The sequence below is a fragment of the Nonomuraea sp. 3N208 genome, from assembly GCF_052245935.1.
Taxonomy (GTDB): domain Bacteria; phylum Actinomycetota; class Actinomycetes; order Streptosporangiales; family Streptosporangiaceae; genus Nonomuraea.
In genome coordinates this window covers 113,604-169,932 of the sequence record NZ_JBQQBR010000005.1, presented here as the reverse complement: position 1 = coordinate 169,932, position 56,329 = coordinate 113,604, and the positions used below count along the sequence as shown (strand labels likewise).

The window sequence follows — 56,329 nt, the reverse complement described above, 5'->3', positions numbered from 1 at the left end:
GCCACGAAGCCGCGCCAGTTGGCCAGCTCCACGTCCAGACCGCCCTCCTTCAGCGTGGGCGCGTCCAGGCCCTCGATCCGCTCGCCCGAGGTCACGCCGAGCGCGCGCAGCTTGCCGGACTTCACGTGCTCGGAGAACTCGCCGACGCCCGAGATGCCCGCGCTGACCTTGTTGCCGAGCAGCTGGTTGAGTGCCTCGCCGCCGCCCGAGTTGGCGATGTAGTTGACCTGCTTGGGGTCAACGCCCGCGGCCTTGGCCATCAGCCCGGCCACGATGTGGTCGGTGCCACCCGCGGACCCGCCCGAGATCGACACCTTGCTGGGGTCGGCCTTCCACGCGGCGACCAGGTCGGCCACCGTCTTGAACGGGGACTCGGCCGGGACCACGATGATCTCGTACTCCTCGGTCAGCTTGGCGATGGGCGTCGTCTCGGCCAGCGTGACCTTCGACTTGTTCTGCTCGATGGCGCCCACCATGACCAGGCCCATGGTCATCAGCAGGTTGCCGTTGCCCTTTTCGCCGGCGAGCTGCGCCAGGCCGATCGTGCCGCCCGCGCCAGGAACGTTGAACACCTCGACCTTCCGGTCCGGGGCGGCCGTCTTGAACGCCTGCTCGGCGGTGCGTGAGGTCTGGTCCCAGCCGCCTCCGGGTGCGGCCGGCGCCATGATGCGCAGGGTGCCGGAGGAGGCGGTGGTGCCGTTCTGGCCGCCGCAGCCAGTGAGCGCGGCCAGGGAGAGCACCGCTAGTGCGGCGAATATGCGCAGGCGCATGATCACTCCAAGGGGGATTTCACGGTTATGAAACTGGGATCGTGAATCCCCTTTCCGCCCACGTCGAGGCTTTGCGTGCTTGCCGTCATAGTGGTCGTATTGGTCGCGACCTGGGCGTGACCTGGGTTTGTTTCGATGTGCCCTGTGACATGGGTGCGTAACGCCTCCCTGGGGACCCAGCTGTTCGTGCTTCAGACGGTGATCGTATTGCTCGCCGTCGGGGGCACGGCCGGCGTGTGGGCCGGCCACACGCGTAACCAGCTCGACAGCCTGCACCAGCAGCGCGCGCTCGCCATCGCCCAGTCCGTGGCCGCGCTGCCCCAGGTCCGCGACGCCTTCAAGCTGCAGAACCCGGAGACGGTGCTGCAACCGCTCGCCATGAGCGTTCAGCAGCAGACCGGCGCCGACTACGTCGTGATCGCCAACGCCGAGCAGAAGCGCTACGCCCACCCCAACACCTCGCTGATCGGCAAGCAGCTGTCCACCGACGGCACCACCGTGCTGCGGACCGGCAGGGACTGGGTCGGCACAGAGACCGGCACCATCGGCACCACGGTCAGGGGCAAGACCCCGATCCGCGACGAGTACGGCAACGTGATCGGCCTCGTCTCGGTCGGCGTGCTGGAGACGACGGTCATGGGCCAGCTCGGCGCCGCGCTGCCGCCGCTGGTGTGGACGGCGCTGGCGGTCATGCTGGCGGGCCTCGCGCTGGCCGCATTGATCACCGCCCGCGTACGCAGGCAGACGTTCGGCCTGGAGCCCGGGGAGATCGCCGCCCTGCTGGAGCAGCGCGAAGGCGTGCTGCACGGCGTCAAGGAAGGCGTGCTCGCGCTCGACCTCGAAGGCCGCGTGACGCTGGTCAACGACGCCGCCCGCGAGCTGCTGGGCGACGTCGGCGAGGACCTGAGCCAGATGCCGGTCTCCGACCGCATGCGCGACGTGCTCGGCGGCGCCGACCAGGGCGAGGACCGCGTCGTGCTGAACGGCGAGCGGGTGCTGGTGCTCAACCGCACCCCGGTCTCCGTACGCGGGCAGCACCGCGGCTGGGTGGTCACCCTCAGGGACCGTACCGAGCTCGTCCGCCTTGCCCGCGAGCTCGACGACACCAGCAGCGCGACGGAGGCGCTGCGGGCCCAGGCGCACGAGTTCGCCAACCGCATGCACACCGTCGTCGGCCTGCTCGAGCTGGGCGAGCACGAGGCCGCGATCGGCTTCATCACCCGCACCACCCGCGCCACGTACGCCACCGACCTGCGTGAACGCGTCCAGGACCCCACCCTGGCCGCCCTCCTGCTGGCCAAGTCCGCCGAGGCGGCCGAGCGCGGCGCCACGCTCGTGCTGGCGGAGGACTCCGCCGTCCCCGAAGGCATGCTCGGCGACCCGCAGGACGCGGTCCTGGTGGTCGGCAACCTGGTCGCCAACGCCATCGACGCGCTCGACGGCGCGGCAGGCACGATCGAGGTGTCGGTGCAGGCCGACGACAGCGGGCTGCGCGTGCGGGTCGGCGACTCCGGCCCCGGCATCGCTCCTGACCTGGTGGACGAGGTCTTCAGGGAAGGCTTCACCACCAAGGCCGCCCACTCGGGACCACGCGGCCTCGGCCTGGCGCTGACCAGGCAGGCGTGCCTGCGCAGAGGAGGCTGGGTACGGGTAGCCAACTCTGAGGGCGCGGTCTTCACCGCCCTGCTGCCGGCGAAGGCGGGATCATGAGCCCAATTCGTGTGCTGGTCGTGGACGACGACTTCATGGTCGCGCGCATCCACAGCGGCTACGTATCCCGGGTGCCGGGCTTCCAGGTCGTCGCCATGGTGCACAACGGCGCCGACGCGCTCAGCGCGGTGGCCGAGCTCCGCCCCGATCTCGTGCTGCTCGACATCTACCTGCCCGACATGTCCGGCCTGGAGGTGCTCAAGGCACTCCATGGCGTGGACGTCCTCATGATCAGCGCCGCCCGCGACGTGCCCACGGTCAGGGAGGCCATGCGCGGCGGCGCGGTCAACTACCTGATCAAGCCGTTCACCGCCGCCGCCCTGACCGAACGTCTCCAGCAGTACACCGACACCCGCAAACGCCTGACCTCCATCGGCCCCGAGGCGCGCCAGGACGACGTGGACCGCCTTTTCGGCAGGCACACGTCGGCCGCCCCCATGCCGAAAGGGTTGTCCGCGGCCACCTGCGCGCTGGTCGCCGATACCCTGCGAGAGGCGGGCCGCGACCTGTCGGCGGCCGAAGCGGCCGAGCTCACGGGCTTGTCGCGGGTCAGCGCCCGCCGCTATCTCGAACATCTGTGCGCGGCGGGTCAAGCGGAATTGCGGCCACGTTACGGCACGGCCGGACGTCCCGAACATCGCTACCGGTGGCTAGGTTGACACATTTCCGTAGCCATTTCCCGTGACATATGCGGATCCCCGTGCCTTACTGTTGCCTGAGACTTGGCTGCGGACCGGGAGGAGATTGAGGCGTGCAAAACGCCGGACCGATCGAATCACCGACCGACCCGTTCGCCTCGGTGCCGCTGCCGTCGTCGGCAGTCTCCAAGAAGCCGCGGATCGAAGGGTTACCCCCAGGGGTCTCCCGGGACATCTTCGGCTCGCCGGCCAAGCAGGAGCCCCGGCCGGCACAGGGCACGAGCGCGCCGGGCGGTCCATCGGGAGGCGCGCTACCACCGGTGGCGCCGCCGCCGCAGCCATGGCCCATGAAGGACAAGGAACCGTCGGCCCCACCCGCCCCGGTCTTCGGAGTGGCCGAACGACCCTCTGTTTTCGACTCCGACCCGCCGAAGCGGCGCCGGCTCCTGCCGGGCCTGGCCTTGTTCGTCGTGGTGCTCGCGGCGCTGGCGTACGTGGTGCCCGCCGTGCTCATGTCAGGATCCGTGTTGCGCGGCACCCGCGTGGCCGGGGTGGACATCGGCGGGCTGACCGTGACGCAGGCGGCCGAGAAGTTGCGTATCGAGCTGAGCCCTAAGCTCAGCAAGCCCGTCGTGGTCGACATCGGCGGCAGGAAGGACACCGTCCAGGCCGACGAGGCCGGGCTGGAGTTGGACGTGGTCGGCACGATAGGGCAGGCGCCGAGCGGGTTCCCCAGCCCGCAGGAGGTGTGGCAGGGCCTGACCGGCGTCACCGAGCTCCAGCCGAAGGTCACCATCGATTCCTCTCAGCTCGCCAGGACCGTCGAGGGCCTGGCGGAGGGCGTGGACAAGCCTGCGGTCGAAGGCCGCGTGGTCTTCATCGGGCTGCAGCCGAAGGCGCGCGAGCCCGCCGACGGCGTGTTGGTCGACCGGGACGACGCGGTACGCCAGATCGGTGACGCCTTCCTGCGCGGCGGTGGCACGGTGGTGCTGACGCTGCGGCCGGCCAAGCCGGCCACGACCAGCGAGGCCGTTCAGACGGCCCTGGCCAAGGCACGCAGGGCGGTCGCCGCGCCCATCACGCTGACCCTCGGCGACAAGCAGGCGCAGATTCTCCCCGCGGTGATCGCGGCGAACCTGACGTTCACCCCGGACGGCGACGGCTCGCTGGTGCCCGAGTTCGACGCCAAGGCGGTGCTGGCGAACGTGGAGAGCAAGCTGGTCGACGCCGCCCAGCAGCCGCGCGACGCCACGTACCAGATCGTGAACGAAAAGCCGGTCCTGGTGCCTGCCCGCACCGGGCGGGGCGTGAACGACAAGCTGCTGGCCAGGGACGCGGAGAAGGTGTTCGACGCCAGTGGCGAGCGGACGATTCCGGTGCGGCTGGGGGTCGTCGAGCCGACCGTCAGCACACAGCAGGTCCGTGGGCTCGGCATCAAGGAGATCGTGGGCTCGTTGAGCACGACGTTCGACTGCTGCCAGCCGCGGGTGAAGAACATCCAGCGCATGGCGCAGCAGCTCGACGGGCATCTGGTGAGGCCGGGGCAGACGTTCTCGATCAACGAGATCGTGGGGGAGCGGACCGTCGAGGACGGCTACGTGGAGGCCGGGCAGATCGTCGGCGGGCGGATGGTGAACATCGTCGGCGGCGGCGTGTCGCAGTTCGCCACGACCATGTACAACGCGGCCTTCTTCGGTGGGTTCGACGACGTCGAGCACCGGCCGATGGACTACTACGCGCAGCGTTATCCCGCCGGGCGGGACGTCGCGCTGCTCTATCCGGAGACCGACCTGAAGTGGCGCAACGACTCCGAGTACGGCGTGCTGATCAAGACCGCCTTCACCGACACGTCGGTCACGGTCACGCTGTGGAGCACCAAGCGGTACGACAAGATCGAGGCGGTCACGTCAGAGCGGCGGGACTTCAAACCGTTCCGGCGTGAGGTCAGCTCGGAGCCTGGCTGTCTGCCGACGGTGGGCGAGCAGGGGTTCACCATCGATGTCGCCCGCGTGTTCTACAAGGGCGGCAAAGTGGTCAAGAAGGACAGGAAGCTGACCACGGAGTACCGGCCTCAGGCGCAGATCACCTGCGCCGGCGCGGGCCAGTAACTAGCTGACCCCCGCCCGCCTCCGCGCCCCGGCGCCGGCCAGGGGCCCTTCGAGGGCGCCCGCTGTCGCCTGTCGTCGGCTGCACACGGCCCACCACGGCGCGGGCGCCCCCAGAGGGTCGTAGGGGGCACTCCTGCACGCGACCCCGGTGGGGCGTCTGCACGGCGGTACACGAACCGGCCCCCACCACGGCGGGGCACCATCGGTGGGAGGGCGGCCCGGCGGCGGTCCCGACCAGCACCCGGCGTACCGCGCGGGGGAGGTCGTGACCAGCCAGGGACCGGGGGACAGAGGTGGGGGCGTTACGAGGAGGCCGTCACGGACAGGACGCGGTCGTCGCCGTCGCGGGGGGAGCCCCTGCCGTCCTGGTTGCTGGTGCCCACCCACAGGGCGCCGTCCGGGGCGGTGGTGACGGCGCGGATCCGGCCGTACCGGTCGGTGAAGTGGGCGACCGGCTTGGCGGCCGAGCCGTCCTCGCCCAGCGGGATCTGCCACAGACGGGCCCCACGCAACGCGCCGACCCAGAGGGAGCCGTTCGCGTACGCCATGCCGGACGGCGACGCCTCGTCCGTGGTCCAGGTGAGGATGGGGTTCACGAACCGCTGGTCGTCGCCGCGGCCCTCGACCTCCGGCCAGCCGTAATTCGAGCCCGGCTTGATCAGGTTGACCTCGTCGTAGGCGTTGGCGCCGAACTCGGAGGCGTACAGGCGTCCCTGCTCGTCCCACGCCAGGCCCTGGACATTGCGGTGGCCGTAGCTGTAGACGAGCGTGCCGAAGGGGTTGCCGGGGGCGGGCTTGCCGTCCACGGTCATGCGCAGGATCTTGCCGCCGAGCGAGTCACGCTGCTGCGCGAGGCTGCGGTCGCCGACCTCGCCCGTGGTGGCGTACAGGTAGCCGTCGGGGCCGAACGCGAGCCGGCCGCCGTTGTGGATGCCGCCCTTCGGGATGCCCTGGAGGAGCACCTCCGGCGAGCCGAGGCGGTTGCCGTCGAACGGGTACCGGACGATCCGGTTGTCCTGTTCCGCGGTGAAGTAAAGGAAAATTTGCTGGTCCTTGACGGCCACGCCCATCAGGCCACCCTCGCCGTCCGGGCGTACCCCCTCGATCGTCCCCAGCTCTGTCACCTGACCGGCCTGGCTGACCCGCAGCAGCCTGGCCGAGTCCCGCTCGGTCACCAGAGCATCGCCGCTGGGCAAGAACGCCACCGCCCACGGCACGGAAAGACCAGTCACCACGTCCTTCGGCTCGCCCGGGGCAGCGGCCTGTCCCGCGGTGGCCGTCGGGAGCACCTCGCCTCCGCCTCCACCACCGCCGCCGGAACCGCTCGAGCTGCCCGAACTGCTGGAACAGGCGGTCAGCGCGGCCACGAGTAGGATCGTCCAGAGCTTCCTCATATCCCCCATACTTACCGGCGAGACATAAAGTTCTGCGCATGAAGACCTGGGTTCCCTCCGATTCGGTGGCCGAAGTTCTGTCCGATCTGCCGGGAGTCGAATGCGCCGTCTATGACGGCACGTCCCCCATGCCGGAGGGGATCGAGGAGGTGGAGGTCTGGATCCCGCCGCTCGTCACGGTGCCCGACGTTCCCGGCACGCTGGCCAGGATGAGCTCGCTGCGGCTGGTGCAGACCGTCACCGCGGGGGTGGAGCCGTACCGGCCGCACATGCCTCATGGCGCGGTGCTGTGCAACGCCCGGGGCGTGCACGACGCGGGGACCGCCGAGTGGGCGGTCGGTGCGATGATCGCGGTGCTCAGGGAGTTCCCCGAGTTCGTGGACGCGCAGCGCAGGGGCGAGTGGACCTACCACCACACCGGTGTGCTGGCCGACTCGATCGTCCTGATCGTCGGGTACGGCTCCATCGGCGCCGCGCTCGAACGCCGGCTGGAGGGCTTCGAGGTGGAGACCGTACGGGTGGCCAGGAGCGCCCGCGAGGGCGTGCACGGCATGGCGGAGCTGCCCCGTCTGCTGCCCCAGGCGGACGTCGTGGTGCTGCTGGTCCCCGCCACATCGGATACCGCTGGCATGGTGGACGCCACGTTCCTGGCCCGGATGAAGGACGGCGCCGTCCTCGTGAACGCCGCCAGGGGCGGCATCGTCGACACCGACGCGCTGATCTTGGAGCTCAAAAACGGTAGGCTACGCGCCGCGCTGGATGTGACCGCGCCCGAGCCGCTGCCCGAGGGCCATCCCCTTTGGAGCGCGCCGGGCGTGCTGATCACCCCGCACGTCGCGGGCAGCACCCCCGCGTCGGGGCGGCGGATGCTCCGCCTGATCAAGGCGCAGCTCTCGCGTTATCTCGCGGGCGACCAGCTGATCAACGTTATCACCGACTCGTACTGAGAGGATCCCTGAACGTGGCTGGTCCGTGACCTTCGGTGCGTACGGTGGCGTTTGCGGGGAGTTCCTGACTGCCTGTCAAGGAGCTCTTGGCGGCAATTGGTCCGTGTGGTTATCAGATCGGTGACGACATCGGCGTTGTCACCACCCGCGTGCCCCTGACCGCTCACACTGGCGAAGTGATCGCCGGACTTCGGCGGTCGCAGGTGCAGAGCTCGAGACGGGATGGGCAACGACTGTGATCCGCTGGCGTGATCCACGTGCGCCGCTGACCGCCGTGATTGCGGCAGGCATGGTGGTGCTCGCTGCCGCGTTCGTCAAGGACGAACAGGTCCTGATCGCCGGAGCGATCGCCGGAGGCCTGGCGGCGCTGGCCGCCGCCGCCTCCTTGCTGGTCGTCTCGCTGAGGTCGGCCGGGCACCGCCCGACGGCGATGGGGGCGCGCTGGATGGGCGGCGGCGCCGTCATCTGGGGCGCCGGCATGGCGCTGCGTCCCTTCGCCGAGAGCCTCGTCGCCGGCTTCGCCGACTTGTTCGTGTTGCTCGGCGCCGTGGTCACCGCGGGCGGCGCGCTGATCGCGGCCGATCGCAAGCTCCCGGCCAAGGCCGTGTTGCGGCATATCAGCGACGCCTATCTGTGCGCCGCTTCGCTCTTCCTCATCGGATGGGTGGTGCAGCTGCGCCACGTGTACGCCGCGGCCGACCCGCCGGCGTTCACGCTCGTCATGCTGCCGCCGATGGTGGCGTTGCTGGTGACGTGCGCCGTGATCCCGTCCGTGCTGACCAGCAGGTCCTCTTCCTGGCTGCTCGGCCTGGCAGGCACCGGGGTGCTCGCCACCATGACCGTGGCCGCCCTGGCCGCCGGGGTGGCGCGCCTGGACGGCGGCGCGCCGCCGACCTGGACCGTCATGCTGGTGCCCGTGGCGTTGCTGCTGCTCGCCGCAGTCCCGTGGGCGCCGCGGGTCAGGGAGGCGGGCGTGCTCGTCGCCAGGAACGTCGTCGCGATGGTCCCGCTGGCGCTGGTCGCCGTGGCGGCCTGCACGCTGCTGGCCCACTTGGCCGGAGGGCGGGCCGCGCAGCCCGTCTCCGGCGTCGTGGTGGTCGCGGTCTCCGTGGTGCTGCTCCTGCTGGTACGCCTGTTCGTGGTGTCGGCGGCCAATATGCGCCTGCGCGGCCTGGTCAGGCTCGGCGAGCGGCAGCTCAGGGAGCTGGCCGAGAGCTCGGGCGACGTGGTGTTCCTGTGCGACTACGAGGGCGTCGTACGTGAGATCGGCCCCGGGGTCGAGGTCACGTACGGCTACCGCCCCGACGAGCTGGTCGGCGGGTCGATCTTCGACTACATCCACCCCGAGGACGTGCCCGGCATCCAGGTGGCGATGCGCGCCATGCACCTCGACGAGGACAACGCCGCCCCGGGCGCCTGCCTGATCGCCTGCCGGGTACGCGCGGCCGACGGCACCTGGCGCCCCACCGAGTCGGTCGCCACCCGCCATGTCGGCGGCGACGAGCTCATGCTGGTCACGACCAGGGACGTCAGCGACGAGGAGGCCCTGCGCAACCAGGTCGCCCACCTGACCTTCCACGACGGCATCACCGGTCTGCCCAACCGCGCCTACTTCGAGGAGCGCACCCGCGAGGTGCTGACCGGGCGCACGTCCGGTCAGGTCGCGGTGATCTTCCTCGACCTCGACGGGTTCACCTCGGTCAACGACTCGGTGGGGCACGCCAGCGGCGACTACCTGCTCGGGCAGGCGGCCCGGCGGCTGCGTGGCGCCGTGCGCGCCGACGACACGCTCGCCCGGTGGGGTGGCGACGAGTTCGCGGTGCTGGTGGAGACCGGCGGCGAGGCGCAGGTCGCGGTGGATCTGGCCGAGCGGCTCGTCCGGGCGGTCTCGCAGGAGCCGTTCCGGGTGGCCGACCGGGACGTGGCGCTGACCGCGAGCGTGGGCGTGGCGTTCACCGAGGACGACACGCCGGCCGGCGACCTGCTCCGTAACGCGGATGTCGCCATGGCGCGCTCCAAAGAGCTGGGCGGGCGGCGGGTGGAGGTGTTCGCCGCGCACATGCACGCCGACGTCGTACGCCGCCTGGAGCTGGCCGCCGACCTGCAGCGGGCGCTGATCGAGCAGCAGTTCGCGATCGAATACCAGCCGGTGGTCGACCTGTCCACGTCGCGGGTGACCGCGGTCGAGGCGCTCGTACGGTGGTGGCGCGGGTCGGTGTTCGTGCCGCCCGAGCAGTTCCTGGGCCCGGCCGAGGACACCGGCCTGATCGTGCCGCTGAGCGAGTGGATCCTGCATGAGGCGTGCCGCGAGGTCGCCGCCTGGCGGGCCTCGTCCTGGGACATCGGGTTGTCGCTCAACCTGTCGGCCCGCCAGATCACCGCGCCCCGCTTCGTCGAGACGGTCGAGGAGGCGCTGGCCGAGAGCGGGCTGCCGGCGTCCGCGCTCACCCTCGAGGTGATCGAGGAGATGCTCGTCGAGGACGCGGAGGAGACGATCAGGCGGCTGTCGGAGCTGCGCGCGCTCGGGGTGCGGCTGGCCATCGACGACTTCGGCACCGGCTACGCGTCGCTGGCGTTCCTCCGGCAGCTGCCGGTCGACATGATCAAGATCGATCCGTCGTTCGTGGCGGGGCTCGGCAGGGACGACACGCTGACGCTGCTCACGCGGACGATCGTGCGACTCGGTCACGACCTCGGGCTGACCGTGGTGGCCGAGGGCATCGAGCGTCCCGAACAGCTGGAACTGCTGCGGAAAATGGGCTGCACCAGCGGCCAGGGCTTCCTCGTGGCCCGCCCGATGGCGGCGCGCGGGGTCGACTCCCTGATGCGGACTAGTCTCACTGTTTGAGACTTGTGTCCACGAAGTTGACATCAGGGCGTTCAGAGCGGCTATCGTGGGGCCATGCTTCGCAGTGAGATTCTCGTAGTACTTCGCCGGCGCGCAGGCCGATAGCGAAGCACCACGACCTGCGCGCCGCCCCAGACCCACCGCCGTCCGGTGGGAAGGGGCATTTTTTATGTCCTAAGCGAGTAGCCACGCAAGGAACGAGCCGATGACCGAACGCATGACAGGTGCACAAGCCCTGGTGAGGGCGTTGGAGCACGTGGGAGTCGACACCGTGTTCGGGATCCCTGGCGGCGCCATCCTGCCCGCCTACGATCCTCTCTACGACTCGACCAAGGTCCGGCACGTGCTTGTACGGCACGAGCAGGGCGCCGGGCATGCGGCCGAAGGCTATGCCCAGGCCACGGGCAAGGTCGGGGTCTGCATGGCGACCAGCGGTCCCGGCGCCACCAACCTGGTGACGCCGATCGCGGACGCCTACATGGACTCGGTGCCGATCGTGGCGATCACCGGACAGGTGGCCAGCAAGGCGATCGGCACGGACGCCTTCCAGGAGGCCGACATTTCCGGCATCACGATGCCGATCACCAAGCACAACTTCTTGGTCACCGACGCGGCGGACATTCCGCGCACGATCGCCGAGGCGTTCCACATCGCCGCGACCGGCCGGCCCGGCCCGGTGCTCGTGGACATCTCCAAGGACGCGTTGCAGGCCGAGACCACCTTCTCCTGGCCACCGGTGATGCAGCTGCCGGGCTACCGCCCGGTGACGCGGCCCCACTCGAAGCAGATCCGCGAGGCGGCCAAGCTGATCGCCGAGTCCAGGCGGCCGGTCCTGTACGTCGGCGGCGGCGTGCACAAGGCCCGCGCCTCGGCCGAGCTGCTGGAGCTGGCCGAGCTGACGAACATCCCGGTCATCACCACCCTGATGGCGCGCGGCACGTTCCCCGACAGCCATCCGCAGCACATGGGCATGCCGGGCATGCACGGCAGTGTGTCGGCCGTCGGCGCGCTGCAGCAGTCCGACCTGCTCATCGGCCTGGGCGTGCGCTTCGACGACCGGGTGACCGGCCACCTGCCGTCGTTCGCGCCGTACGCGAAGGTCGTGCACGCCGACATCGACCCGGCCGAGATCTCCAAGAACCGCCACGCCGACGTGCCGATCGTCGGCGACTGCAAGGAGGTCATCACCGACCTCATCGCCGCGATCCGGGCGTCCGGACAGAAGGGCGACTACGCCGACTGGTGGACGGTGCTCAACGGCTACAAGGAGACCTACCCGCTGGGGTACGAGGAGTTCGAGGACGGCTCGCTGGCTCCGCAGTACGTGATGGAGCGGCTGAGCGCGATCGCCGGACCGGACACGTACTACGTGGCCGGGGTCGGGCAGCACCAGATGTGGGCCTCTCAGTTCATCGACTACGAGCACCCGGGCACGTTCATCAACTCCGGCGGCCTCGGCACCATGGGCTTCGCCGTGCCGGCCGCGATGGGCGCCAAGATGGGTCGCCCGGACGCCATGGTGTGGGCCATCGACGGCGACGGCTGCTTCCAGATGACCAACCAGGAGCTGGCCACCTGCGCGCTGGAGGGTGTGCCGATCAAGATCGCCGTCATCAACAACGGTAACCTGGGCATGGTCCGCCAGTGGCAGACGCTCTTCTACGAGGAGCGATACTCCAACACGGACCTGCAGAAGACGCGCCGGATCCCGGACTTCGTGAAGCTCGCCGAGGCCTATGGTTGTGTGGGTCTGCGGTGCGAGCGTCCCGAGGACGTGGACGCCGTCATCAAGAAGGCCATGGAGATCAACGACGTGCCTGTCGTGGTCGACTTCGTCGTCCACCAGGACGCGATGGTCTGGCCCATGGTCGCGGCAGGCACCAGCAACGACGACATCAAGATCGCCCGGGACATGGCGCCGAAGTGGGAGAACGAGGATGAGTAGACACACGCTGTCCGTGCTTGTCGAGAACAAGCCGGGCGTGCTGGCGCGCGTGTCCGCGTTGTTCAGCCGGCGGGGGTTCAACATCGACTCGCTGGCCGTCGGGCCGACCGAGCACGACGACATCTCGCGCATCACGATCGTCGTCAGCGTCGAGGACCTGCCGTTGGAGCAGGTCACCAAGCAGCTCAACAAGCTCGTGAACGTGCTCAAGATCGTCGAGCTCGACCCGTCGCAGTCCGTGCAGCGCGAGCTGATGCTGATCAAGGTCAAGGCCGACGCCGAGAACCGCTCGCACGTGCTCGAGCTCGTCCAGCTCTTCCGCGCCCGCTGCGTCGACGTGGCGGCCGATGCCGTGACCATCGAGGTCACCGGCACTCCCGACAAGCTCGACGCGTTCATCAAGGTCCTCGAGCCGTTCGGGATCAAAGAACTCGTCCAATCGGGCATGGTGGCCATCGGCCGCGGCGCCCGTTCCATCACTGACCGGTCCCTCAGGGCACTGGACCGTACCGCCTGAAAGGTTTTGAGCAAGTGACCGAGATTTACTACGACGACAAGGCCGACCTGTCGATCATCCAGGGACGCCACGTGGCCGTGCTGGGGTACGGCAGCCAGGGCCACGCCCACGCGCTCTCCCTCCGGGACTCCGGCGTGGACGTGCGCGTCGGCCTGCCCGAGGGCTCCAAGAGCCGCGAGAAGGCCGAGAACGACGGGCTGCGGGTCGTCACGCCGGCGGAGGCCGTCGAGGAGGCCAACGTCACGATGATCCTCGCGCCGGACCACATCCAGCGCCACCTGTACGCCGATCACGTCGCCCCCAACCTCGTCGAGGGCGACGCCCTGTTCTTCGGCCACGGCCTGAACATCCGCTACGGCCTCATCGAGGCGCCCGAGGGCGTGGACGTGTGCATGGTCGCCCCGAAGGGCCCCGGCCACCTCGTCCGCCGTCAGTTCGAGGCCGGGCGCGGCGTGCCGTGTCTCGTGGCCGTCGAGAAGGACGCCTCCGGCAAGGCGCTGGACCTGGCGCTGTCGTACGCGAAGGGCATCGGCGGCACCCGCGCCGGCGCGCTGCGCACCACGTTCAAGGAAGAGACGGAGACCGACCTGTTCGGCGAGCAGGCCGTGCTCTGCGGCGGCGTGTCCGAGCTCATCAAGGCCGGCTTCGACACGCTGATCGAGGCCGGCTACCAGCCGGAGGTCGCGTACTTCGAGTGCCTGCACGAGATGAAGCTCATCGTCGACCTGATGTACGAGGGCGGCATCTCCAAGATGTACTGGTCGGTCTCGGACACGGCGGAGTACGGCGGCTACACCCGCGGCCCGCGCGTGATCGGCGACGAGGCCCGTCAGGAGATGCGCCGCATCCTGGGCGAGATCCAGGACGGGTCGTTCGCGCGGGAGCTCGTGGATGAGTTCGACAGCGGCCAGAAGAAGTTCACGCAGTACCGCGAGGAACTGGCCGAGGACCCGATCGAGAAGACGGGCGCCAAGCTGCGTCCGATGATGAGCTGGCTGAAGGCCTAGTTCACCGGGCAGTACGGGTGGGCGTTTCGCGCGCCCACCCGTTGCCTATTTCCCAAGCGGGCCGGCGGGATGGTCTCGAGGTTAGCCGAGACGTGGCCGGTGGCCGTCGAATGTGCGGATCGCGTCGTCGGGGCTGACCTGGGTGCCGTGCTCGAACTCGGCCGTGAACGCTTCATCCCCGAGGGTTTGGCGCAGCCTCGCGGTGATGCGCTCCACATCGCCTCGTTCGGCGGGCGGCAAGGGCGCGCCGACCGATTCGCGCAAAGCCGCAGCGGTGCCCAGCAGCCGCGCCGCCCGCGACGGATCCGCGGTCATTGCCCCGGCCAGACCCTCGAAGGCGAGGGCCACGGCTCGGGGATCGCCGATCTTGCGGGCGGAGGCGAGGCCGTCCAGGTGGAGTTTCATGGCGGCTCCGGGGTCGCCGCGCTGTTCCGTGGCGAAGCCCAGCTCGGCCAGGACCAGGGCCAGACCGGGCTCTCCTTCCACGCCTCGTAGCCAGTCCACCCATTTGGCCAGGTGGGATTCGACGAGTTCGGGCTTGCCCCTGCGGCGGGCGCTCAAGGCTAGACCCATCTCGGCGAAGTGCTCGGCGACCTTGTGGGACTGCTCGGCGGCCAGGCGCATCGCGCGCTGGTGGTAGGTGTCGGCCGCCGCGAGATCGCCCGTCAGCAGGGCGATCCTGCCGAGCCCCGACAGCCGGAACGACGCCTCGCCCCAGAGGGCGAGGTCCTCGGCCATGCGCAGGCCCTCGTGGTGCAGCCGCGCCGCCTCGGGATAGTCGCCGGCGATCTCGGCGAGCTCGGCGAGAGTGTTGGTGGCCTTCACCCGGCCCCACCGGTCGCCGAGCTCGCGGAAGAGATCGTCGCTCTCCAACGCGTCACGGTGTGCGGCGGCCAGATCGCCTCGGGCGCGGGCGATCGTGGCCCGCACGCTCAGCGCGGCGGCCACGCCCCAGCGGTCGTCCAGCTCGCGGAAGGCTTCGAGAGCCTGTCCGATCAGGGCGGCGGTGTCGGCCAGGTCGGTGAATCCGCGGTAGGCGTAGCCGAGGAACCATTGGGCCCTGGCCCGTGCGCGCGGGTCGGAGATCTTTTCGTACGTGGTGATCGCCGTCCGGGCGTCCGGATCTGTGCCGCCGCTCATCAGCAGTGTCACGCCGGCCCGCCAGGCGGCGACGCAGGCGTCGTCGCGTACGCTCAGCGCCACCAAGTCCAGCGCGCGTCGGGCCTCGGCCAGGCGGCCGCCCAGGAGCCAATACCAGATGAGCGCGTTGACCAGGCGGGTCGCACCATCGCTGTCGGACAGCCGGACCGTCGTGTCCAGGGCGGTGCGCAAGTTGGCCCATTCGCGGTTGAGGCGTTCCAGCCAGAGCCGCTGGCCGGGACCGTGGAGCTGCGGGGCGGCGCGTTCGGCCAGGGCGGTGTAGTGGCGCAGGTGCCGCCGGTGGATTTCGTCGTACTCGCCTGCCTCCCGCAGGCGCTGGAGGCAGTATTCCCGGACCGACTCCAGCAGGTGGTAGCGGGGGCCGTCCGGGCCGTCCACCATGACCACGAGCGAGCGGTCCACCAGGCGGGCCAGCACGTCTATCCCGTTCAGCGCGGCGACGTCCTCGGCCGCAGCCAGCGTGCACCCGTCGGCGTGCACGCTCAGTCTGCGCAGGGCCACGCGTTCGGTCTCGGTCAGCAGTTCCCAGCTCCAGTCGATCATCGCGCGAAGGGTACGCTGCCGGGCCGGGGCGCCACGCCTGCCCGCCACCAGCACGCCGAATCGGTCGTCGAGCCGAGCGGCCAGCTCGTGCACCCCGAGCGCGCGCACGCGAGCGGCGGCCAGCTCCAGGGCGAGCGGGATCCCGTCCAGGCGTCGGCAGATCGCCGCCACGGCCGCCGCGTTGCCGGGGCGGAGCTCGAAGCCGGGCGCTGCGGCCGCGGCGCGGGTCACGAACAGCTCCACGGCCCCGAACCGGCCCAGATCCGCAGGCCCCGCAGCCGGGTCCGGGAGCTCCAGCGCGGGCACGGCCCACAGCCGTTCACCGGGGATGTCCAGGGGATCCTGGCTGGTGGCGAGAACACGCAGGCCGGGCGCCGCCCGCAGCAGCGCCTCGGCCACGACGGCGATGGACTCGACCACGTGCTCGCAGTTGTCCAGCACGAGCAGCAGGTCCTTCACCCGCAGAGCCTCGGCCAGCCGCCCCAGCGGGTCGCCCACGGCTCCCGCCTCGACGCCGTCACGATCATTGTGGCCGGCGGCATGGATGCCTCGATCGTCGTCGCGGATGCCGAGGGCCGAGGCCACCACGCCGGCCACGGACGCAGGGGAGTCGCCGGAGGCCCGATCGAGACCGGCCAGCTCCACCAGCCAGGCACCGCCGGCCAGACCGCCCTCCAGCTCTCGAGCGATCTTGAGCGCGAGCTGGGTCTTGCCGACCCCGCCCGGTCCCGTGAGCGTGACCAGCCGATCCGACCGCAGGAGTGCGCGCACCTGGGCCACCGCTTCTGCCCTGCCGATCAGCTCGGTCAGAGCCGCGGGCAGGTTGGTACGCGGCCGCGTCGCGACGGCGGCGCCCTCCAGCGCCGGCTCCTGCCGGAGTATCGCCTCGTACAAGGCCACCAGCTCTGGACCGGGGTCCAAACCGAGCTCGTCGACCAGCCGCTCGCGTAGCCCGGCGTAGCTCGCCAGCGCCTCGCTCTGTCGTCCGGACCGGTAGAGGGCGCGCATGTGCAGGGCACGCAGCCGCTCGCGCATCGGGTGCCGGACCACCAGATCGCCCAGCTCGCCGACCAAGTGGCCATGCTCGCCGAGCGCCAGCCGGGCCTCCGCGTGCTCCTCCAGCGCGGCCAGGCGTTCCTCCTCCAGCCGGGCCGCCACCGGCCTGGCGAAGTCGGCGTCGGCGAAGTCGGCGTACGCCGGTCCCCGCCACAGCGCCAGCGCGTCGGCCAGCAGGGTGGCCCGCTCCCGTACGTCGCCCGTCGCCCTGGCCCGGGCGACCAGGGACGCGAACCGGCCCGCGTCCACGGCCTCGGGCTCGAGCCGCAGCAGGTAGCCCGGCGGCTGCGACACCACCAGGCCGCGGCCGCCCGGCTCGGCGCTCTCCAAGGCCCGGCGCAGCTGGGACACCCTGGTTTGCAGGGTGCCGGTGGGGTTGCGCGGCAGCCGCTCGCCCCACAGATCGTCGATCAGCCGGTCGGCCGACACGGGGCGGCCCTCGTACGCGAGCAGGTCGGCCAGCAGCGCCCGGACCTTCGCCTCGGGGATGCGTACGGGCCTGCCGTCAGCCGTCCAGACGGCCAGCGGGCCGAGCACCCCGAAACGCACACCGTCAGCCTAAAGGCGGCCTGCAGAAAACCCGAAGTCGCCCGGATCAAAGTGGAGACGTCAACCGATCTGCCAAAGGAAGAACGATGAGCGTCAATCGTGAGATCCGGCTCGCCTCCCGCCCCGTCGGCGAGCCAGGGCTGGAGAACTTCGAGCTGGTCGAGGTCGAGGTACCGGAGCCGGGCGAGGGCCAGGTCCTCGTGCGCAACACGTGGATGTCGGTCGACCCTTACATGCGGGGCCGGATGAACGACGCCGCGTCCTACATCCCGCCGTTCCAGCTCGGTGTCGCGATGGAAGGGAGCGCGATCGGCGAGGTGGTTGCCTCCCGGGCCCCGGAGATCCCGGTCGGGGCGACGGTGTCGCATTTCCTGGGCTGGCGCGAGTACGCCGTGCTGGACGCCGCCGGGGCAGCCGTCGTCGACACCGGCCTCGCCCGGCCGCAAGACTACCTGGGCGCGCTGGGGACGACCGGCCTGACCGCGTACCTCGCCGTCGCCGAGATCGCGCCGGTCAAGGAGGGTGACGTGGTCTTCGTCTCCGGCGCCGCCGGCGCGGTCGGCAGCGTCGCCGGGCAGCTCGCCCGCAAGCTGGGCGCCGCCAAGGTGATCGGCTCGGCCGGGGGACCGGAGAAGGCCAAGAAGGTCGCCGAGGACTTCGGCTTCGACGCCGCCATCGACTACCGGGCCGAGTCGCCGGCCGAACGGCTCGCACCCCAGGGCATCGACGTGTACGTCGACAACGTCGGCGGCGATCACTTGGAGGCCGCCATCGGCGCTCTGAAGACGCACGGCAAGGTCGCCCTGGTGGGAATGATCAGCCAGTACAACGCCATCGGGCGCGTGCCCGGCCCGAGCAACATCTACGACCTGGTCACCAAGAGGCTCACGGTCCGCGGCGTGCTGGTGACCGACCATCTTGACCGCTTCCCTGAGTACATCGCGAAGGCCGCGCCGTGGCTCGCCGACGGCAGCCTGCGTACCGCGGAGACGGTGGTCGAGGGCCTCGAGAAGGCTCCGGCCGCCTTCCTCGGTGTGCTGCGCGGCGCCAACACCGGCAAGATGCTCGTCCGCCTGGCCGGCCCGACGCGAGGATGACGACATGTCCACCCGCATGACGCTCGCGGAACGCGAGACTTTCCTGGCCGGCACGCACATCGGCGTGCTCAGCGTCCCTGATGGCCGCGCGCCGCTGCTGATCCCGATCTGGTACGCCTACACGCCCGGCGGCGAGATCAGGATCAGCACGCCGTCCGGCAGCCGCAAGCTCGGCCTGATCCAGGAGACCGGCTACGTGGGCTTCGCCGCGCAGCAGGAGGAAATGCCGTACAAGTTCGTCTCCGTCGACGGCCCTGTCGTCGCCTACGAGGCGACCGACCCGGAGGAGTACCGCGGATGGGCGATCCGATACCTCGGCCCTTCACAGGGGGAGCGGTTCTTCGAGGCGATCAGGAATGATCTGTCGGAATGGGTCACGGTCCGGATCCGGCCGGAGCGGTGGCGCACGTTCGACTTCGGCAAGGAGTTCGGCTGACCGCTGCGTTCCGCACGCCAGTGCATGCAGTACCCGCCCGGCCCGGCTCCATCACCGCTGCCGGGTTCCTCGCGGGGTATGTTCACCCAGTGCGGTGAGCTTCGCCGGCGGCGGGCTGGTGGTCGCGGTCGATGTGGTCGGCGTGGTAGAGGCCCTCGGTCAGGAGACGGCGTACGTGCTCGTCCGCCGCTCTGTAATACACGAAGGTGCCCTCGCGGCGCCCCTTGACCAGCCCGGCCAGGCGAAGTTTGGCCAGGTGCTGGCTGACGGCGGTGGGGGCGGCGTCGGCGAGCTCGGCCAGGCAGGCGACGGACGACTCGCCCTGCAGCAGCGCCCAAAGGATCTTGATGCGGGTCGGGTCGGAGAGCAGCCGGAACGACTCCGCCGCCAGGTGCACCTGTTCCTCATTCGGCATGTCGAAATCGGGCAGCGACGTGTGCATGCCGCCAGCATAGCCGCCGAGCTCATTACTTGCGTATCTGCGTGAATGCGCATATACGATGCCATGGTGACCACAGAGTTGAGAGTGCGCCCTACCGACGCCATCCCGCCGACCGGGGCCGTGACGTGGTGGCGGACCGGGGCGGGATCGCTGCCCGAGGTCCGCTGGGCGGTGGCCGCCACCGCGTTGTTCGCGGCCGGAGGCGTCGCGCAAGTGGCCGGGGCGCCGTCGTGGACCTGGTGGGCGCTCTATCTTGCCTGCTACGCCGCCGGAGGCTGGGAGCCAGGCCTGGCCGGGCTGCGGACGTTGCGGGACAAGACGCTGGACGTCGATCTGCTGATGGTGGTGGCGGCGATCGGGGCCGCTGCGATCGGGCAGGTCTTCGACGGCGCGCTGCTCATCGTCATCTTCGCCACCTCGGGCGCGCTGGAGGCCGTCGCCACCAAACGCACTGAGGACTCCGTACACGGACTGCTGAACCTGGCCCCCGAGCGGGCCACCCGCGTGACCGAGACGGGTGACGAGGAGATCGTCGACACCGCCGAGCTGGAGGTCGGCGAGATCATCCTGGTACGGCCGGGGGAGCGGATCGGCGCCGACGGTGAAGTCGTGGCCGGCGCCAGCGACGTCGACCAGGCCACCATCACCGGCGAGAGCCTGCCGGTGGACAAGCGACCCGGCGACGAGGTGTTCGCCGGCACCCTCAACGGCGTGGGCGTCCTGCGGGTACGGGTGACGCGTCCGGCGGCCGGGACAGTGATCGCCCGGATCGTGGCCATGGTGGAGCAGGCCAGTGCCACGAAGGCGCGTACCCAGCTGTTCATCGAGAAGGTCGAGCAGCGCTACTCCGTCGCCATGGTCGCCGCGACCGTCGCGTTGTTCACGTTGCCGTTGTTGTGGGGCGTTCCGCTGCAGGAGAGCCTGCTGCGGGCGATGACCTTCATGATCGTGGCCTCGCCCTGCGCCGTGGTGCTGGCGACCATGCCGCCGCTGCTGGCCGCCATCGCCACCGCCGGGCGGCACGGCGTGCTGGTCAAGTCCGCCGTGGTCATGGAGCAGCTGGCCGCCGTCACCCAGGTCGCCTTCGACAAGACCGGCACGCTGACCGAGGGTCGGCCGTACCTGGCCGAGGTCCGCGTGCTCTCCGGTACGCGAGAGGGCGTCCTCACGCTGGCCGCCGCTGCGGAGGAGGGATCGGAGCACCCGCTCGGCCGCGCCGTCGTCCAGGCGGCCCGTGAGGCGGGTCTGGCCTGGCCCACGGCGGAATCGTTCGAGGCGGTGCCGGGGACCGGCGTACGGGCGCGTGTCGACGGAAAACTGGTCGAGATCGGCAGCCCCGCCGCGCTCCTGCCCCCTGCGCATCCTGGGAACCGGCAGATCGGCGAGTCGGAGGAGGGCTTCGGTGGGTGCAGCTCGGTGGTCGGGGAGCTGGAGGACGGCGGGCACAGTGCCGTGGTGATGCGTGTGGACGGTGTGCCCATCGCCGTGCTTGCCCTCGCCGATCGCACGCGGCCCGGCGCGGCGGCCGCCGTCGCCCACCTGAAGGCCGTGACCGAAGCCCGGCCGGTGCTGCTGACCGGCGACAACCCGCGAGCGGCGGGCCGGGTGGCCGCCCAGGTCGGGATCGCCGACGTGCGTGCCGGACTGCTGCCCGAGCACAAGGTGGCGGCGGTCCGCGAGCTGCAGGAGCGGGGCGCGCAGGTGGCGCTGGTGGGCGACGGCGTCAACGACGCCCCGGCGCTGGCGTCGGCCCACACCGGCATCGCGATGGGCCGGGCCGGGTCCGATCTCGCCCTGGACACGGCCGACGCGGTCATCACGCGCGACGAGCTGGCCGCCGTACCGGCCGTGCTCTCCCTGGCCCGGCGGGCCCGCCGCCTGGTCGTCGCCAACCTCGCCATCGCCGGCGCCTTCATCGCCGTGCTGGTGGCCTGGGATCTGTTCGGCGAGCTGCCCCTGCCGCTCGGCGTGGCCGGGCACGAGGGCTCCACCATCATCGTCGGCCTCAACGGCCTGCGCCTGCTCCGGGACGCCGCCTGGCGCCGCGCCGCCCGCCCCCTCCAACCTCAGGTGATCGAGACGAGGCGGCCGTAGGCGATGGTGTTGTTCGGATAGTGGCCGCTCGTGCGGTCGAAGTCGCCGCCGCAGGTGATCAGCCGGATGGCCGGGTACGCCACGTCGCCGTAGACCCGCTGGGTCGGGAAGGCGTCCTTGCGTACCGACTCCAGCGCGTCGAGCTGGAACGTGGCGACCCTGCCGTCGGCACGCGTCACCCGTACGCGATCGCCCCGGCGCAGCTCGCCGAGCCGGTAGAAGACGGCCGGGCCGTCGGCGGTGTCCACGTGGCCGACGATCACGGTGGGGCCGGCGGTTCCCGGGGCCGCGCCCCGCTCGTACCAGCCCGTCTGATCGGCCTTCGACAGGGGCGGGACCTCCAGCGTGCCGTCGGAGTTGAGGCCCAGTTTCATGACCTTCGCCCGTACGCCGATCCCGGGGATCTCCACGCGGACCGGGGGTGAGGCGGGGATCCGCGGAGTCGCGGCCACCGGAACGGGGGCGGCGGTGGCGGGAGCCGGGACGGCGGGCGCCGCGGACCGGGGCCACGACGACATCGCGATCAGAGCGGCGGCGCCGAGCACGGCGGCGATGGCGGGCAGCACGACGCCACGACGGGCACGAGATTTGGACAAAAAGGCACCTAGCTCGGATCAAGGAGGAGACAGGCGGTTTCCGTGCGATGCAACTGTATATGAGCTGATAGGCCCTCTTTAGGGGTTAAAGAAGGGTAAAGGGTGTGGTAGATTGCCTTTTGCTCGCTGACCTGGGCGTTTGCTCCATCAGGCGATAGATCCATCTCCTCACCCCACTTCGCCTGAAAGCGCCCACGTGACCACCCATTTGCGGGCCGTCGCGCGACCGACGTCGCGCCGTTACGACGGCAAGACAAGCCTGCCCTGGACGCCGATCGACCGGATGCGGGTCACGGCGTTGATCCCCGCCCACAACGAGGCCGGGCAGATCGCCGAGAGCATCGACTCGCTGCGCTTCCAGACCCGGCCGCCGGATCGCGTCATCGTGATCGCCGACAACTGCTTCGACGCCACCGCCGACATCGCCCGTGGTCGTGGCGCCGAGGTGTACGAGACCGTGGGCAACGTGCACAAGAAGGCGGGCGGGCTCAACCAAGTGCTCGACCGGCTGCTGCACTTCCTCGGTCCCGACGACGCGATCCTCGTCATGGACGCCGACTCGGCGCTGGACCGGGGCTTCGTACAGGCCGGGCTCGCATACCTGAGCGGCGGCCGCTACGCCGCTGTCGGCGGCACCTTCACCGGCAAGGACGGCGGCGGGTTCGTCGGCATGCTCCAGCGCAACGAGTACGTCCGCTACGCTCGCGACGTCCGCCGGCTTCAGGGCAAGGCGCTCGTACTGACCGGGACCGCCACCCTCTTCCGCGCGCTCACGTTGCAGCAGGTCGTCGCCGCACGGAGGGCCGGTCGCCTGCCCGGCGCGGGCCACGTGTACGACGTCCGCGTCCTCACCGAGGACAACGAACTGACGCTGGCCATCCTCCACCTGGGCCTGCGCATCCTGGCGCCCAGGGAATGCACGCTGACCACCGAGGTCATGCCCACCTGGCGCGAGCTCTTCCGCCAGCGGTTGCGCTGGAAGCGCGGCGCGCTGGAGAACCTGACCGACTACGGGTGGACGAAGGTGACCCGGCCCTACTGGGGACGGCAGTTGCTCTCGCTCATCGGCGTCGTGGTCGTCTTCCTCTACTTGGGAACCGTTGTGGGGTCCATCGCGGTGACGGGAGACCTGCGGATCCAGCCCGTATGGGTCGCCATCACCGTGATCTTCATGGTCGAACGCGTCGTGACCGTACGCGCCCGCGGTCCCCGGCAGATGCTCCTGGCCGGGCTGTTGTTCGTGGAGATGGTCTTCGACGTATTCCTGCAGATCGTCCAGGCGAAGGCCTTCTGGGAGGCGGCCTGGCACAGAGAAAGGAAATGGTGAGAATGTACAACAATCTGCCGATTGGGGGCGTGGCGGCCGGTTTCGGGGGTCTCATGTCCGCTCCATTCGCCGGCTTCAACGCGATCTGGATCGGGCTGGCGATCTTCACGCTCGTCTCCGCGGGTCTCGCCGTCAAGCGGATCATTCCCAAGCGCGAGTCCTGAACCCCTGGAGCGCCGCCTCTCACGCCGAGGGGCGCTCACTCACAGCGGTTGAGCGGTGTTTGGGCGGGCTGACAGCATGGCCGCCGATGAGATCGTACGCTCGGCTCTTCGACGAGATCGCTTCCGCACACGACACTTCCGACGGAGGTCAGATATGAGTGACATGTCGTGTGTTTTCTGCCGCATCGTCGAAGGGACCGAACCTTCGCAGACGATTTACGAGGATGACCGCACCGTCGCAGGCGCCCGGGATCAACCTGTGGCATGCGAGCGGTGAGACCGCCTGGCAGAGCGTCTTCCATTTCCACGTCCACGTGGTGCCCCGCTACACGACCACGGATCTCACACCGCCGTGGACGGAAATCGAGCTTCCGGTCGCGTCACTGCGCGGACTGGCGGAAGAAATCCGCGGCAACGCGTAGCAATACCGCTTGGCTCGAACAAGTTGACTAACGATCTTAGATGCACAAGATTGTTCGCGTCCCTCTGGACCGTCCCAAGGAAACGCAGATGAAGCGAACAATCGTCGGTGTCGCCGTGGTAGCGGGCGTGGCCTTAGCGGCCGCCCCCGCGCAGGCAGCGCCCAAGGTCGACCCGGTGAAGGCGCTCAAGGCCGAGCTGGCGCCGGGCAAGGCCGTCAATGTGCTGGCCACGGCGAAGGTGACCTACTCGCCGGGCCAGGTCGCCACGTCCGAGCTCGATGGCACGATCGGGTTCGGCACGCGCGGCGTTGTCGCCTCCGATGTGGCCCACACCCTGCGCTACAGCCCGGATCTGCTGCGCAGGATGATGAAGGCGAAGCCGGAAGAGACCGAGGCGCTGCAGCAGTCGTCCACCAGGATGATCTCTGCTGGGGACGTGAGCTACGTCTCCGGGCCGGTGGTGGAGGAGGCGTTGCGGCGGGCCGATGCGAGCTGGGTGCGTTATGGAGGGGCGGAGGTGCCGGCCGGCAACCTGCTGCTCGCGGTGCTGGAGCCGGACACGCTCAAGACGCTGCTGGCCGAGCGCACCTCCCTGCGCGACGGGGTGGTGAAGGGGTCCATCACGACCAAGAAGCTCGCCTCGGTGTCCGATGCCTTCGTCGAGCGGTTCGGGGCACCCTCGAAGAAGAGCCGGGTCGGCAAGATCTCCTACACGATCTGGCTCGGTGAGAACGGCCTGATCCAGCGCGTGTCCGCCAAGGGTGTGCTGCCGGCGGGAGACAAGGGCTCGGTCCAGGTCGAGTCGGAGACCAGGTTCATGGACTGGGGGCGTCAGGTCACCGTGCTGCTGCCTCTGCAGGGGGACGTGATCGACCAGAGGGAGGTCGAGGATGACGCTCCCGCCGGTGTTCCGGGGATCTGGAATTAGATAGCTCCCGGTCGTGGCGGGCAGATGGGTACGCCATGACCACAAGCACCATGGCACCGGTCGCGCACAGGACGATCGACATCGACGGAATCGAGATCTTCTACCGCGCGGCCGGGCCGCCGGACGCGCCGGTTTTCCTGCTGTCACACGGTTACCCTTGCTCCTCGTACGAATTCCGCAACCTCATGCCCGCACTCGGCGACCGATGGCGGCTGATCGCGCCCGACCTGCCGGGCTTCGGCTACAGCGGAACGCCCGACCGCACCGCCTTCTCCTACACCTTCGACGGCTACGCCGGCTTCCTGGAACGCTTCACGCACGCCATGGGACTGTCGCGGTACGCCATCTACCTGCACGACTACGGCTCCCAGTTCGGCCTGCGCTTGGCCATGCGTGCCCCCGAGCGGGTCACCGCGCTCGTCATCCAGAACGGCGACATCTACGAGGACGAACTCGGGCCCAAGTACGGCTGGCTCAAGGAGTTCTGGGCGAACCCGACGCCGGAGGGCCGGGCGAAGCTCGCCGGAAACGTCACGGAGGAGGGCTTCCGTGATGAGTTCGCCGGCGAGCTGCCCGAGCACCTAGCTGTCCGGGTGAGCCCGGACCTGTGGAAACTGCACTGGGCGCTGATGGACACCCCGCAGCGCCGCGCGAACGTCGCCAGCCTCTTCGAAGACCAGGCGACAACGCTCGAATGGTTCCCGAAACAGCAGGCCTACCTGCGCGAGCACCGCCCGCCGACGCTGATCGTGTGGGGCCCGCACGACGGCTACATGCCTGAGGGCGCCGCCAGGGCGTACCTGCGTGACCTGCCGGACGCCGAGCTGCACCTGCTCGACGCCGGCCACTGGGCGCTGGAGACCAACCTGGCAGAGATCGTCCCGATCGTCCGCGACTTCCTGGGCCGGGTTCTCACGTAACCGGGCCGCGCCAGTCGAACGGCACGTCCGGCGTGGTGGCCACGACCCGGCCCGCCGCGTCATAGGCCGTCACGGTGGGGCGAGGGGTGTCGACGTAGTCGGCCATCTCGCCATGCTGGTCCTTGCGGGAGACGGTGCCGGCGGGCGTCCTGGCGATGAAGAAGCCGTTGCTCACGACGGCGTCCGTGGGCTTCCCGACGGCCCAGTCGATCGTCACCCGCCGCACCGAAGGACCGACCCGGCCGGCGACCACGAGGGCATAGTTGTCCTGGTGCTTGGGGTCCGGGGCCCACCAGTACTGCACGGCGTACCTGTCCACGATGAGCGGATCGGTGGCGCTCGCCAGGTTCCCCGGAGCCCTGTTGCCCCAGTAGGTGAACACCGGAGGATCAGGCGTCTCGGCGCTCGGCGTGCACAGGACGAAGCCCTTCGTGCTGCCGACCAGGGCGGTGTAGCCGTTCTTGTCCCGGTACTCCGCCAGCACGCGGAAGTCCGCCGACGTGCCGTGTGCCGGGTCTCGCCAGTAGGGGTTGACATTGACGGAGGGGCCGCCGGCGGGCATGCAGACGCGTACGGCCTGGATTTGCCTGGGGGTGTTGGCCGGCAGTTGGTGGGTGGGCGGGTTGGCGACTTTCGCCGTCATCTGCTCCCCGTCGAGTGTGACGAAGACGGCGCCGGCGACCAGGGCGGTGGCGGCGGCCGCGAGCGTCCACGACAGGCGGCGGCGGTTCGACGATCGGGTGGTCGCGCGGGCGGCGTAGGCGTGCGGGTCCACTGGGCGGGCCTCGCCGGCCATGCGCCGCAGCTCCTCGGCGATGGTGTGTTCGTTGACGGTCGTCATGTCAGGCCTCCAGGGTGACGGGCTCGCCGACCAGCTGGCGCAGCCGGGCGATCGCCTGATGCGTCTGGCTGCGTACGGTGCCGACCGAGCAGCCCATGATCTTGGCGACCTCCGACTCCGAGAGGTCCTCGTAGTAACGCAGCACCAGCACCGCCCGCTTACGCACGGGCAGCGCACGCAGCGCCTGGCCGAGGGTGATGCGGGTGTCGACCTCGGCGGTGCGGTCGCCGGTAGCCCGCTCGGGCACCGTGTCCACCACCCGCTCGCGGCCCCAGCGCGGGCTGCGCCAGCGGCCGACCTGCTCGTGGTACATCACCCGCCGCACGTACGCCTCCGGATTGCTCCGGATGCGCCGCCAGTGGCCGGCCGTCTTGGCCAGCGCCGTCTGCAGCAGGTCCTCGGCGGCGTGCTGGTCGTCGGTCAAGACGTACGCGAGCCTGATCAAGCTGTCCGAGCGGGCGGCCACGAACTCGGCGAAGTCGTGTTGCTGGTCGGGATGCACGAGTCTCCTTGGGAACGGGTCTCGCCCTGTATAGATGCGGCCGGCATCAAGGATCTATGGCACGCGTCAAGACGTCATCTGTCGATATTTACTTCGTTATATCGTTCGATATAGCATCCGACTCATGATGATGAACGCGCGTCGCGCCGCCCCAGGAGGGTTCGGCCCCACGGGGCGCTTCTTCGGCCCGGGCGAGCTCCGCCTGGCCGTCCTCGCTCTGATCGCCGAGCAGCCCGGCCACGGCTACCAGGTGATGAGCCGCCTGGCCGACCGGTTCAACGGCACCTACGAGCCGAGCGCCGGCTCCATCTACCCCACACTCCAGTTGCTGGAGGACGAAGGCCTCGTCCGTGTCGAGCAGGCGGACGGCCGCAAGGTCTACCACGTCACCGACGAGGGCAGGCAGGCCGCCGAGGAGCAGGTGGACGAGATCGGGCGGCTCTGGGGCCGGGCGGCCAGCAGGAGCGAGTGGGGGATGTTCCGCGAGCCCGAGGCCGCCGAGATCGTCGGCCCCGCGCTGCGCCTGGTGAAGGCCGCCGTGAAGGCGCTTCACCATGCCCACCACGACCCCGAGGTGGTCGAGCGCATCCAGGAGGTCTTCATCGAGGCTCGCCACCGCATCGAGGAGCTCGACCCCAGGGGGAGGCGATGAGGCAGACCATGGCCCGCAGGCTGCTCGACCGGATGTTCGTGGCGGGAGAGATCGTCGAGGTCGAGCAGGTGGCCACCCGCATGCGGCGGATCAGGATCGGCGGCGAGGCCCTGGCCGGTCTGGCGTGGACGCCGGGTCAGCACGTGCGGGTGCTGATCGGCGACGGTCGGGGCCTGCTGGGTGGCGTGCTGCGCACGTACTCGATCTGGCGGCACGACCCCACCTGGGAGGCGCTCGACCTCATCGGCTACGACCACGGCGGCGACTCCCCCGGCGCCTCCTGGGCCAGAAATGCCGCGCCCGGCCAGGAGATCTCCTTCACCAGGCCGGAGGGCGGCTTCGTGGTGCGGGAGGGGTCGTACCACGTGTTCGCGGGGGAGGAGACGGCCTCGGTCGCGTTCGGCGCGATGGTGCGTGACCTGCCCGAGGACGCGGCCGTCTACGGCGCCGTCGAGGCCGAAGGGCCGGGCGACCACCTGGAGCTGCCCAGGGAACTGGTGCGGGTGTGCAGGAACGGCGCGCCGGCGGCCGGATCGCAGACCCTCGTGGACGCGGTGCGGAAGCTGGACCTGCCGGACGAGCCCGGCGTCGCCTACCTCGCCGGCGAGGCACGCACGATCCAGGCCGTCCGCGCCCACCTCGTCAACGAGCGCGGCTGGTCGCGCAGGGACGTACACACGAAGCCGTTCTGGGTCCCGGGCAGGCGAGGCCTCGACTGAGTCGACATGGCCATGATCCGTGATAATAATACCGGTATAGTTATTCGCCGGATGCGGAGGAGTTGCCGTGATCGAGCTGAAGACCGCCGGGGAGATCGCCGCGATGCGGGAGGCGGGCCGGGTGGTCGCGGCCATCCACGCCGCGGTGCGCGAACGGGCCGCCGTCGGGGTGTCGCTGGCCCAGCTCGACGAGGTGGCGCGGACGGTCATCGAGGAGGCGCGGGCGGGGGCGTCGTTCCTGGGGTACCACCCGGCGTTCGGCGCCACCCCGTACCCGGGCGTGATCTGCACGTCCGTGAACGGGGTCATGCTGCACGGCCTGCCGACGCCGTACCGGCTGCGCGACGGCGACCTGCTCAGCGTGGACTGCGGCGCGTACGTGGACGGGTGGCACGCCGACGGCACGGTGAGCTTCACGATCGGCGAGCCGCGCGCGGAGGACCTGAAACTGATCAAGGTGGCCGAGGAGACGCTCGCGGCCGGCATCGAGGCGGCCGTGCCCGGCGGAAGGATGGGGGACATCGGCCACGCCATGTCCACGGTCGGTCGCGGCGCCGGATACGGCATGCAGAACGACTTCGGCGGCCACGGCATCGGGCGGGCCATGCACGAGTCGCCGTTCGTGCCCAACGAGGCTCGCAGGGGACGGGGCCTGCTGCTGCGACCCGGACTGGTGATCGCGATCGAGCCGAGCCTGATGGCCGGGGGTGGCGACGGCTACTACATGGCCGATGACGGCTGGTCGGTGTGCTCGGCGGACGGCAGCAGGAGCGTGCACGTCGAGCACACGGTCGCCGTCACTGCCGACGGCCCGGTCGTTCTCACCTTGCCCTAGCGATCGTGGTCATCCGGCGGTCATGAAAGAGGCGGGTCTTCCTCGCCTGAGCACATCTATTCGCCAAGAAGGATGATCTTTGGCACCTCTTCTCTCAGCTGGCGTGTTTTTGCAGGTCAAGAGAGAAATGCGGGTGTTTGTTGAGAGAGGGCGAAGGGCAGATCTTCTCGCGATAGCTACGGAGAGTAGTCGATAGGTATCAAGGAGATTCGACATGTACAGACAAGGGCTCGTCCTGCTCGGTCTCGTCGGCGGGATGGTCACGTTCGGCGGCTCCGCGCTAGCTGCGACACCCAGCGTCACCGCCGAGTCGATCCAGACGGACATTCTGCCCGGACTGGAGAACGGGACCGGGGAGGGGACGACCACCACCATCGGCGACCGGAACAACTTCGGTAGCGACGACGACCTCGTCGAGCTGGACGCCGTGAACGATCTCCTCGGCGTCCTCTCCATCCTGAGCCGCTGACCCAAACGCGTACGAAGGGGACCCGTCTTCTGGCGGGCCCCCTTCGCCGTGCTCAGGGCTCGCACTCCTCGGCCCTCCGGGTCATCCCCGGCCTGAAGTGAAGGCCGAGGCTCTTTACTGACCTTCGGTAAACCGGATCCCAAGCGGTGCGTTGGACGTGCGGGCCCGGCCGCGGTCCTGTGTGCGGGGGGAGGCGCGGCCGGGCCCGCTGGAAGGGGAGCGCTGTGGGCGTGCGGTGGGAAACCGGCTAGGGGTGTGGCCGGTGAAAGCCCTGCGCTCCCGTGGCTCTCAGCGGGTCCTCTCAGTGGGTCCCGAAGTCCTGGGTCCAGGTCGGGCCCTTGGTGTTGTGCCCGACGCCGATGTGGGTGAAGGCACAGTTCATGATGTTGGCGCGGTGGCCGGGGCTGTTGAGCCAGGCCCTGACCACGGCGGCGGCGGTGGGCTGGCCCTTGGCGATGTTCTCGCCGGCCCTGGTGAAGGCGAAGCCCGCCACCCTGATGCGCTGGTCGAACGTGCGGCCGTCGCGCGAGTCGTGGTCGAAGTAGTTGTTGGCGGCCATGTCCGCCGAGTGGCGTTCGGCGGCCAGGTGCAGCTTGCGGTCATGGACGAGGGGGCGGCAGCCGTTCTTGGCTCGAGCGGCGTTGGTGAGCCTGACGACCGAGGTCTCCGCCGTCGAGGCGAAGCCTCGGCTCGCGGCCGGGCGCCCGCACGACAGCTTCACTGAGCGGGACGTGTTGACCCGGCCCTGCGCGTCGAGCGCGACGACGTAGTAGCGGCGCGCGGTGGCGGTACAGGTGGCGCCGGCGGTGATCCGGCCGTTGCCGATGATCTGGGAGCCGCTCTTGACGATGCGGTCGGGGCCGGTGACGGCCACCGTGATGCGTACTCGGAGACGGGCCTGGTCCGCGCAGCCGGTCCGGACGGCCGTGCCGCGGACCTTGCCCTTGGAGACGAACGGCTTGACCGCGACGACCCGGCATGCTTGCTGATTGGCCTGGGGTTGAGCCGTCGCCGCCTGCGCACGCGCTTCCGCGGACACGGGGAAGCTCAATGCCGCCAGACTCCCGACACAGGCCAATGCCTGGAGCGGTCTGCGCATTTTGTCCTCCGAGTACGAGCTCGACACTGCGTCGAACCCGCATTCTGGCCCTCCTAAGTCCGCCATGTCCTGAAAAGTTGCGGCATACCTGGAGCTCCAAGTAGCCGAATCGTGATCAGGTGCCGTGCCGGCCCAGGTAAACCGTCGCGGCTCCCTGGGCGTCAGGGAGCCGCGACGGGCGGCTAGCACTGTACGGGCTTCAGCCACGAGCACTCGAGGTCGCCTGCCGTGGCGTCGTTCGCCGAGCGCAGCTGGGCCGTGGTGTTGACCGGGTTGGCGCGGGAGAACTGCGCCAGCCGGATCGCGATCTTGTCCTCGATGTCCTTCGGCGAGCCAGACAGGTACTGGTTCAGCATGATCGAGAAGATCAGCGGCTCGCCGTCGGCGCTCGTGACGTACCCGGACAGCGACGTCACCCCGGTCAGCGAGCCGGTCTTGGCGCGGACGTTGTTCGCGGCCGGCGTGTTACGCATCCGGTTGCGCAACGTGCCGCCCACGAAGCGGTCGGCGTTGCCGGCGATCGGGAGCGACTCGTACCAGGTGGGGAACCACGGCTTGCCGCGTACGGCGGTCAGCAGCTGCGCGATCGAGCCGGGCGAGAACCCGTCGCGGCGCGACAATCCGGAGCCGTCCCGCATGTTGATCACCTGTACGCCGTTCGCCTTGGCGAAGTCGGTGCTGACCTTGAGCCCGGCCGACCACGTGCCCTGGCCGGCGACCTTGCGGCCCATGGCCTTGGTGAGGATCTCGGCGTGGATGTTGTTGCTGAGCTTCATGAACGGCACCAGCAGCTCGCCCAGCGTCATCGACTCGTGTGCGGCCAGCTCCTTCGCCCCTTCCGGGGTGGCCGCGGCCACGGTCGGGCCGAGGACCTTGACGCCGTGCTCGGCCAGCGACTTGCGGAACAGCGAGGAGACGTACGCGGTGGGATCGTCCACGGCCACCCACTCCTGGTACGGGGTCGCCACCGTACCGGTGATGACGACCGTCCGGGTGCCGTGCTGCCGCTCGATGAGCACGTCGGTCTGCGTGCCCACGGTGGCCTTGTTGACGATCTTCAGGTAGTCGGTCTGCGGCGTCGTGGTCACCTTGACCGTGTCGCCCTCGGCGGCCACGGCCACGATCACGGAGCCCGCGTCGTAGTCCCGGTCCGGCGAGGCGGTCAGCGCGGAGATCGGCGCCGCGTAGTAGGCGGTCTCGTCGTCCCACGACCAGTCGTTGCCGAGCCGCTGGGAGTCGAACCACGTGTCGTCGGCCACCAGCTTGCCGGTGACGACCTTGATGCCCTCCGCCGCCACCTTCGCGGCCAGCGCGTCGTAGTCCTCGGCCAGCATGGTCGGGTCACCGGTGCCGCGCAGCACCAGATCGCCGGTCAAGAGCGAGCCGGCCTTGCGGCCGGTGTTCAGGACGGTGGTGGAGAAACGATAGTCGAGGCCGAGCGTCTCCGCCGCAGCGGAGGCGGTGAAGAGCTTGGTGTTGGACGCGGGGATGAGCAGCTTGCCGGCGTCGGTGGCGTACAGCTCCTCGCCGGTCGCGGCGCTCTTGACCACGACGCCCGCTCTGGCGATCGTGAGCCGCGAGTCGCTGAGGATCTGGTTGATGTCCTGGGCCAGGTCGGCCACGCCGGCCGAGGGGTCGAGGGCGACGGCGGGGGAGGTGGGGCTGGACGCCCACGCGAGGGCTGCGACGAGCGCGCCCGCGACGAGGGATGCTGAGGTGCGCCGCATGGGATCTCCAAAGGGCTGAGGGTTCGCCATCAGATCATGAACCAGCCCCGCCATCCTGCAATCCGCAAATATCCGTATTTGCCGCCCATCCGCTGCGCCTCAGGCAGGCACCTCACTCAGGCAGAGGGCTGGCCTGCGGTCAGGAGGAAGCCGCAGTCGCCGAACGAGATCTCGTCGCCCGATCTGACCCGGGCGGGCCCCACGAGCCGCCACCCGTTCAGCCGCGTGCCGTTGAGTGATCCCAGATCGACGAGCATCCACCCGCCATCGTCATCCCGCCGCAGCTCGGCGTGCACCCGGGACACCGTCAGGTCGGCCAACACGAGATCGCAGGCCGAGCCCCGCCCCACCACATAGCGCAGCCGGTCGTCATCGGGCAGCGCCAGCCGGGGCAGCCGCGGCCGTCGCCAGGCGGACTGCAGCTTGGTGGTGAACTCGGAAACAGTGGCCACCGCGTCGGTCAGCCGTTGCCTGATCGTCGGGCGCTTCGGTAAGTCGGCGACCACCTCGTCGAGCTCCCACCGGTTGCGGGCCCGCAGCACTTGGTCCACGCGCCCGACAAAGGTGTCATGGGAGATCCGGCCCTCTACGGCACGGTGTTTGAGCTCGTCGATCGCACGGTCACGTTCCCCGTCGGATGCGCGAAAGGGCGGATGGGTCGAGCTCATGTAGCGAGTATCGGCCTGAACGTCGCCCCCTGTCCAGAAAACGCGGATCAGTTGCGGGGAGCATACTCAGTATGCATACTCGGTATCCATGTCGATCAGACAGGGACTGCTCGCGTTGCTGAGCAGGGGACCGCGTTACGGCTACCAGTTGCGCGTGGAATTCGAGGCGTCGACGGGGGCGACCTGGCCGCTCAACATCGGCCAGGTCTACACGACGCTCTCGCGGCTGGAACGCGACGGCCTGGTCGCGCCGGGCGGCGCGGACGAGCAGGGCCGGGCGGTCTACACGATCACCGAGGCCGGTCGTACGGAGCTGGAGCGATGGTTCAGCACCCCCGTCGCCCAGGACGACCGGCCTCGGGACGAGCTGGCCATCAAGATCGCGATGGCCGTGACCGGCGCGGACGTCGACGTCGCCGAGGTCATCCTCACCCAGCGCATGGCCACCATGCGCGCTTTGCAGGACCTCACCCAGGCCAAGCGGGCCGCCACCGGAGGGCTGGCGCAGCGGCTGGTCCTGGATTCGCTGATTTTCAAGGCCGAGGCGGAGCAGCGCTGGCTGGACCACTGCGAGGCCGTGTCGAAGGAGAAGAACGCATGACCGTGGTGAGTAGTTTGCGCGACGTGACCCGCGAGCACGGCTCGGTGCACGCGCTGAGAGGTGTGAGCCTGGAGGTGTCGAGCGGCGAGCTGGTCGCGGTCATGGGCCCGTCGGGCTCGGGCAAGTCGACCCTGCTCAACCTGGCCGGCGGCCTCGACCGGCCCACCTCAGGCAGCGTGACGATCGAGGGCCGCGACCTCGCCGCCGTGAAGGACCTGGCGGCGCTCAGACGCCGCAGCGTCGGGTACGTCTTCCAGGACCTCAACCTGATCCCCTCCCTGACGGCCGCCGAGAACGTGATGTTGCCCAGGGAGCTCGACGGCTTACGGTCGGGCCGGGCCAGGGCCGAGGCGCTGGGCGCCCTGGCCGACGTGGGAGCCGAAGAGGTCGCCGACCGTTTCCCCGAGGAGCTGTCCGGCGGCCAGCGCCAGCGCGTGGCCATCGCCAGGGCGCTGACGGGCGATCGGTCGTTGCTGCTGGCGGACGAGCCGACCGGCGCATTGGACACCGCGACCGGCGACGAGATCCTGCAGCTGTTGCGCTCCCGCTGCGACGAGGGCGTGGCGGTGCTGATCGTCACCCACGAGCCGCGCTACGCGGCCTGGGCCGACCGCGTGGTCTACCTGCGTGACGGCCTGATCGCCGAGGCGAACGCCGTGCGGCTGGAGAGCGCGCGATGAGCGCGTTCCGCGCCGCGCTGCGGATCTCGCGCAGGGACGCACTGCGCTTCAAGGGCCGCACTGCGCTGATCATGGTGATGATCGGCCTTCCCGTGCTGGTCATCACGGCGGTGCTCACCAGTTCCGCCACCACGGACATCACGCCGCGCGACAGGTTGGACTCGCTGCTGGGGACGGCCGACGCGCGCATCATCACACTCCCGTTCCGCACTCGAGTGACGCAGGACTACGCCGGCCAGACCTCGAGCCAGCGCGAGGCGCGGCGCTCTGACCGGGCGTGGACTCCAGCGGAGATCAACACGCTGCTCCAGGGCCGTCTGCTCCGCTACCAGAGCAACGTCGTGGAGGCCCGCTTAGCGGACGGCTACGACCGTGTAGACGTGTTCGAGGTCGACCTGCGTGACCCCATGACCGGCGGGATGCGCCGTCTCGTCGAGGGCCGGCTCCCCGCCGCCCCCGGCGAGGTCGCGGTGTCTCCCGAGATGATCGACCGAGGCGTCCATATCGGCGACACGATCAAGGTGTGGCGACCGGACCGGACCGTGAGCGTGGTCGGTGTCGTCGAGCACCCGAACCGTCCCGGGCTGCGTGAGATGGTCGCCCTGCCGGAAGGGCTGCTCCCGCACCAGAACGACGGCAACAGCAGCGGCTGGCTGGCCGACACCTCTGCTCCCGTGCAGCGGGCCGATGTCCGGCGGCTAAACAAGGCGGGGCTGGGCGTCATGTCCCGTGCCATGATCGAGAACCCGACGGCGGCCCAGCTCAGGCAAGAGGACTTCCACCCGGACGGCCCCGTGCGCGGTCTGGCCTCGCTCGGCATCGCGGTCGTGCTCATCGTCACGGAGACCGCGCTGCTGGCCGGGCCGTCGTTCGCGGTCGGGCTGCGGCGCAGGCGCAGGGAGCTGGCGGTGATCGCGGCTCAGGGTGCCTCCGGCCCGCAACTCCGGACGATCGTGCTGGCAGACGGGCTCGTGCTGGGCGGCGCGGCTGCGCTCCTCGGCCTCGTGCTCGGCATCGGGGCGGGCGCGTTGGCGGAGTCGATCGCGGCCCGCGCGCTGGACTGGACGCACGGTCCGGTGGACGTCCCGTGGTGGCAGGTGCTCGGTGTGGCCTTGCTCGGCGTGGTGAGCGGGGTGACCGCGGCGCTGGTGCCGGCGGTGCAGGCGAGCCGGCAGAGCCCCGTGCACGTGCTGGCCGGGCGCGCCGCCGTGGACACACACGCGCGGGCGGGTCGTCCCGTGCTCGGAACGGTGCTGGTGGCGCTGGGGATCGGCGGGAGCTTCGTCGCCGTCCGCCATGGCGTGCTCTCCGTCGCGACTTCCGGGGCGGTCCTCGTGCTCGGCCTAGTCGCGCTGATGCCGTGGCTGGTCCGGACCACGGGACGGCTCGCGGCACGGCTGCCGCTCCCGCTCCGGCTGTCCGTACGCGACGGCTCCCGCCACCGCGTCCGCACGGCTTCCGCCGCTGCGGCAGTCATGGCGGCCACCATGGCGGCGGTCACCATCGGCATCGGTCTCAGCAGCGCTTACGCCGAGCGCGAGGCGAACAGGGACACCGTGTTGCCCGCGGGAACCCTCTCCATCGGCAGGTACGACGTGGACGATCAAGCGTGGTCTGCGATCCGGGCGGCGGCCGAGCAGGCGCTGCCCGGCGCGGATCTGGTCTCCGGGCTGAGGGCGAAGGACGAGCAAAGGGAGGACGTGAACCTGACTGTCGCATGGGATCCCGGAGCGTGCGGGGAGAAAAGACCATGCGTCCCACCTGACAGCCACTCCCTGCCTCTGCCGATCGGCGACGAGCGGTTGCTCGCGCTCCTCCAGGGACGCCACGACCCGCAGGCCGCCGCGGCGTTGCGCGCGGGCAAGGCTGTGGCATTCGACGCGGGGCTGGTGCGGGGCGGCGTGATCGAGCTGATGAGCGAGTCATGGGGTCCGGGCGGCAGCACGAAGCCCACGAGGTTCACGGTGCCGGTCGTGGTGGCGAGTGCGGCCGAGCCCGCGCAGACCGGTGCTCTGATCCCCGCCTCGGCCGTGACGGCCGCCGGGTTCAAGCTGGCCGAGCGCGTGCTCTACACCTCCCATGTGCCCGCCGACGTGGAGCGTCTGGAGCGCGATCTCGGGGTCGTGGGCGGCGGCGCCTTCGTCGACGTGGAGCAGCGGGCCGACGAGTCCGTCGCGGGCATGCTGCTGATGCTGCTCGGCGCGGCGATCGTCTTGGTGCTCGGCGGCACGTTCGCGGCCACCGGCCTGGCGGCGGCGGACATGCGCCAGGATCTCGACACGATGGCGGCCGTCGGCGGGGCGCCGCTGGTGCGCAGGCTCGTGGTGGCGGGCCAGGCCGCGTACATCTCGGGTCTCGGCGCTCTGGCCGGGCTCGCCGGAGGCGCGGTCAGTGGCATCGCGCTCACCTGGCCGATGACCCGGACCGGCAACCGGGAGCCGGGGGCCGCTTTCTACGACCCCGGCCCCACCACGATCGACATCCCCTGGGTGTTCCTGGCCGGGCTCGTGATCGGGCTGCCACTGCTGGCGGCGCTCGTGACAGGGGCGTTCACGCGGACGCGTCTGGTGCTGGCGCGACGGGTGGTGTGAGGCGGTACTTCAACGTCATCAGCACCGACACGAAGATGATCACCGCGGGGACCGCGGTCTCTCCGATGAGGACCGCGGTCACCGCGCTGTCCGGCTGCTGGACCGGCCTGCTCGGCTCGGACTCGATGAAGCCGCTGATCGACAGCATTACACCGAAGATCAGCGCGCCGAACGAGCTGACCCCGCTCTCGATGGCCGTCCACAACCCGGTCAGCACGCCCGCCCGGCGCTTGCCCGTCCGCGCCGCGTCCGCCGCGATCACATCCGCCAGCATCGAGAACTGCAGCAACTGCAGCCCCGAGAATCCGACCCCCACGAGCGCGATCATCACATGCGCCCACACCGAACCGAACAGCGGCGTCGCCATGGTGGCCGTCGTGCCGCCGGCGAACAGCAGCGTGCCCATGATCATCGCGCCGCGCTTGCCGAACCGCTTGGACAGCCGCACCCACAGCGGCATCGTCAGCAGCATCGGGCCCACCAGCGCGGCGAAGAGCGTCTGCGTGGCCTTCGGCGAGCCGATCGTGTAGGTGGCGAAGTACGGCGCCGCGGCCAGCATCATGCTCACGGCCAGCATCTGCGTGCAGGACAGCACGGTCAGCCACAGGAACGCCGAGTTGCCCTTGATCGCGGCCAACTGCTCGCGCCACCCGCCGTGATCCGCGTCCGGGGCGCCCGCCATGGGGGCGCGGGCGGTGCCGAAGAACGAGCCCAGCATCGCGGCCAGCATGATGACCGCGATCGTGGCCGCCATCAGCCGGTAGCTGCCCAGCGAGCCGTTCTCGCCCTCGCTGGTGGCGATGGCCGGCGCGAGCACGCCGCTGACCGCGGTGGCCGCGCCGACGAACACCATCCGCCACTGCAGCAGCGACGTGCGCTCGTGGTAGTCGTGCGTCATCTCGCCGGGCATCGCCTTGTACGGGACCTCGAACAACGCGTACGCGGTCGCCGTCGCCAGAAAGCACACGCCCACGTACGCGGCGGCCGGCATCCCCGTCAGCGGCGGCCCCGCGAACACCAGGAAGAACGCGACCGGCAGCGTGCACGCCCCGGCCAGCAGCCACGGCCGCCGCGGACCCCACCGCGAGACGGTGCGATCCGACCAGCGCCCTACCATCGGGTTGATGACCAGGTCCCAGACCTTGGGCGCGGTGACCACGACGCCGGCCAGCCACGCCGGCACGGCCAGGAAATTGGTCATGTAGTAGAGCAGGAGCAGCCCTGGCACGGCGTTGACCGTGGCCGTGCAGAAGGAACCCACCCCATAGCCGAGGCGCACGCCCCTGGAAACCGTGGGCGTGCTCACCATCGGTGCGATCATGAACCCATTGAAGCTGAGCGAGAGCTTGTTTGGGGAGACCTAGTTTCCCGCACGCGGCGAAGGACCCGGTGGCCCGGGTCCCCGGCCGTATGGTTCGTCATTCGCACACGTCGGCGCACACCACATGAGCACCGATCTCGATCATCCGGCGCTCGCTGCGCGCGTCGGCCACCCTCGCCATGAGGATGGGCGCGCCACTGGCCGCGAACTGCGGCAGCCGCGCGCGCACCAGGCGGTGCAGGTCGCGCACGACGTCCTCGGCGGCCGACATGTGCGTCTTCACGTGCAGCATGATCCCCGGCACTCCGGACGCGGTGCGGGCCTCGGAGATCCAGACGTGGTGCACCAGCGGGAAGTCCATGAGGAGCTGCCCGATGGCCTTGCGCAGTGCCGGCAGTATCGGATGCGTGCACCGCCGGTAGCCCGGATCCACCTGCTGCATCGGCCCCGACAGGTGCGGCCGCGGCGCGGGCACCCACGGGATGGCCGGCGCCTGCGGAGCGGGGGCGGCCACCTGGGCCAGCGCGGCACCGCGTGACACGGTGGCCATCGCGCCCGTCGCGTAGGCGGCGGGCGCCGCCCCCGACAGGACGGGCGTGGGCCCCGTGCGCGTCGTGGTGAGGAAGCGCTGGAGGTCGTCGATGGGCACGGCCGCGGCGGCTGGTCCGGCCGCGTCGATCACGATCTCCCGCACGCCGGTGACGCGCTGGATGTCCAGAATGGTGTCGGCGTCGCAGGCCGACAGGGAATGGCTGCCACGGTGCCTGGCGTAGGTAGCCGGGCTGGTGTAGCCCAGCAACACGCGGTCACCGGCTTGAGTCGTCCCGAGGACGACCGAACGATCTGGTCGCACTGCCACCAGGACACCGCCATCGGCGAGAGCGCCCAGCAGACGGTGGGGCGTCCCATGCTGGGCGAGCACGTCGGCAAGCGCAGGATTCCCGATGCTCATATGACGAACCATAGGTAGTTGGCCACGGCTTATCAGGCTAATGGGCAAGAAATCTTCCGATCAAGACAAAAGTGGGTGCGAAGTGGATGAGTTTCCGGCCCCGTGGGTACGGGCTGGGCTGTCTCACATCGTGGGTCCCTCGTGAACACGTTCACAAGCGGCGGATAGACTCGGTGGGACAGCCGGGGGACCCATGGACGTGTTCCCCGAAGACCCGTCGCAGAGCCCCTAAGGATCCACACCCGTGAACAAGCCCGTCGTTCTGGTCGCAGAGGAACTGTCCGAGGCTGGCCTCGCCGTGCTCGGTGCTGATTTCGAGGTCCGCCACACCGACGGCGCCGACCGTTCTCAGCTGCTGCCCGCTCTCGCCGAGGTGGATGCGCTGATCGTCCGCTCCGCCACGCAGGTCGACGCCGAGGCGATCGCCGCGGCGCCCAAGCTGCGTGTGGTCGCCCGCGCCGGTGTCGGACTCGACAACGTCGACGTCGAGGCCGCCACCAAGGCGGGCGTCATGGTGGTCAACGCGCCGACCTCCAACATCACCAGCGCCGCCGAGCAGACCGTCGCTCTCATCCTGGCCAGCGCGCGTAACACGGCCCAGGCCCACGCCGCGCTGAAGAACGCAGAGTGGAAGCGTTCCAAGTACACCGGTGTCGAGCTCGACGAGAAGGTCATCGGCATCGTCGGCTTCGGCAAGATCGGCCAGCTCGTGGCACAGCGGCTGCTGCCGTTCGGCGTCGAGATCATCGCCTACGACCCGTACCTGCCGCCGGCCCGCGCCGCCCAGCTCGGCGTCAGGCTGGTCAGCTTCGAGGAGCTGCTCAAGCAGTCGGACTTCATCACGCTGCACCCGCCGAAGACCAAGGAGACCGTCGGGCTGCTCGGCGACAAGGAACTGCACGAGGTCAAGCCGAACGTCCGCATCATCAACGTCGCCCGCGGGGGCATCATCGACGAGGGCGCGCTCTACTCGGCGATCAAGGAGGGCCGGGTCGCCGGCGCGGGCCTTGACGTGTTCGCCAAGGAGCCGTGCACCGACAGCCCGCTGTTCGAGCTCGACGAGGTCGTCGTCACGCCGCACCTTGGCGCCTCCACGCATGAGGCGCAGGAGAAGGCCGGCACCCAGGTCGCGCGGAGCGTGAAGCTGGCGCTGGCCGGCGAGTTCGTGCCGGACGCGGTCAACGTCCAGGGCGGCGCGGTCGCCGAGGACGTCAAGCCGGGCCTGCCGCTGGCGGAGAAGCTGGGCCGGGTGTTCACCGCGCTGGCCGGCGAGGTCGCCACCAAGCTCGACGTCGAGGTACGCGGCGAGATCGCCTCCCACGACGTCCGGGTGATCGAGCTGGCCGCCCTCAAGGGCGTGTTCGCCGACGTGATCGAGGAGCAGGTCACCTATGTCAACGCGCCGCTGCTGGCCAAGGACCGGGGCATCGCGGTCGAGCTGGTGACCAGCTCGGAGAGCCCTGACTGGCGCAACGTGATCACCGTGCGCGGCGTGCTCGCCGACGGCCGCCAGGTCTCGGTCTCGGGCACGCTGTCCGGGCCCAGGCAGATCACGAAGATCGTCGAGGTCAACGGCTACGAGATGGAGATCGAGCCGACGGCCCACCTGGCGTTCTTCACCTACACCGACCGGCCCGGCATCGTCGGCGTGGTCGGCCGCCTGCTCGGTGAGCACAACGTCAACATCGCCTCGATGCAGGTGGCCCGTTCCACCAAGGGCGGCAAGGCGCTCATCGCGCTGACCGTCGACTCGGCGATCCCGGCTGACGTCTCCGAGCAGATCGTGTCCGAGATCGGCGCGGAGAGCGGCCGCTCGGTGGACCTGGAGGACTGACCACTCGTCCCGCAGAAGGCCGCCGCCCGCACGGGTGGCGGCCTTTTGTTGTCTCAGCATGCGAGATACTAGGACATCCAACGAGATGCCTCAGGTATCGTAACGACAAATGCGCCAGGTGCTCGTACTCATTACCTGCCGCGGCGAGGCCTGTTAGGGCAGGTCGACGACTCGCCGCGGTGAGCGGTGGTGCGTCGGCCGATAAGTCCCTTGCTCCGGTCCGTGACCCGGACCGACGAGATCAGGCCCGGTCGGGTTCGCGACCGGAATCCGAGGTCCCTTTTGGAACGCGCCCGCGAAACGAGATGAGAGACATGTACGAGATGGATGCCTGGAACCGTGCCGAAGAGTACGCCGACGAGGCCGCGGAGGCCGTGCAGACCGCCCTGGACCGCAGGGACAACGGTGGCGCGCCGCAGAATTCCAGCCGGTAGAACACCGCCCGCTTCGGACGCACGGCTTCCAAATCGCTCGGGCCCCGATGCTCCAGTGGAGTGTGTGCGCGCGGTGATGCCGGTCTTACGGAAATCGTGGGTCGATTGCCCGACCATCTCGGCGGCGAGCTCGTCGCCGAGTATCGGGCTCGGCGACCTGGCGTCGAGCGCCCTGCCGTACAGGGTGGTGAGGAGAGCGGCCTTATCCCCCGGTGAGGTGCACCTTCTCGGGTGACATGCATCCCACGGTACGCCGCGAGTCTGTCCAGATCATGAGATGATGTGTTCGTCAGTCGAGACGAGCCGGTAAGGTACCGCCCATGGAGTCGCGTAACATCCGCTTGGCCGTCATCCCCGGGGATGGCATCGGCATCGAGGTCGTGGCCGAAGGACTCAAGGTCCTGGAGGCCGTCGGCACGAAGATCGAGCAAACCCACTACGACCTGGGAGCGGCACGCTACCACCGCACCGGCGAGACGCTGCCGGACTCGGTGCTCGAGGAGCTGCGCGGCTACGACGCGATCCTGCTCGGCGCCATCGGCGACCCCAGCGTGCCGCCGGGCATCCTCGAGCGTGACCTGCTGCTGCGCCTCCGGTTCGAGTTCGACCACTACGTCAACCTGCGGCCGGTCAAGCTGTTCCCCGGCGTCGAGACTCCGCTGGCCGACACGCCGGCCGAGGACATCGACATGATCGTCGTCCGCGAAGGCACCGAAGGCCTCTATGCGGGCACCGGCGGCACCATGCGGCGCGGCACGCCCCACGAGATCGCCACCCAGGAGTCGCTCAACACCGCCTACGGCGTCGAGCGCGTGGTGCGTTACGCGTTCGAGAAGGCCAAGACGCGGCCGCGCAAGAAGCTCACGCTCGTTCACAAGACCAACGTCCTCACCTACGCGGGCGATCTGTGGCAGCGCACGGTCAACCGCCTGGCGGAGGAATACCCCGAGGTCACGACCGACTACTGCCACATCGACGCGGCCTCGATGTTCTTCGTGACCCAGCCGGAGCGGTTCGACGTGGTCGTCACCGACAACCTGTTCGGCGACATCATCACCGACCTCGGCGCGGCCATCGCCGGCGGCATCGGCCTGGCCGCCAGCGGCAACATCAACCCCGAGCGCACCACGCCCAGCATGTTCGAGCCGGTGCACGGCAGCGCGCCCGACATCGCCGGGCAGGGCAAGGCCGACCCGACCGCGACCATCCTGTCGGTCGCCATGCTCCTCGACCACCTCGGCCTGCACGAGCAGGCGGCGAAGGTCGAGCAGGCGGTCGCCGACGACATCGTGGAGCGCCTGGCCGGCTGGGCGGGCCGCACCACTCAGGAGATCGGTGACGACATCACCGCGCGAGTATCCGGCTAGGGCCGCCTAGTACGAATGCGCCTGGCGGTCCGAGAAGGGCTGCCAGGCGCTTTTTCATGTCCAAGTGGGATGAAACACCCCATCAGCCGCTTGCCATCCCATATAGCGAGACAATAGGAAGTACGGACTGCCTGCGGGCAGTGCTGCCTCCACCCTCGCGGATCCGCAGGTCCGCAGGATTCGGTAGATTTCGCAGAATCGCAGAGAGAAGGACCGCCGTCATGACCGTCGCTCAGAAGCTCAGCTTCGACGTGCAGCTATCCGACCACGCTCGCACCGCGGCAGAGCGCGAGCAGGTACTGGCGAACCCGGGATTCGGGCAGACCTTCACCGATCACATGATCTCGATCGACTACACCGAGGGCCGAGGGTGGCACGACGCCAGGCTCATGCCGTATGGACCGCTCTCACTCGACCCCGCCACCGCGGTCTTCCACTACGCGCAGGAGCTGTTCGAGGGCCTGAAGGCCTATCGCCAGGTCACCGGCTCGATCGTGATGTTCCGCCCGTACGCGAACGCCACCAGGTTCAACCGCTCGGCCGCCCGCATGGCCATGCCCGCGCTGCCCGAGGAGACGTTCGTTGACTCGCTCGAGCTGCTCGTCGAGACCGACAGGGAGTGGGTGCCCACCACCGAGGGGCACAGCCTCTACCTGCGGCCCTTCATGATCGCCACCCAGGCGGGCCTCGGGGTCAACTACCCGTCGAAGACGTACAAGTACATGGCGATCGCCTCGCCGGCGGCCTCGTACTTCACGGGCGGCATCAAGCCCGTCTCGGTCTGGCTGTCCACCGAGTACACCCGCGCGGCGCCCGGCGGCACCGGTTTCGCCAAGTGCGGCGGCAACTACGCGGCGGCGTTCGTCGCCCAGCGGCAGGCGGTGGAGAACGGCTGCGACCAGGTGGTGTGGCTGGACTCCGGCGCACACCAGTACGTCGAGGAAATGGGCGGGATGAACCTGTTCTTCGTCTTCGGCAACAAGCTCGTCACCCCCGCGCTGACCGGCACCCTGCTGCCCGGTATCACCAGAGACTCCATCCTGGAGCTGGCCGGTGACCTCGGCCTGGAGACCGAGGAACGGCTCATCTCGGTCGACGAATGGCAGTCAGGGTGCGAGTCCGGCGAGTTGACGGAGGTCTTCGCCTGCGGGACGGCTGCCGTTGTGACCCCGGTGGGCTCGGTGAAGGGCGCCGACCGCGCCTGGACCATCGCCGACGGCACCCCTGGGCCGGTGACGATGCGCGTGCGCGAGGAACTGGTCGGCATCCAGTACGGCGCCCGTCCCGACGCCCACAGCTGGATCCACAAGATCGTCTAGTTCGTCACTTCTTCCTGATCAGCGTCATCCCGTCCGCGACCGGGAGCACGAGCACGGTGACCCGCGGGTCCTCGATCACCAGGTCGTTGAACTCCCGGATCTCCACGGTCGTGACCTCGTTGTGGGCGGGATCGGCCACGTGCCCCTCGCGCAGCGTGTTGTCCGCGATCAGCAGCCCGCCGGGCCGCATGCGGTCGATCAGCAGCTCGTAGTAGCCGGGGTAGTTGCCCTTGTCGGCGTCAAGGAAGGCCAGGTCGATGGTCTGGTCGAAGGCGGCCAGCGTCTCCATGGCCGGCCCCAGAGTGAGCGTCACCCGGTCGGCCACGCCGCCCTCCGCCCAGTAGCGGCGCGCGATCGACGTCCACTTCTCGCTCACGTCGAAGCAGTGCAGCCGGCCGCCCGACAGCCCACGGGCGATGCACAGGGACGAATAGCCGGTGAACGTCCCCACCTCCACGGCCACGTCAGGCGACATCAGCTGGGTGATCATCGTGAGGAAAAGGCCCTGGTCGGGGGAGATCTGCATGCCCGCGAAGTCGCCCGCGGCCTCCATGGTCTCCTTGGCCAGCTCCTCCAGCAGAGGGTCGGGCTGGGTGGAGTGTTCAAGGACGTACTGCGCGACGGCGGGAGCGATGAGGTGTGCCTTCATACGGCCACGATAGGGTCTCGCAAGTGATTAAGCGGTTTGCGGCCGTTGTGGTTGCGTGCGTGGTTCTGTCCGCGTTGTGGTTCGCCCAGCCGGGCGAATCATCCAATGGGGTACAGCTGAGCCGGCAGGCGGACGGCTCGATGGTGCTGGCGGACCTGTCGAGCGATGCCCCTGTGCTGGACGTGTACGAGGACTTCGACTGCCCGGTGTGCAAGGACATGCACGCCAAGGTCGACGCCACGATCCAGCGCCTGGCGCGCGAGGGCAAGGTGAAGGTCGTCTTCCACCCGGTGACGATCTTCCAGGACGAGCCCATGCGCTCCAACTCCGTCCGCGCCGCCGCGGCCGCGCGCTGCGTCCCTGAGGCGAACTGGCTGGCCTTCCGCGACGAGCTGTACGCCATCCAGCCCGCGCCGCACGGCGTGGCGTCCGGGTTCACCGTCGAGGAGCTGGTCAAGGCGGCCAGGAAGGCAGGCGCGGCGGTCGACGAGTGCGTGACGTCGCAGTCGTACGCGAAGGCGCACCTGGAGCAGACGGCCACGATCCGGCTGGAGGGCACGCCGACCCTGGTCCTGGACGGGCGGATGCTGGGCAACGAGGCGTTCGACGCCGCCGCGCTCGAACGTGCCATCACCGGGGGAATCGGAGTGGCGGTGTGACCTGGACATCCCATTGGGTGAGACCGGTGTGCCGAGTGGTGAATCGCTATGGCACACTGGGTGACACCATGTTCTACAGTCTGCTCATTATCGGCAGGCGCGCTGGCTGACACAGGGACACCGCCAGCGCGCAGACCTCTCACGTCCGTGAGGGGTCTTTTTGTTTTCACGAAAAGAGAGGCTCATGGCCGACGACCGCTTCCACGTATACGACACGACCCTGCGAGACGGCGCGCAGCAGGAGGGGCTCAACCTGACCGTCGCCGACAAGCTCGCCGTCGCGCGTCACCTGGACGGGCTGGGCGTCGGTTTCATTGAGGGGGGCTGGCCGGGCGCCAACCCCAAGGACACAGAGTTCTTCAGGCGCGCTCAAACAGAGTTGGACCTGAAGTATGCGCAACTCGCCGCGTTCGGCGCGACCCGCCGAGCCGGTGTGAAGGCAGCCGACGACCCATTGGTGGCCGCTTTGCGCGAATCCGGCGCGCCGGTCGTGACCCTTGTCGCCAAGAGTCACGACCGGCACGTGGAGCTGGCCCTCCGTACGACTCTCCAGGAGAACCTCGCGATGATCCGCGACACGGTCTCCCACCTCCGTGCGGGGGGACAGCGGGTCTTCCTCGACGCCGAGCACTTCTTCGACGGCTACAAGTCCAACCCAGCCTACGCGCTGGAGGTCCTCAGGACCGCCGCCGAAGCCGGGGCCGACGTCATCGCCCTGTGCGACACCAACGGCGGCATGCTCCCCGACGAGCTGTCCGACATCGTCCACGAGGCCGTCCAGGCCGGCGCGCGCGTCGGCATCCACTGCCACGACGACACCGGCTGCGCGGTCGCCAACACGCTGGCCGCCGTCAAGGCGGGCGCCACCCACGTGCAGGGCTGCGCCAACGGCTACGGCGAGCGCTCCGGCAACGCCAACCTCTTCACGGTCGTCGCGAACCTCCAGCTCAAGCGGGGCTTCGACCTGGTGCCGCCGACCGCGCTCGCCGACATGACTCGCATCGCGCACGCGATCACCGAGGTCACCAACGTCACCCCCAACTCGCACGCGCCGTACGTCGGCATGTCGGCCTTCGCCCACAAGGCCGGCCTGCACGCCAGCGCCATCAAGGTCGACCCCAACCTCTACCAGCACATCGACCCGGCCGCCGTCGGCAACGACATGCGCATGCTGGTCTCCGACATGGCAGGGCGCGCCTCGGTCGAGCTCAAGGGCCGCGAGCTGGGTTACGAGCTGACGCCCGAGCACACCAAGACGCTGGTCGAGCGGGTCAAGGACCTGGAGTCCAAGGGCTTCACGTTCGAGGCCGCGGACGCCTCCTTCGAGCTGCTGCTGCGTGACACCGTGGCGGGGGAGCGCAAGCGGCACTTCGAGGTGGAGTCCTGGCGGGTCATCGTCGAGCGGACGAAGGGCGGCGAGCTGGTCAGCGAGGCCACCGTCAAGGTGCATGCCAAGGGCGAGCGCATCGTGGCCACCGGCGAGGGCAACGGCCCCGTCAACGCCCTGGACAAGGCCGTGCGCCTGGCGCTGGAGCAGCTCTACCCCGAGCTGGCCAAGCTGGAGCTGGTCGACTTCAAGGTGCGCATACTGGAGGACACGCACGGCACCGACGCCATCACCCGCGTCCTCATCACCTCCAGCGACGACACGGCCGAATGGGCCACCGTCGGCGTGGCCGAGAACATCATCGACGCCTCCTGGCAAGCACTGGAGCAGGCGGTCACATACGGCCTGCTGCGTGCCGGCCGCGACTGCTGACAAGCCCTGCAGAGGCGGCCGGCGCGTCGGCCGCCTCTAGAACAGGTCGGGCGGGAACGACACGCCGTCGACCGTGACCTTCCCGCCCGAGCACGACACCTTGGGCGACGCGGCACCGGGCACGATCACCGTCAGCAGTGACTTGGCCGCCGGCGACACGACCACGTTGGCCGGCTTCTTCGACAGGTATGTCGGCGACACCCAGCCGAGCTTCCCGCCGCGCTCCACCTTCTGCCCGCCGACCCGGTCGCACCCCGCGGAGAACTGCAGCAGCGTGACCTTGAACTTGCCGTCCTCAAGCACCACCTTGCCGCCGCCGTTGGAGACCACCTTGAGCGAGGGGTCGAAGCGCCACATGTTCCTGACCTTCTTGCCACCGGAGGCCGTGTCCAGGACGGCCATCACGTCCTCGCCGTGGTTCACCAGCACGGACCGGGTCCGGCTCACCCCGTAGGCCTTGTCGGTCAGCCGGAACGACTGCCGGTCCGAGCCGTACTTCGTCTCCGTGAGCTTGGAGGACGTGCGCGGCCTGAACCGGGCTCCGACCACGGTCGGGACGTTGTGCGCCTCGGGCGACATCGTCCAGTAGCGGTAGGAGCTCTTCTCGTAGGAGTGGAAGCCGCCGTCGACGAGGATGTCGCGGCCCTGCGCGTAGTACGTGACGCCCAGGTGATCCTCGTGACCGTGGAACTTCATGCCCGGCCCGAACCTGATCGAGTAGTACGCCGACTCGGGCTTGCCCCAGGCCGTCCGGCCGAACACGTAACCCGCCCGGTACGCCTTGACCTCCTGCTTCGGCGTGCCCGTCTCCATCTTCGGCTCGGTCTCGGCGCTGCCGTCCCCCAGGGGCGCCATGTATCCGTTCGGCATGGTCGCGTGGGCGATGAAGTCCTTCAGCGCCTCGGTACGCGAGGCGATCGTCCCGGGCACCTTGCGGTCGCAGGACTTCATGACGGTCATCGCGAACTGGAGCCGGCTGTAGACGTAGACCGCGTACCGCGGCGCCTGCTCCATCAGCGCGCCCTGCGCGTCCACGTCGATCGCCACGGTGCCGGTGAGCCGCCTGGAGGCCAGATCCGCCCAGTCCTTGCGGCCGTACCTGCAGCCGATGCCCATGAGCGCGATGTCCTGGTCGATGCCGTGGTTGTGGCCCTTCTTGTACAGGCGCGAGTCCGACAGGAGCTTGGCGTGCGCGGCCAGGCTGTCCTTAAGCCAGCTCTCCTTGACGTGCATGCTCAGGCACAGCAGCGGCTGGGTGCGCAGCGAGACCGGGTGGTCCTTCCACACGTACGGCTGGGTGCCGCGGGCGCCGTACTTGTTGTTCGCCACCCAGTCCTTCGCGATCTCCTCGGCGCGGTCGAGGTAGTCGCGCTCGCCGGTGTTCTCGTACTCGACGACCAGCGTGCCCATCCAGCGCAGCGACTGGAAGACGAACTCCCACGAACGGTTCTTGTACGGGCTCGCGTCCCAGTTGATCTTCTTGCCGAGCTTGTACGCCGGCAGGCCCACCAGTGAGAGCTCGCCCCGCATGACCTCGTCGGCCGTCGGCGTGCCTGGCAGCCAGTCGCCCTGGCATTGCGCGGTGCGCGTCACTTTGTCGGCCTGAGCGGGGCTCACGAGCCCGCCGAGGGCGAGCATGAGGGTAAGAGGTATCGCGAGCCGGCGCACGCCAGTTCCTTCCGGGACAAAAGCTGGAGAAGGGAGCGGAGCTCCCGAGCAAATAAAGACGGCGGAACATGCTGACCGAATTACGATCAACAGGTCAAGCTACGTGCCCGATTCGTTAACCGCGCGATGCCCCACTGGCATGCTTGTTTCCGTGAGATTCGACGACCTTGTGATTCCCGACACGCCCGCCTGCCGCGGCGCGCTCGAACTGGCCGGCCGTTACCACTCGCCGTCGCTGCTCAACCACTCGATCCGCGCCTACCTGTGGGCGGCCGCGTACGCGCAGGACAACGACATCGCGTTCGACGCCGAGCTGCTCTACGTGTCGGCCATGCTGCACGACCTCGGACTGGTCGCCGAGTTCGACAGCCACACGGTGCCCTTTGAGGAGGCGGGCGGGCATGTGGCCTGGGCCTTCGCCGCCGGGGCCGGGTGGTCGCCCGAGCGCAGGTCACGCGCGGCCGAGGTGATCATCCGGCACATGTGGGACGAGGTGCCGGTGGCGGAGGATCCCGAGGGGCACCTGCTGGAGCTGTCCACCGGTATGGACATCTCCGGCCGCCGTACCGACGAGATCCCCGCCGAGGTGCGGCGGGAGGTGCTGGAGCGTTATCCGCGGCTGGAGATCGCCAAGGAGTTCGCCGTGTGCATCTCCGAGCAGGGCACGCGCAAGCCCGAGAGCATCGCCGGCCGGTTCGTGGCAGGCGGCGTCCTCGACCGCATCGCCCGCAACCCGCTGGACGCGTAGCGCGCTAGGCCTTGGGGCCCGCGGTCTCGGCGACTTCGAAGGTCCACACCTCGGAGCCCGTCGCCGCGGGACCCTGCCCGTGCCCGTGGCCCTGGCCCTGGGCGGCGGCGGACGCGGCCGCCTGGGCGTGCCCGCGGGCGAACGCCTGGCTCGACTGCCACTTCTGGAAGTCCTCCTCGCTGCGCCAGCGCGTGTAGACGAGGTACCGCTCGGTGCCGTCTACGGGCCTGAGCAGCTCGAACCACTCGAACCCGTCGGCCGACTCCACCATCCCGGCCCGGTTGGAGAAGCGCTTTTCGAGCTCCTCCCGCATGTCCGCGGGCACGGTCAGCACGTTGATCTTCACGACGGACAACGGGAGCCCCTCTCGTACGGCGCAACTGAGGGCTCCAGGCTAACGCGGATCATTTGCGCCTCAGGGACAGGCCCAACACGTTCACCTCGCCCGTCGCGGCGACCCGTCCGGCCACGAAGCCGACCGCGCCGAGCCCGAGCACGAGCAGGAACGCGCCGAAGCCGCCGAACGCGCCGACCACCCCGAGAACGATGCCGACGGCCAGGCCGATCAGCGGCGTCCACTGGACGTTGTTCATGCCCCCTCAGCTAACCTCAGCTATCCGGGAAATGCGCTGCAACACGGACTCCAGCCGCATTCATGGACGGCTCATGACTCGACGGTCGTCGAGGTGGGCGGACCCCTGCGGCGGCGGCGATAGCCTTGTCGGGTGCGTATAGCGAGGTTCTCCACAGGCGAAGGCGTGTCGTTCGGCGTGGTCGAAGGCGGCCCCGGCGAGGAGTTCGTGTCCACGGTCGCCGGCCATCCCTTCGGCCAGGTGCAGTTCACCGGCGATCGGTTCCTGCTCAGCCAGGTGAAGCTGCTGGCCCCGATGCTGCCGAGCAAGGTGATCGCCATCGGCAGAAACTACGCCGAGCACGCGCGCGAGATGGGCAACGAGGTGCCCGACGAGCCGCTCATCTTCATGAAGCCGTCCACCTCGGTGATCGGCCATGGCGAGAACATCGCCTATCCCACGTCGATGTCCGACCGCGTGGACTACGAAGGCGAGCTGGCCGTGGTGATCGGCAGGCTCTGCCGCGAGGTCCCGGTCGAGCGGGCCAAGGACGTCATCTTCGGCTACACCTGCGCCAACGACGTCACCGCCCGCGACCTGCAGAAGAAGGACGTGCAGTTCACCCGGGCCAAGGGGTTCGACACGTTCTGCCCGCTCGGACCCTGGATCCAGACCGACCTGGACGCGAGCGACCTGGCGCTGACGACCACGGTCAACGGCGAGGTGCGCCAGAGCGGCCGCACCAGCCAGCTCATCCACGACATCCCCGCGCTGGTGGCCTACGTCAGCGCGGTCATGACGCTGATCCCCGGCGACGTCATCCTGACCGGCACCCCGGCAGGCGTCGGCCCGCTCCAGATCGGTGACGAGGTCAGCGTTGGCATCGAAGGCATCGGCACACTCACGAACAAGGTGGTCTCCCGTGACTGATCTACGGGTGCGGTTCGCCCCGTCCCCAACCGGCATGTTCCACGTCGGCGGCGCCCGCACGGCGCTGTTCAACTGGGCGCTGGCCGAACAGTCCGGCGGCCGCTTCATCCTGCGCATCGAGGACACCGACGCGTCGCGAAACCGTCCGGAGTGGACCGAGGGCATCATCTCCGCGCTGGACTGGATCGGCATCAACGGCACCAATCCATCGTTCGAGGGCCCCTACTTCCAGTCGGCGTACGAGCCGCAGCATCGCGAGGCCGTGGCCAAGCTTTTGGCCGACGGCAGGGCCTACTACTGCGACTGCACGCGCGACACGCTCGTCGCCCGCACCGGCTCCGAGCACAAGGGCTACGACGGCTACTGCCGCGACCGCGGCCTTTCCGAGGGCGCGGTGCGCTTCCGCACCTCCGACGAAGGCGTGACGGTGGTGGCGGACCTGATCCGCGGCAACGTGGAATTCCCCAACGAGGCGCAGGAGGACTTCGTCATCGCCCGCAGCGACGGCTCGCCGCTCTATGTGCTGGCCAACGCGGTCGACGACATCACCCAGAGCATCACCCACGTCGTCCGCGGCGAGGAGCACCTGGGCAACGCGGCCAAGCAGATGTTGCTCTGGCCCGCGCTCGGCGCGACACCGCCGGTCTGGGCGCACCTGCCGGTGATCGTCAACGAGCAGCGCAAGAAGTTGTCCAAGCGCCGCGACAAGGTGGCGCTGGAGGACTACCGCGACGAGGGCTACCTGGCCGAGGCCATGGTCAACTACCTCATGCTGCTCGGCTGGGGACCCGGCGAGGACCGCGAGATCATGCCGTGGTCGGACATGGTGCCGCTGTTCAGGCTGGAGGACGTCAACTCCGCCAGCGCGTTCTTCGACGAGAAGAAGCTGCGTGCGTTCAACGGCGAGTACATCCGGGCGCTCCCGTTGGAGACGTTCGAGGAGCGCTGCGCCTCCTACCTCGACGCCTCCTGGGACCGCGAGCTGTTCAGCAAGGTCGCGGCCCTGGCCCAGACCCGCATCGCGGTGTTGTCGGAGATCCGGCAGAACATCGACTTCCTCTTCCTCGAGGAGCCTGTCTTCGACCAGGCGTCCTGGGACAAGGCGATGAAGAACTCCCCGGTGGAGATCATCACTGGCTACCTCGAGCGTCTGGAGAGCGTGAGCTGGGATCCTGAGTCGCTCAAGGAGGCCTTGGAGGAGGTCGGCGCGGCTCACGGGCTCAAGCTGGGCAAGGCCCAGGCCCCGGTCCGCGTCGCGATCACCGGCCGCACGGTGGGCCTGCCGTTGTTCGAGTCCATCGAGGTGCTGGGCCGGGAGCGCGCTGTGGACCGGCTGCGCGCGGCCCTGACGCGCCTCAATTCAGGCACGTAACCTGCCGCGACCGCCTCTGGCGTCTCCGGCGGTCGTCGAGCTGATGGCCGCATGGCCAACGCCCTCGCATGGGCCGAGTCCGTCCGCACGAGAGCGATCCTGTCGCAGGCGATCGGCATCACACCCACCGTCGAGCAGGTCACGGGGGCCCACCGCGCACGTTCGCGCAGTGGGCCGCCGAACACGCCGCGGTTTTCAGTCCAGGCCGCGCCGCTTGAGCAGCGGCTCGATGCTCGGCTCGCGCCCCCTGAAGTTGCGGAAGGCGGTCAGCGGATCGAGGCTTCCGCCGCGAGAGAGCAGCTCGCTGCGGAAGTGGTCGCCGTTCTCCCGGGTCAGGCCGCCGTTCTCCTTGAACCACTCCACGCTCTCCGCGTCCAGCACCTCACTCCAGATGTAGGAGTAGTAGCCGGCGGCATAGCCGCCGGCGAAGATGTGCGCGAAGTAGTTGGTCCGATAGCGCGGCCTGACCTGCGGCACGGCGATCTGGGCCGCCTCCAGTGCCGCCGCCTCGAACGCCTCGGCGTCGGCCACCGTCTCGCCCGGGGCCAGCTTGTGCCAGGCCCAGTCGAGCAACGTGGCAGCCAGGTATTCGACGGTCTTGAAGCCCTGGTTGAACTTCTCGGCCGCCTGCAGCTTCTCCACCAGCTCGGCCGGCATCGGCTCGCCCGTCTCGTGGTGCCTGGCGTAGTTGGCCAGCACCTCCGACCAGGTCACCCACATCTCGTTGACCTGCGACGGGTACTCGACGAAGTCCCGCGGCACTCTGGTGCCGGAGACGCGGGGGAAGCGCACTCCCGAGAACAGCCCGTGCAACGCGTGCCCGAACTCGTGGAAGGCCGTGTTCACCTCGTCGTACGTCAGCAACGTCGGCCCGGAGAGCGGCTTGGTGACGTTGAGGTTGTTCATCACCACAGGCCGCAGTCCGAACAGGAAGGACTGGTCGACCAGGTTGTTCATCCACGCCCCGCCGCGCTTGGTCGACCTGGCGTACGGGTCCAGCAGGAACAACCCCAGCCGGCTCCCGTCCTCCTCGAACACCTCGAAGACCGTCACGTCCGGGTGATAGCCATGCAGATCGGGCCGTTCGGTGAAGGTGATCCCGTACAGCTTGGTCGCGGCGAAGAAGATCCCGTCCCGGTAGACGCGGTTGAGCTCGAAGTACGGCCGCATCGTGTCCGCGTCGAAGTCGTAGCGCGCCTCCCGCACCTTCTCGGAGTAGTAGGGCCAGTCCCACGGCTCGATGTCGAACCCGGCCTGCTCGGTCAGCTCTTCGGCCTCCCGCTTGGCGTTTCGCACCGCCGGCCCCACGAGCTGGCCGAGCATCTCCTCAACCGCCTCCACGGTCTTGGCCGTCTGGTCGGCCACCGAGTACGCCGCATGGCTGGGGAACCCGAGCAGCGCCGCCCGCTCGGCCCGCAACGCCGCCATCCTCGTGGCGAGCTCGAAGTTGCCCGGCGCCCGCCCGACGCTCAGCTCGTAGAGCCTGCGGCGCACGTCCCGGTTGGTCAGCGAGGCCAGGCCGGGCTGGGCGGTGAAGTTGAGCAGCGGGAGGACGTACGTGCCGTCGTCGTCGTTGCGCAGCGACTCGATCCTGGCCTCGTCGAACCCGTCGAGTTCCTTGGGGTCGTCGACCACCAGCGCCGACTCCGTCGACGCCTTCAGCAGGCTCTGCGCGAACTCGGTCGAGAGCTTCGACAGCTCCTCGTTGAGCTCGCGCAGCCGGTCTTGCTCGGACTCGGAAAGGTCGGCGCCGGCCCTGATGAAGTCGTCGCGGTACTTCTCCAGCAGCCATGCCTCCTCCGGGTCCTCCGTGGTCACCTGCTTGATGCGGGCCCACAGCGGCCGGTTGAGGTGGATCGCGTCGGCGTGCCTGGTCAGCTCCGGCGAGATCTCCTTCTCGATCTCCATGATGCCGTCGCTGGTGTTGGAGGCGGCGATGCTGAAGAACACGGTGGCCGTGCGGTCGAGGATCCGCCCCGACCGCTCGAGCGCGGCGATCGTGTTGTCGAAGGTCGGCGGCTCTGTGCTGCCTGCGATCGCGTCGACCTCGGCCAGTTGCTCGGCCATGCCGCGCCGGAACGCCGGTGGATAGTGCTCCTCACGGATGTCGGCGAAAGGCGGCAGCTCGTACGGCAGGGTGCTAGGGGCGAAGAACGGATTCTCGGCCAACGCTCGGGCTCCTCCACGTGGTGTTTTGTCCCCCTCAGCTTGGCACGCCACGATCGGTCTCGCGCGCGGCGGAACATCCATCGGCGAATCGTTTTGGTCTTACCCGCCTAGCTGGGCTATTCTTTCGGACGTCGCCAAGCGCGCCCCTAGGGGTTCGCAACGGTGGGGTATGGTGTAATTGGCAGCACGACTGATTCTGGTTCAGTTAGTCTAGGTTCGAGTCCTGGTACCCCAGCACGGAACGGATGTCTCATATGAGACGTCCGTTTTTTTTATTTTGCGAGCCCATCGAGGATGTCGGTGATCTTCCGATAGGCCTTGGGCGTCGGCGCATGTGACGCGTCCACCGTGAAGACCTTGAACCGGTTGCCCGGCGTCGCCGAGTCCGCCTCCTTGATCATCCGGTCCTGGAGCGCGATCGGGATCACCTGGTCCTTGCTGTGCCTGATGTACACCCTGGGCACCCGCCCCCAGGCGCTCTTGCGGCCCCGCGCGTCGGCGCTCGACACCTGCAGACTCTCGTCCGGCAGGGACGAGTTGAGCATGGCCAGGAACTCGCCGTCGGTTCCCTCGGCCATGAACGCCGCCTTGGCCGCGTCCAGGAACGTCCTGTCCTTCGTCCGCCAGTTGATGCGGACCGCCTTCAGCACCCGCGGGTCACCGACGATGCCCGGCAGAATCGCACCCCCTAGGGTCGTCCTGCCCTCCGGCGTCTCCAGATACTCCGCCGGTGAGCGCAGATTCGTGCAGCAGTACGCCGAGACGTACACCAGCCGGTCGATCAGGTCGGGCACCTCGTCGGCCACCTTGGTGATCGTCGAGCCGCCCAGGCTGCCGCCCACCAGAATGACCGGTCCATACCGTGACACCTTGCGCACCACGTCCATCGTGGCCTCCACGTAGTCGTCCAGCGTCACGCCCGCCATGGGTGAGGGGATCGTGGCCAGCTTCTCCAGGTCCTGCGGCGCCTGGTAAGCGTGGTGGAACTGCTCCTCGGGGCCGTGCCCCGGCAGGTTCACCCCTAAGGTGCGGTGGCCGCGCAAGGTCAGCTCATTGTCGCCGGTGGCCACGCCGTTCGAGCCGGTCACGAAGACGTACGTGGTCACCTCCTTGCGCTTCGCCGCGGCAGGGACGGCGGCGCCCGCCCCCGCGGCGGCGGTCAGCTGGAACATGGTTCTCCGTGTCACATCGCTCATGAGGAGATGTTCGCCCAGCTCAGCCGGGATCCACATCGCCCATGCGGCGCGACGTGCGGTGGATGCCGCGTATCCACCGATCGGTGGATACATGCCAGGCTGGACCCATGAGCCGGCTCGACGGCCGCGAGCGCTGGGCGTATCTGGGACTCGCCTATACGCTGCTCACGGCCTCCATGATCGCGGCCGCCCTCATGGACGGGGGCGGCCCCTCCACGCTGAGCCGGCTCGCCGAGCTGATCACCTCCTGGCTGGCCGGCCTGGGCGGCTCCGCGACGACCGGGGCCTCCCCCGGCGTCTCGGCCCTGCCGCCCTGGCCCGTGCTCGCCGCGGCCGCCGCGGTGTGGACGGCGCCCATCGCCTTTCTCCACCCGCGT

50 protein-coding genes and 1 tRNA gene (2 of these 51 only partly in view) are annotated in these 56,329 nt (G+C 69.4%); 33 read left to right on the top strand and 18 right to left on the bottom strand.

Annotated features, from left to right (window positions below; genetic code table 11):
• On the bottom strand, positions 1-770 hold the 5' portion of the coding sequence (locus tag ACTWPT_RS09005) for a Bug family tripartite tricarboxylate transporter substrate binding protein (protein WP_443176802.1). It extends 202 nt beyond the left edge of the window; the window shows 770 of its 972 coding nt (coding positions 1-770); the start codon lies at positions 768-770; the stop codon falls past the left edge of the window.
• A 144-nt stretch (positions 771-914) separates the two neighbouring features.
• Here ACTWPT_RS09005 and ACTWPT_RS09000 point away from each other — a divergent pair, with 144 nt between their 5' ends.
• The 3 genes from ACTWPT_RS09000 (at position 915) to ACTWPT_RS08990 (ending at position 5,226) form a co-directional block, all read left to right on the top strand.
• Complete coding sequence (locus ACTWPT_RS09000; protein WP_443176801.1) at positions 915-2,480, top strand: ATP-binding protein; 1,566 nt, start codon at positions 915-917, stop codon at positions 2,478-2,480.
• A complete protein-coding gene (locus tag ACTWPT_RS08995) occupies positions 2,477-3,139 on the top strand; it encodes a response regulator (protein WP_443176800.1) in 663 nt (220 codons plus the stop codon). Before ACTWPT_RS09000 ends, ACTWPT_RS08995 begins: the two co-directional genes overlap by 4 nt.
• Positions 3,140-3,231: 92 nt before the next feature.
• Positions 3,232-5,226, top strand: coding sequence for a VanW family protein (locus tag ACTWPT_RS08990; protein ID WP_443176799.1), 1,995 nt, complete (start codon positions 3,232-3,234; stop codon positions 5,224-5,226).
• Between the two features lie 302 nt (positions 5,227-5,528).
• Here the strand turns inward: ACTWPT_RS08990 and ACTWPT_RS08985 are convergent, their stop codons facing one another.
• Positions 5,529-6,620 (bottom strand): PQQ-dependent sugar dehydrogenase, encoded by a 1,092-nt coding sequence (locus ACTWPT_RS08985; RefSeq protein ID WP_443176798.1) that lies wholly within the window; start codon positions 6,618-6,620, stop codon positions 5,529-5,531.
• A 38-nt stretch (positions 6,621-6,658) separates the two neighbouring features.
• Between ACTWPT_RS08985 and ACTWPT_RS08980 the strand changes: the two genes are divergently transcribed.
• From ACTWPT_RS08980 to ilvC, 5 genes are all read left to right on the top strand, one after another.
• Positions 6,659-7,567, top strand: a complete 909-nt coding sequence (locus ACTWPT_RS08980; protein WP_443176797.1) for a 2-hydroxyacid dehydrogenase — start codon at positions 6,659-6,661, stop codon at positions 7,565-7,567.
• Positions 7,568-7,802: 235 nt separating this feature from the next.
• Positions 7,803-10,415 carry an EAL domain-containing protein gene (locus ACTWPT_RS08975; protein ID WP_443176796.1) on the top strand — a complete coding sequence of 871 codons (2,613 nt, stop codon included), beginning with the start codon at positions 7,803-7,805 and terminating at the stop codon, positions 10,413-10,415.
• Positions 10,416-10,620: 205 nt separating this feature from the next.
• On the top strand, positions 10,621-12,360 hold the full coding sequence (locus ACTWPT_RS08970) for an acetolactate synthase large subunit (RefSeq protein WP_443176795.1): 1,740 nt from the start codon (positions 10,621-10,623) through the stop codon (positions 12,358-12,360).
• A complete protein-coding gene (gene ilvN / locus ACTWPT_RS08965) occupies positions 12,353-12,877 on the top strand; it encodes an acetolactate synthase small subunit (protein ID WP_443176794.1) in 525 nt (174 codons plus the stop codon). The genes ACTWPT_RS08970 and ilvN overlap by 8 nt, the downstream gene beginning before the upstream one ends.
• A gap of 23 nt (positions 12,878-12,900) precedes the next feature.
• Positions 12,901-13,884 (top strand): ketol-acid reductoisomerase, encoded by a 984-nt coding sequence (gene ilvC, locus ACTWPT_RS08960; protein WP_443177001.1) that lies wholly within the window; start codon positions 12,901-12,903, stop codon positions 13,882-13,884.
• Between the two features lie 81 nt (positions 13,885-13,965).
• On the opposite strand, the gene ACTWPT_RS08955 is transcribed toward ilvC, so the two are convergent.
• On the bottom strand, positions 13,966-17,193 hold the full coding sequence (locus ACTWPT_RS08955) for a BTAD domain-containing putative transcriptional regulator (protein ID WP_443176793.1): 3,228 nt from the start codon (positions 17,191-17,193) through the stop codon (positions 13,966-13,968).
• Between the two features lie 86 nt (positions 17,194-17,279).
• Between ACTWPT_RS08955 and ACTWPT_RS08950 the strand changes: the two genes are divergently transcribed.
• Positions 17,280-18,290 carry an NADP-dependent oxidoreductase gene (locus tag ACTWPT_RS08950; RefSeq protein WP_443176792.1) on the top strand — a complete coding sequence of 337 codons (1,011 nt, stop codon included), beginning with the start codon at positions 17,280-17,282 and terminating at the stop codon, positions 18,288-18,290.
• A gap of 4 nt (positions 18,291-18,294) precedes the next feature.
• Positions 18,295-18,726: a pyridoxamine 5'-phosphate oxidase family protein gene (locus ACTWPT_RS08945; protein ID WP_443176791.1), complete on the top strand. Its 432-nt coding sequence runs from the start codon at positions 18,295-18,297 to the stop codon at positions 18,724-18,726.
• A gap of 82 nt (positions 18,727-18,808) precedes the next feature.
• Here the strand turns inward: ACTWPT_RS08945 and ACTWPT_RS08940 are convergent, their stop codons facing one another.
• Positions 18,809-19,168, bottom strand: coding sequence for an ArsR/SmtB family transcription factor (locus ACTWPT_RS08940; RefSeq protein WP_443176790.1), 360 nt, complete (start codon positions 19,166-19,168; stop codon positions 18,809-18,811).
• Between the two features lie 63 nt (positions 19,169-19,231).
• Here ACTWPT_RS08940 and ACTWPT_RS08935 point away from each other — a divergent pair, with 63 nt between their 5' ends.
• A complete protein-coding gene (locus tag ACTWPT_RS08935) occupies positions 19,232-21,262 on the top strand; it encodes a heavy metal translocating P-type ATPase (RefSeq protein ID WP_443176789.1) in 2,031 nt (676 codons plus the stop codon).
• On the opposite strand, the gene ACTWPT_RS08930 is transcribed toward ACTWPT_RS08935, so the two are convergent.
• Positions 21,235-21,858, bottom strand: coding sequence for a class F sortase (locus tag ACTWPT_RS08930; protein WP_443176788.1), 624 nt, complete (start codon positions 21,856-21,858; stop codon positions 21,235-21,237). The two genes, ACTWPT_RS08935 and ACTWPT_RS08930, sit on opposite strands and share 28 nt — an antisense overlap.
• A gap of 196 nt (positions 21,859-22,054) precedes the next feature.
• On the opposite strand from ACTWPT_RS08930, the gene ACTWPT_RS08925 reads away from it, so the two are divergent.
• From ACTWPT_RS08925 to ACTWPT_RS08905, 5 genes are all read left to right on the top strand, one after another.
• Positions 22,055-23,185, top strand: coding sequence for a glycosyltransferase family 2 protein (locus ACTWPT_RS08925; RefSeq protein ID WP_443176787.1), 1,131 nt, complete (start codon positions 22,055-22,057; stop codon positions 23,183-23,185).
• 2 nt (positions 23,186-23,187) lie between these two features.
• Positions 23,188-23,349 carry a hypothetical protein gene (locus tag ACTWPT_RS08920; RefSeq protein ID WP_443176786.1) on the top strand — a complete coding sequence of 54 codons (162 nt, stop codon included), beginning with the start codon at positions 23,188-23,190 and terminating at the stop codon, positions 23,347-23,349.
• A 224-nt stretch (positions 23,350-23,573) separates the two neighbouring features.
• Positions 23,574-23,771 carry an HIT family protein gene (locus ACTWPT_RS08915; RefSeq protein WP_443176785.1) on the top strand — a complete coding sequence of 66 codons (198 nt, stop codon included), beginning with the start codon at positions 23,574-23,576 and terminating at the stop codon, positions 23,769-23,771.
• 88 nt (positions 23,772-23,859) lie between these two features.
• Positions 23,860-24,699 carry a hypothetical protein gene (locus tag ACTWPT_RS08910; protein ID WP_443176784.1) on the top strand — a complete coding sequence of 280 codons (840 nt, stop codon included), beginning with the start codon at positions 23,860-23,862 and terminating at the stop codon, positions 24,697-24,699.
• A 35-nt stretch (positions 24,700-24,734) separates the two neighbouring features.
• Positions 24,735-25,619: an alpha/beta fold hydrolase gene (locus ACTWPT_RS08905; protein ID WP_443176783.1), complete on the top strand. Its 885-nt coding sequence runs from the start codon at positions 24,735-24,737 to the stop codon at positions 25,617-25,619.
• Here the strand turns inward: ACTWPT_RS08905 and ACTWPT_RS08900 are convergent.
• The gene (locus ACTWPT_RS08900) at positions 25,612-26,460 is read right to left on the bottom strand and encodes a hypothetical protein (RefSeq protein ID WP_443176782.1); all 849 of its coding nucleotides are present in this window, start codon (positions 26,458-26,460) and stop codon (positions 25,612-25,614) included. The two genes, ACTWPT_RS08905 and ACTWPT_RS08900, sit on opposite strands and share 8 nt — an antisense overlap.
• Before the next feature lies 1 nt (position 26,461).
• A complete protein-coding gene (locus tag ACTWPT_RS08895; protein WP_443176781.1) occupies positions 26,462-26,962 on the bottom strand; it encodes a SigE family RNA polymerase sigma factor in 501 nt (166 codons plus the stop codon).
• A gap of 124 nt (positions 26,963-27,086) precedes the next feature.
• Between ACTWPT_RS08895 and ACTWPT_RS08890 the strand changes: the two genes are divergently transcribed.
• From ACTWPT_RS08890 to ACTWPT_RS08875, 4 genes are all read left to right on the top strand, one after another.
• Positions 27,087-27,614: a PadR family transcriptional regulator gene (locus tag ACTWPT_RS08890; RefSeq protein ID WP_443176780.1), complete on the top strand. Its 528-nt coding sequence runs from the start codon at positions 27,087-27,089 to the stop codon at positions 27,612-27,614.
• Positions 27,611-28,333, top strand: coding sequence for a siderophore-interacting protein (locus tag ACTWPT_RS08885; RefSeq protein WP_443176779.1), 723 nt, complete (start codon positions 27,611-27,613; stop codon positions 28,331-28,333). The genes ACTWPT_RS08890 and ACTWPT_RS08885 overlap by 4 nt, the downstream gene beginning before the upstream one ends.
• A 67-nt stretch (positions 28,334-28,400) precedes the next feature.
• Complete coding sequence (gene map / locus ACTWPT_RS08880) at positions 28,401-29,168, top strand: type I methionyl aminopeptidase (protein ID WP_443176778.1); 768 nt, start codon at positions 28,401-28,403, stop codon at positions 29,166-29,168.
• Positions 29,169-29,382: 214 nt separating this feature from the next.
• A complete protein-coding gene (locus ACTWPT_RS08875) occupies positions 29,383-29,637 on the top strand; it encodes a hypothetical protein (RefSeq protein WP_443176777.1) in 255 nt (84 codons plus the stop codon).
• A gap of 301 nt (positions 29,638-29,938) precedes the next feature.
• On the opposite strand, the gene ACTWPT_RS08870 is transcribed toward ACTWPT_RS08875, so the two are convergent.
• The 3 genes from ACTWPT_RS08870 to ACTWPT_RS08860 form a co-directional block, all read right to left on the bottom strand.
• Positions 29,939-30,676, bottom strand: a complete 738-nt coding sequence (locus tag ACTWPT_RS08870) for a CAP domain-containing protein (protein ID WP_443176776.1) — start codon at positions 30,674-30,676, stop codon at positions 29,939-29,941.
• Between the two features lie 242 nt (positions 30,677-30,918).
• Entirely contained in the window at positions 30,919-32,463 is a 1,545-nt protein-coding gene (gene dacB / locus ACTWPT_RS08865; RefSeq protein ID WP_443176775.1) for a D-alanyl-D-alanine carboxypeptidase/D-alanyl-D-alanine endopeptidase, read from the bottom strand.
• Positions 32,464-32,579: 116 nt separating this feature from the next.
• Positions 32,580-33,131 carry an FHA domain-containing protein gene (locus ACTWPT_RS08860; RefSeq protein WP_443176774.1) on the bottom strand — a complete coding sequence of 184 codons (552 nt, stop codon included), beginning with the start codon at positions 33,129-33,131 and terminating at the stop codon, positions 32,580-32,582.
• A gap of 88 nt (positions 33,132-33,219) precedes the next feature.
• Here ACTWPT_RS08860 and ACTWPT_RS08855 point away from each other — a divergent pair, with 88 nt between their 5' ends.
• The 3 genes from ACTWPT_RS08855 to ACTWPT_RS08845 are packed head-to-tail and all read left to right on the top strand — an operon-like array spanning position 33,220 to position 37,003.
• Positions 33,220-33,732, top strand: coding sequence for a PadR family transcriptional regulator (locus ACTWPT_RS08855; RefSeq protein WP_443176773.1), 513 nt, complete (start codon positions 33,220-33,222; stop codon positions 33,730-33,732).
• Positions 33,729-34,412: an ABC transporter ATP-binding protein gene (locus tag ACTWPT_RS08850; RefSeq protein ID WP_443176772.1), complete on the top strand. Its 684-nt coding sequence runs from the start codon at positions 33,729-33,731 to the stop codon at positions 34,410-34,412. The genes ACTWPT_RS08855 and ACTWPT_RS08850 overlap by 4 nt, the downstream gene beginning before the upstream one ends.
• Positions 34,409-37,003 (top strand): FtsX-like permease family protein, encoded by a 2,595-nt coding sequence (locus tag ACTWPT_RS08845; protein ID WP_443176771.1) that lies wholly within the window; start codon positions 34,409-34,411, stop codon positions 37,001-37,003. Before ACTWPT_RS08850 ends, ACTWPT_RS08845 begins: the two co-directional genes overlap by 4 nt.
• Here ACTWPT_RS08845 and ACTWPT_RS08840 read toward each other — a convergent pair.
• A complete protein-coding gene (locus tag ACTWPT_RS08840) occupies positions 36,963-38,324 on the bottom strand; it encodes an MFS transporter (RefSeq protein WP_443176770.1) in 1,362 nt (453 codons plus the stop codon). The two genes, ACTWPT_RS08845 and ACTWPT_RS08840, sit on opposite strands and share 41 nt — an antisense overlap.
• 97 nt (positions 38,325-38,421) lie before the next feature.
• Positions 38,422-39,276, bottom strand: a complete 855-nt coding sequence (locus ACTWPT_RS08835) for a hypothetical protein (protein ID WP_443176769.1) — start codon at positions 39,274-39,276, stop codon at positions 38,422-38,424.
• A 244-nt stretch (positions 39,277-39,520) separates the two neighbouring features.
• On the opposite strand from ACTWPT_RS08835, the gene serA reads away from it, so the two are divergent.
• The 3 genes from serA (at position 39,521) to ACTWPT_RS08820 (ending at position 44,230) form a co-directional block, all read left to right on the top strand.
• Entirely contained in the window at positions 39,521-41,110 is a 1,590-nt protein-coding gene (gene serA, locus ACTWPT_RS08830) for a phosphoglycerate dehydrogenase (RefSeq protein WP_443176768.1), read from the top strand.
• A 754-nt stretch (positions 41,111-41,864) separates the two neighbouring features.
• Positions 41,865-42,911, top strand: a complete 1,047-nt coding sequence (locus tag ACTWPT_RS08825) for a 3-isopropylmalate dehydrogenase (RefSeq protein WP_443176767.1) — start codon at positions 41,865-41,867, stop codon at positions 42,909-42,911.
• Positions 42,912-43,132: 221 nt separating this feature from the next.
• On the top strand, positions 43,133-44,230 hold the full coding sequence (locus ACTWPT_RS08820) for a branched-chain amino acid aminotransferase (RefSeq protein ID WP_443176766.1): 1,098 nt from the start codon (positions 43,133-43,135) through the stop codon (positions 44,228-44,230).
• A 4-nt stretch (positions 44,231-44,234) separates the two neighbouring features.
• Here ACTWPT_RS08820 and ACTWPT_RS08815 read toward each other — a convergent pair whose 3' ends face one another.
• Positions 44,235-44,879, bottom strand: coding sequence for an O-methyltransferase (locus tag ACTWPT_RS08815; protein WP_443176765.1), 645 nt, complete (start codon positions 44,877-44,879; stop codon positions 44,235-44,237).
• Positions 44,880-44,902: 23 nt separating this feature from the next.
• Here ACTWPT_RS08815 and ACTWPT_RS08810 point away from each other — a divergent pair, with 23 nt between their 5' ends.
• Positions 44,903-45,538, top strand: coding sequence for a DsbA family protein (locus ACTWPT_RS08810; protein WP_443176764.1), 636 nt, complete (start codon positions 44,903-44,905; stop codon positions 45,536-45,538).
• Positions 45,539-45,722: 184 nt separating this feature from the next.
• Complete coding sequence (gene cimA, locus ACTWPT_RS08805) at positions 45,723-47,297, top strand: citramalate synthase (protein ID WP_443176763.1); 1,575 nt, start codon at positions 45,723-45,725, stop codon at positions 47,295-47,297.
• Between the two features lie 36 nt (positions 47,298-47,333).
• Here cimA and ACTWPT_RS08800 read toward each other — a convergent pair whose 3' ends face one another.
• The gene (locus ACTWPT_RS08800) at positions 47,334-48,965 is read right to left on the bottom strand and encodes a heparinase II/III domain-containing protein (RefSeq protein ID WP_443176762.1); all 1,632 of its coding nucleotides are present in this window, start codon (positions 48,963-48,965) and stop codon (positions 47,334-47,336) included.
• Between the two features lie 151 nt (positions 48,966-49,116).
• Between ACTWPT_RS08800 and ACTWPT_RS08795 the strand changes: the two genes are divergently transcribed.
• Complete coding sequence (locus tag ACTWPT_RS08795; RefSeq protein WP_443176761.1) at positions 49,117-49,713, top strand: HD domain-containing protein; 597 nt, start codon at positions 49,117-49,119, stop codon at positions 49,711-49,713.
• Between the two features lie 4 nt (positions 49,714-49,717).
• On the opposite strand, the gene ACTWPT_RS08790 is transcribed toward ACTWPT_RS08795, so the two are convergent.
• Entirely contained in the window at positions 49,718-50,068 is a 351-nt protein-coding gene (locus tag ACTWPT_RS08790) for an antibiotic biosynthesis monooxygenase family protein (RefSeq protein WP_443176760.1), read from the bottom strand.
• A 49-nt stretch (positions 50,069-50,117) separates the two neighbouring features.
• The gene (locus ACTWPT_RS08785; RefSeq protein WP_443176759.1) at positions 50,118-50,306 is read right to left on the bottom strand and encodes a hypothetical protein; all 189 of its coding nucleotides are present in this window, start codon (positions 50,304-50,306) and stop codon (positions 50,118-50,120) included.
• Between the two features lie 132 nt (positions 50,307-50,438).
• Here ACTWPT_RS08785 and ACTWPT_RS08780 point away from each other — a divergent pair, with 132 nt between their 5' ends.
• Positions 50,439-51,215 (top strand): fumarylacetoacetate hydrolase family protein, encoded by a 777-nt coding sequence (locus ACTWPT_RS08780; RefSeq protein ID WP_443176758.1) that lies wholly within the window; start codon positions 50,439-50,441, stop codon positions 51,213-51,215.
• A 34-nt stretch (positions 51,216-51,249) separates the two neighbouring features.
• Positions 51,250-52,587, top strand: coding sequence for a glutamate--tRNA ligase (gene gltX, locus ACTWPT_RS08775; protein ID WP_443177000.1), 1,338 nt, complete (start codon positions 51,250-51,252; stop codon positions 52,585-52,587).
• A gap of 195 nt (positions 52,588-52,782) precedes the next feature.
• Here gltX and ACTWPT_RS08770 read toward each other — a convergent pair whose 3' ends face one another.
• A complete protein-coding gene (locus tag ACTWPT_RS08770; RefSeq protein ID WP_443176757.1) occupies positions 52,783-54,756 on the bottom strand; it encodes a M3 family metallopeptidase in 1,974 nt (657 codons plus the stop codon).
• Between the two features lie 163 nt (positions 54,757-54,919).
• On the opposite strand from ACTWPT_RS08770, the gene ACTWPT_RS08765 reads away from it, so the two are divergent.
• A tRNA-Gln gene (locus tag ACTWPT_RS08765) sits at positions 54,920-54,991 on the top strand.
• A 37-nt stretch (positions 54,992-55,028) separates the two neighbouring features.
• Here ACTWPT_RS08765 and ACTWPT_RS08760 read toward each other — a convergent pair.
• Complete coding sequence (locus ACTWPT_RS08760; protein WP_443176756.1) at positions 55,029-55,952, bottom strand: alpha/beta fold hydrolase; 924 nt, start codon at positions 55,950-55,952, stop codon at positions 55,029-55,031.
• A 107-nt stretch (positions 55,953-56,059) separates the two neighbouring features.
• Here ACTWPT_RS08760 and ACTWPT_RS08755 point away from each other — a divergent pair, with 107 nt between their 5' ends.
• On the top strand, positions 56,060-56,329 hold the beginning of the coding sequence (locus tag ACTWPT_RS08755; RefSeq protein WP_443176755.1) for a sensor histidine kinase. The gene runs 1,029 nt beyond the window's last position; only the first 270 of its 1,299 coding nucleotides appear in the window; it begins with the start codon at positions 56,060-56,062; its stop codon lies off the right edge, out of view.

Excerpts from the sequence above, each read along its gene's own strand:
- ACTWPT_RS08995 (WP_443176800.1), top strand. The coding sequence starts at position 2,477 with ATGAGCCCAATTCGTGTGCTGGTCGTGGACGACGACTTCATGGTCGCG.
- ACTWPT_RS08985 (WP_443176798.1), bottom strand. The coding sequence starts at position 6,620 with ATGAGGAAGCTCTGGACGATCCTACTCGTGGCCGCGCTGACCGCCTGT.
- ACTWPT_RS08980 (WP_443176797.1), top strand. The coding sequence starts at position 6,659 with ATGAAGACCTGGGTTCCCTCCGATTCGGTGGCCGAAGTTCTGTCCGAT.
- ACTWPT_RS08970 (WP_443176795.1), top strand. The coding sequence starts at position 10,621 with ATGACCGAACGCATGACAGGTGCACAAGCCCTGGTGAGGGCGTTGGAG.
- ilvN (WP_443176794.1), top strand. The coding sequence starts at position 12,353 with ATGAGTAGACACACGCTGTCCGTGCTTGTCGAGAACAAGCCGGGCGTG.
- ACTWPT_RS08950 (WP_443176792.1), top strand. The coding sequence starts at position 17,280 with ATGAGCGTCAATCGTGAGATCCGGCTCGCCTCCCGCCCCGTCGGCGAG.
- ACTWPT_RS08945 (WP_443176791.1), top strand. The coding sequence starts at position 18,295 with ATGTCCACCCGCATGACGCTCGCGGAACGCGAGACTTTCCTGGCCGGC.
- ACTWPT_RS08940 (WP_443176790.1), bottom strand. The coding sequence starts at position 19,168 with ATGCACACGTCGCTGCCCGATTTCGACATGCCGAATGAGGAACAGGTG.
- ACTWPT_RS08935 (WP_443176789.1), top strand. The coding sequence starts at position 19,232 with ATGGTGACCACAGAGTTGAGAGTGCGCCCTACCGACGCCATCCCGCCG.
- ACTWPT_RS08920 (WP_443176786.1), top strand. The coding sequence starts at position 23,188 with ATGTACAACAATCTGCCGATTGGGGGCGTGGCGGCCGGTTTCGGGGGT.
- ACTWPT_RS08915 (WP_443176785.1), top strand. The coding sequence starts at position 23,574 with ATGACCGCACCGTCGCAGGCGCCCGGGATCAACCTGTGGCATGCGAGC.
- ACTWPT_RS08910 (WP_443176784.1), top strand. The coding sequence starts at position 23,860 with ATGAAGCGAACAATCGTCGGTGTCGCCGTGGTAGCGGGCGTGGCCTTA.
- ACTWPT_RS08905 (WP_443176783.1), top strand. The coding sequence starts at position 24,735 with ATGACCACAAGCACCATGGCACCGGTCGCGCACAGGACGATCGACATC.
- ACTWPT_RS08900 (WP_443176782.1), bottom strand. The coding sequence starts at position 26,460 with ATGACGACCGTCAACGAACACACCATCGCCGAGGAGCTGCGGCGCATG.
- ACTWPT_RS08890 (WP_443176780.1), top strand. The coding sequence starts at position 27,087 with ATGATGATGAACGCGCGTCGCGCCGCCCCAGGAGGGTTCGGCCCCACG.
- ACTWPT_RS08885 (WP_443176779.1), top strand. The coding sequence starts at position 27,611 with ATGAGGCAGACCATGGCCCGCAGGCTGCTCGACCGGATGTTCGTGGCG.
- ACTWPT_RS08875 (WP_443176777.1), top strand. The coding sequence starts at position 29,383 with ATGTACAGACAAGGGCTCGTCCTGCTCGGTCTCGTCGGCGGGATGGTC.
- dacB (WP_443176775.1), bottom strand. The coding sequence starts at position 32,463 with ATGCGGCGCACCTCAGCATCCCTCGTCGCGGGCGCGCTCGTCGCAGCC.
- ACTWPT_RS08860 (WP_443176774.1), bottom strand. The coding sequence starts at position 33,131 with ATGAGCTCGACCCATCCGCCCTTTCGCGCATCCGACGGGGAACGTGAC.
- ACTWPT_RS08855 (WP_443176773.1), top strand. The coding sequence starts at position 33,220 with ATGTCGATCAGACAGGGACTGCTCGCGTTGCTGAGCAGGGGACCGCGT.
- ACTWPT_RS08850 (WP_443176772.1), top strand. The coding sequence starts at position 33,729 with ATGACCGTGGTGAGTAGTTTGCGCGACGTGACCCGCGAGCACGGCTCG.
- ACTWPT_RS08845 (WP_443176771.1), top strand. The coding sequence starts at position 34,409 with ATGAGCGCGTTCCGCGCCGCGCTGCGGATCTCGCGCAGGGACGCACTG.
- ACTWPT_RS08840 (WP_443176770.1), bottom strand. The coding sequence starts at position 38,324 with ATGATCGCACCGATGGTGAGCACGCCCACGGTTTCCAGGGGCGTGCGC.
- ACTWPT_RS08835 (WP_443176769.1), bottom strand. The coding sequence starts at position 39,276 with ATGAGCATCGGGAATCCTGCGCTTGCCGACGTGCTCGCCCAGCATGGG.
- ACTWPT_RS08825 (WP_443176767.1), top strand. The coding sequence starts at position 41,865 with ATGGAGTCGCGTAACATCCGCTTGGCCGTCATCCCCGGGGATGGCATC.
- ACTWPT_RS08820 (WP_443176766.1), top strand. The coding sequence starts at position 43,133 with ATGACCGTCGCTCAGAAGCTCAGCTTCGACGTGCAGCTATCCGACCAC.
- ACTWPT_RS08815 (WP_443176765.1), bottom strand. The coding sequence starts at position 44,879 with ATGAAGGCACACCTCATCGCTCCCGCCGTCGCGCAGTACGTCCTTGAA.
- cimA (WP_443176763.1), top strand. The coding sequence starts at position 45,723 with ATGGCCGACGACCGCTTCCACGTATACGACACGACCCTGCGAGACGGC.
- ACTWPT_RS08785 (WP_443176759.1), bottom strand. The coding sequence starts at position 50,306 with ATGAACAACGTCCAGTGGACGCCGCTGATCGGCCTGGCCGTCGGCATC.
- gltX (WP_443177000.1), top strand. The coding sequence starts at position 51,250 with ATGTTCCACGTCGGCGGCGCCCGCACGGCGCTGTTCAACTGGGCGCTG.
- ACTWPT_RS08760 (WP_443176756.1), bottom strand. The coding sequence starts at position 55,952 with ATGAGCGATGTGACACGGAGAACCATGTTCCAGCTGACCGCCGCCGCG.